The organism is Micromonospora lacuserhaii (genome assembly GCF_036902735.1).
Taxonomy (GTDB): domain Bacteria; phylum Actinomycetota; class Actinomycetes; order Mycobacteriales; family Micromonosporaceae; genus Micromonospora.
Window position 1 is genome coordinate 55,317 of sequence record NZ_JBAKHO010000014.1, and the last position, 56,367, is coordinate 111,683.

General features: G+C 70.3%; 59 protein-coding genes, 4 tRNA genes and 1 pseudogene (2 of these 64 running past the window's edge). 4 read left to right on the forward strand and 60 right to left on the reverse strand.

The features are described 5' to 3' along the window. From rpsE to V6U81_RS12685, 44 genes are all read right to left on the reverse strand, one after another. A protein-coding gene (rpsE, locus tag V6U81_RS12470) for a 30S ribosomal protein S5 (protein ID WP_334488292.1) crosses the window boundary here: on the reverse strand, positions 1-585 show its 5' portion. 30 nt of this gene lie to the left of the window's left edge; 585 of the gene's 615 nt are visible here — the first part of the coding sequence; it begins with the start codon at positions 583-585; its stop codon lies off the left edge, out of view. Between the two features lie 33 nt (positions 586-618). Continuing rightward, positions 619-1,008, reverse strand: coding sequence for a 50S ribosomal protein L18 (gene rplR, locus V6U81_RS12475; RefSeq protein WP_334488295.1), 390 nt, complete (start codon positions 1,006-1,008; stop codon positions 619-621). Next, complete coding sequence (gene rplF / locus V6U81_RS12480) at positions 1,005-1,547, reverse strand: 50S ribosomal protein L6 (protein WP_088973237.1); 543 nt, start codon at positions 1,545-1,547, stop codon at positions 1,005-1,007. Before rplF ends, rplR begins: the two co-directional genes overlap by 4 nt. Before the next feature lie 16 nt (positions 1,548-1,563). Then, a complete protein-coding gene (gene rpsH, locus V6U81_RS12485; RefSeq protein WP_067301438.1) occupies positions 1,564-1,971 on the reverse strand; it encodes a 30S ribosomal protein S8 in 408 nt (135 codons plus the stop codon). Between the two features lie 96 nt (positions 1,972-2,067). Continuing rightward, positions 2,068-2,253 carry a type Z 30S ribosomal protein S14 gene (locus V6U81_RS12490; protein WP_007465272.1) on the reverse strand — a complete coding sequence of 62 codons (186 nt, stop codon included), beginning with the start codon at positions 2,251-2,253 and terminating at the stop codon, positions 2,068-2,070. Position 2,254: 1 nt separating this feature from the next. Beyond that, positions 2,255-2,824, reverse strand: coding sequence for a 50S ribosomal protein L5 (rplE, locus tag V6U81_RS12495; RefSeq protein WP_088960259.1), 570 nt, complete (start codon positions 2,822-2,824; stop codon positions 2,255-2,257). After that, entirely contained in the window at positions 2,824-3,144 is a 321-nt protein-coding gene (rplX, locus tag V6U81_RS12500; RefSeq protein ID WP_179801876.1) for a 50S ribosomal protein L24, read from the reverse strand. The genes rplE and rplX overlap by 1 nt, the downstream gene beginning before the upstream one ends. After that, a complete protein-coding gene (rplN, locus tag V6U81_RS12505; protein ID WP_007073026.1) occupies positions 3,141-3,509 on the reverse strand; it encodes a 50S ribosomal protein L14 in 369 nt (122 codons plus the stop codon). Before rplN ends, rplX begins: the two co-directional genes overlap by 4 nt. 100 nt (positions 3,510-3,609) lie before the next feature. Beyond that, positions 3,610-3,885: a 30S ribosomal protein S17 gene (gene rpsQ / locus V6U81_RS12510; protein WP_334488308.1), complete on the reverse strand. Its 276-nt coding sequence runs from the start codon at positions 3,883-3,885 to the stop codon at positions 3,610-3,612. Further along, complete coding sequence (rpmC, locus tag V6U81_RS12515) at positions 3,882-4,118, reverse strand: 50S ribosomal protein L29 (protein WP_007465283.1); 237 nt, start codon at positions 4,116-4,118, stop codon at positions 3,882-3,884. Before rpmC ends, rpsQ begins: the two co-directional genes overlap by 4 nt. Then, positions 4,118-4,543 carry a 50S ribosomal protein L16 gene (gene rplP / locus V6U81_RS12520; protein ID WP_073834927.1) on the reverse strand — a complete coding sequence of 142 codons (426 nt, stop codon included), beginning with the start codon at positions 4,541-4,543 and terminating at the stop codon, positions 4,118-4,120. The genes rpmC and rplP overlap by 1 nt, the downstream gene beginning before the upstream one ends. Before the next feature lie 3 nt (positions 4,544-4,546). Beyond that, positions 4,547-5,407 carry a 30S ribosomal protein S3 gene (gene rpsC, locus V6U81_RS12525; protein WP_334488315.1) on the reverse strand — a complete coding sequence of 287 codons (861 nt, stop codon included), beginning with the start codon at positions 5,405-5,407 and terminating at the stop codon, positions 4,547-4,549. Beyond that, a complete protein-coding gene (gene rplV / locus V6U81_RS12530; protein ID WP_334488318.1) occupies positions 5,407-5,862 on the reverse strand; it encodes a 50S ribosomal protein L22 in 456 nt (151 codons plus the stop codon). The genes rpsC and rplV overlap by 1 nt, the downstream gene beginning before the upstream one ends. A 40-nt stretch (positions 5,863-5,902) precedes the next feature. Beyond that, complete coding sequence (rpsS, locus tag V6U81_RS12535) at positions 5,903-6,184, reverse strand: 30S ribosomal protein S19 (protein ID WP_088647003.1); 282 nt, start codon at positions 6,182-6,184, stop codon at positions 5,903-5,905. 12 nt (positions 6,185-6,196) lie between these two features. Next, positions 6,197-7,036, reverse strand: a complete 840-nt coding sequence (gene rplB, locus V6U81_RS12540) for a 50S ribosomal protein L2 (RefSeq protein WP_154941820.1) — start codon at positions 7,034-7,036, stop codon at positions 6,197-6,199. 12 nt (positions 7,037-7,048) lie between these two features. After that, a complete protein-coding gene (gene rplW / locus V6U81_RS12545) occupies positions 7,049-7,351 on the reverse strand; it encodes a 50S ribosomal protein L23 (protein ID WP_091317975.1) in 303 nt (100 codons plus the stop codon). Then, complete coding sequence (rplD, locus tag V6U81_RS12550) at positions 7,348-7,998, reverse strand: 50S ribosomal protein L4 (protein ID WP_334488335.1); 651 nt, start codon at positions 7,996-7,998, stop codon at positions 7,348-7,350. The genes rplW and rplD overlap by 4 nt, the downstream gene beginning before the upstream one ends. Further along, complete coding sequence (gene rplC / locus V6U81_RS12555; protein WP_334488338.1) at positions 7,995-8,660, reverse strand: 50S ribosomal protein L3; 666 nt, start codon at positions 8,658-8,660, stop codon at positions 7,995-7,997. The genes rplD and rplC overlap by 4 nt, the downstream gene beginning before the upstream one ends. 11 nt (positions 8,661-8,671) lie before the next feature. Then, entirely contained in the window at positions 8,672-8,980 is a 309-nt protein-coding gene (gene rpsJ, locus V6U81_RS12560; protein ID WP_007073037.1) for a 30S ribosomal protein S10, read from the reverse strand. Between the two features lie 353 nt (positions 8,981-9,333). Beyond that, the gene (tuf, locus tag V6U81_RS12565; RefSeq protein WP_334488340.1) at positions 9,334-10,527 is read right to left on the reverse strand and encodes an elongation factor Tu; all 1,194 of its coding nucleotides are present in this window, start codon (positions 10,525-10,527) and stop codon (positions 9,334-9,336) included. Positions 10,528-10,750: 223 nt separating this feature from the next. Next, the gene (gene fusA / locus V6U81_RS12570) at positions 10,751-12,847 is read right to left on the reverse strand and encodes an elongation factor G (RefSeq protein WP_334488342.1); all 2,097 of its coding nucleotides are present in this window, start codon (positions 12,845-12,847) and stop codon (positions 10,751-10,753) included. 75 nt (positions 12,848-12,922) lie between these two features. After that, the gene (rpsG, locus tag V6U81_RS12575) at positions 12,923-13,393 is read right to left on the reverse strand and encodes a 30S ribosomal protein S7 (RefSeq protein WP_091242043.1); all 471 of its coding nucleotides are present in this window, start codon (positions 13,391-13,393) and stop codon (positions 12,923-12,925) included. 1 nt (position 13,394) lies between these two features. Beyond that, on the reverse strand, positions 13,395-13,769 hold the full coding sequence (rpsL, locus tag V6U81_RS12580) for a 30S ribosomal protein S12 (RefSeq protein ID WP_007465318.1): 375 nt from the start codon (positions 13,767-13,769) through the stop codon (positions 13,395-13,397). A gap of 465 nt (positions 13,770-14,234) precedes the next feature. Beyond that, positions 14,235-14,657, reverse strand: a complete 423-nt coding sequence (locus V6U81_RS12585) for a hypothetical protein (RefSeq protein WP_334488456.1) — start codon at positions 14,655-14,657, stop codon at positions 14,235-14,237. 497 nt (positions 14,658-15,154) lie between these two features. Beyond that, positions 15,155-15,523, reverse strand: a complete 369-nt coding sequence (locus V6U81_RS12590) for a hypothetical protein (RefSeq protein ID WP_334488349.1) — start codon at positions 15,521-15,523, stop codon at positions 15,155-15,157. 111 nt (positions 15,524-15,634) lie between these two features. Next, on the reverse strand, positions 15,635-19,522 hold the full coding sequence (locus V6U81_RS12595; RefSeq protein ID WP_334488352.1) for a DNA-directed RNA polymerase subunit beta': 3,888 nt from the start codon (positions 19,520-19,522) through the stop codon (positions 15,635-15,637). Positions 19,523-19,602: 80 nt separating this feature from the next. Continuing rightward, positions 19,603-23,034 carry a DNA-directed RNA polymerase subunit beta gene (rpoB, locus tag V6U81_RS12600; protein ID WP_334488354.1) on the reverse strand — a complete coding sequence of 1,144 codons (3,432 nt, stop codon included), beginning with the start codon at positions 23,032-23,034 and terminating at the stop codon, positions 19,603-19,605. Positions 23,035-23,609: 575 nt separating this feature from the next. Next, positions 23,610-23,993: a 50S ribosomal protein L7/L12 gene (gene rplL, locus V6U81_RS12605; RefSeq protein WP_334488356.1), complete on the reverse strand. Its 384-nt coding sequence runs from the start codon at positions 23,991-23,993 to the stop codon at positions 23,610-23,612. A 54-nt stretch (positions 23,994-24,047) separates the two neighbouring features. Beyond that, positions 24,048-24,593 (reverse strand): 50S ribosomal protein L10, encoded by a 546-nt coding sequence (gene rplJ, locus V6U81_RS12610; RefSeq protein ID WP_334488358.1) that lies wholly within the window; start codon positions 24,591-24,593, stop codon positions 24,048-24,050. Between the two features lie 584 nt (positions 24,594-25,177). Beyond that, on the reverse strand, positions 25,178-25,891 hold the full coding sequence (gene rplA, locus V6U81_RS12615) for a 50S ribosomal protein L1 (protein WP_334488361.1): 714 nt from the start codon (positions 25,889-25,891) through the stop codon (positions 25,178-25,180). An 88-nt stretch (positions 25,892-25,979) separates the two neighbouring features. After that, positions 25,980-26,411 carry a 50S ribosomal protein L11 gene (gene rplK / locus V6U81_RS12620; RefSeq protein WP_334488364.1) on the reverse strand — a complete coding sequence of 144 codons (432 nt, stop codon included), beginning with the start codon at positions 26,409-26,411 and terminating at the stop codon, positions 25,980-25,982. A gap of 186 nt (positions 26,412-26,597) precedes the next feature. Next, entirely contained in the window at positions 26,598-27,320 is a 723-nt protein-coding gene (nusG, locus tag V6U81_RS12625; protein ID WP_334488367.1) for a transcription termination/antitermination protein NusG, read from the reverse strand. 38 nt (positions 27,321-27,358) lie between these two features. After that, entirely contained in the window at positions 27,359-27,754 is a 396-nt protein-coding gene (gene secE / locus V6U81_RS12630; protein ID WP_334488459.1) for a preprotein translocase subunit SecE, read from the reverse strand. 213 nt (positions 27,755-27,967) lie between these two features. Continuing rightward, positions 27,968-28,040 (reverse strand) — tRNA-Trp (locus V6U81_RS12635). Between the two features lie 116 nt (positions 28,041-28,156). Then, a complete protein-coding gene (locus tag V6U81_RS12640) occupies positions 28,157-28,549 on the reverse strand; it encodes a MaoC family dehydratase (protein WP_334488369.1) in 393 nt (130 codons plus the stop codon). A 1-nt stretch (position 28,550) separates the two neighbouring features. Beyond that, complete coding sequence (locus tag V6U81_RS12645; protein ID WP_334488371.1) at positions 28,551-28,997, reverse strand: FAS1-like dehydratase domain-containing protein; 447 nt, start codon at positions 28,995-28,997, stop codon at positions 28,551-28,553. Positions 28,998-29,123: 126 nt separating this feature from the next. Then, complete coding sequence (gene rpmG / locus V6U81_RS12650; protein ID WP_067301359.1) at positions 29,124-29,291, reverse strand: 50S ribosomal protein L33; 168 nt, start codon at positions 29,289-29,291, stop codon at positions 29,124-29,126. A gap of 132 nt (positions 29,292-29,423) precedes the next feature. Continuing rightward, positions 29,424-29,496, reverse strand: a tRNA-Met gene (locus tag V6U81_RS12655). Between the two features lie 26 nt (positions 29,497-29,522). Further along, positions 29,523-29,595, reverse strand: a tRNA-Thr gene (locus V6U81_RS12660). A gap of 96 nt (positions 29,596-29,691) precedes the next feature. Then, positions 29,692-32,220, reverse strand: a complete 2,529-nt coding sequence (locus tag V6U81_RS12665) for a putative bifunctional diguanylate cyclase/phosphodiesterase (RefSeq protein WP_334488375.1) — start codon at positions 32,218-32,220, stop codon at positions 29,692-29,694. 48 nt (positions 32,221-32,268) lie between these two features. Continuing rightward, positions 32,269-32,409, reverse strand: a complete 141-nt coding sequence (locus V6U81_RS12670) for a hypothetical protein (protein WP_334488378.1) — start codon at positions 32,407-32,409, stop codon at positions 32,269-32,271. Between the two features lie 1,213 nt (positions 32,410-33,622). Then, positions 33,623-35,596 (reverse strand): potassium transporter Kup, encoded by a 1,974-nt coding sequence (locus tag V6U81_RS12675; RefSeq protein ID WP_334488381.1) that lies wholly within the window; start codon positions 35,594-35,596, stop codon positions 33,623-33,625. 452 nt (positions 35,597-36,048) lie between these two features. Continuing rightward, positions 36,049-36,261: a hypothetical protein gene (locus V6U81_RS12680; protein WP_334488384.1), complete on the reverse strand. Its 213-nt coding sequence runs from the start codon at positions 36,259-36,261 to the stop codon at positions 36,049-36,051. Positions 36,262-36,487: 226 nt separating this feature from the next. Then, positions 36,488-36,571: transfer RNA gene (locus tag V6U81_RS12685), tRNA-Tyr, on the reverse strand. A 148-nt stretch (positions 36,572-36,719) separates the two neighbouring features. On the opposite strand from V6U81_RS12685, the gene V6U81_RS12690 reads away from it, so the two are divergent. Further along, positions 36,720-37,214 carry a YajQ family cyclic di-GMP-binding protein gene (locus V6U81_RS12690; RefSeq protein WP_334488386.1) on the forward strand — a complete coding sequence of 165 codons (495 nt, stop codon included), beginning with the start codon at positions 36,720-36,722 and terminating at the stop codon, positions 37,212-37,214. 3 nt (positions 37,215-37,217) lie between these two features. Here V6U81_RS12690 and V6U81_RS12695 read toward each other — a convergent pair whose 3' ends face one another. Further along, positions 37,218-37,352 carry a hypothetical protein gene (locus tag V6U81_RS12695; RefSeq protein WP_334488389.1) on the reverse strand — a complete coding sequence of 45 codons (135 nt, stop codon included), beginning with the start codon at positions 37,350-37,352 and terminating at the stop codon, positions 37,218-37,220. Positions 37,353-37,496: 144 nt separating this feature from the next. On the opposite strand from V6U81_RS12695, the gene V6U81_RS12700 reads away from it, so the two are divergent. Both V6U81_RS12700 and V6U81_RS12705 read left to right on the forward strand, forming a co-directional pair. Continuing rightward, on the forward strand, positions 37,497-38,006 hold the full coding sequence (locus V6U81_RS12700; RefSeq protein WP_334488392.1) for a SigE family RNA polymerase sigma factor: 510 nt from the start codon (positions 37,497-37,499) through the stop codon (positions 38,004-38,006). Then, positions 37,987-38,598: a permease-like cell division protein FtsX gene (locus tag V6U81_RS12705; RefSeq protein ID WP_334488395.1), complete on the forward strand. Its 612-nt coding sequence runs from the start codon at positions 37,987-37,989 to the stop codon at positions 38,596-38,598. The genes V6U81_RS12700 and V6U81_RS12705 overlap by 20 nt, the downstream gene beginning before the upstream one ends. 41 nt (positions 38,599-38,639) lie before the next feature. On the opposite strand, the gene V6U81_RS12710 is transcribed toward V6U81_RS12705, so the two are convergent. The 7 genes and pseudogenes from V6U81_RS12710 to V6U81_RS12740 all read right to left on the reverse strand — a co-directional run. Next, complete coding sequence (locus V6U81_RS12710) at positions 38,640-39,488, reverse strand: hypothetical protein (protein ID WP_334488398.1); 849 nt, start codon at positions 39,486-39,488, stop codon at positions 38,640-38,642. 11 nt (positions 39,489-39,499) lie between these two features. After that, the gene (locus V6U81_RS12715; protein ID WP_334488400.1) at positions 39,500-40,267 is read right to left on the reverse strand and encodes a polysaccharide deacetylase family protein; all 768 of its coding nucleotides are present in this window, start codon (positions 40,265-40,267) and stop codon (positions 39,500-39,502) included. Next, positions 40,267-41,616 carry a polysaccharide deacetylase family protein gene (locus V6U81_RS12720; RefSeq protein ID WP_334488402.1) on the reverse strand — a complete coding sequence of 450 codons (1,350 nt, stop codon included), beginning with the start codon at positions 41,614-41,616 and terminating at the stop codon, positions 40,267-40,269. The genes V6U81_RS12715 and V6U81_RS12720 overlap by 1 nt, the downstream gene beginning before the upstream one ends. 33 nt (positions 41,617-41,649) lie before the next feature. After that, positions 41,650-43,146: a polysaccharide deacetylase family protein gene (locus V6U81_RS12725; protein WP_334488405.1), complete on the reverse strand. Its 1,497-nt coding sequence runs from the start codon at positions 43,144-43,146 to the stop codon at positions 41,650-41,652. Continuing rightward, positions 43,139-44,677, reverse strand: coding sequence for a glycosyltransferase family 2 protein (locus V6U81_RS12730; protein ID WP_334488408.1), 1,539 nt, complete (start codon positions 44,675-44,677; stop codon positions 43,139-43,141). The genes V6U81_RS12725 and V6U81_RS12730 overlap by 8 nt, the downstream gene beginning before the upstream one ends. Continuing rightward, positions 44,674-46,008, reverse strand: coding sequence for a nucleotide sugar dehydrogenase (locus V6U81_RS12735; RefSeq protein ID WP_334488410.1), 1,335 nt, complete (start codon positions 46,006-46,008; stop codon positions 44,674-44,676). Before V6U81_RS12735 ends, V6U81_RS12730 begins: the two co-directional genes overlap by 4 nt. A 656-nt stretch (positions 46,009-46,664) precedes the next feature. Continuing rightward, positions 46,665-47,003: pseudogene (locus V6U81_RS12740) on the reverse strand (MerR family transcriptional regulator); the annotation flags it as partial. Positions 47,004-47,165: 162 nt separating this feature from the next. On the opposite strand from V6U81_RS12740, the gene V6U81_RS12745 reads away from it, so the two are divergent. After that, the gene (locus V6U81_RS12745) at positions 47,166-47,654 is read left to right on the forward strand and encodes a nuclear transport factor 2 family protein (protein WP_334488416.1); all 489 of its coding nucleotides are present in this window, start codon (positions 47,166-47,168) and stop codon (positions 47,652-47,654) included. Between the two features lie 90 nt (positions 47,655-47,744). Here V6U81_RS12745 and V6U81_RS12750 read toward each other — a convergent pair whose 3' ends face one another. The 8 genes from V6U81_RS12750 to V6U81_RS12785 form a co-directional block, all read right to left on the reverse strand. Then, the gene (locus tag V6U81_RS12750; RefSeq protein ID WP_334488419.1) at positions 47,745-49,004 is read right to left on the reverse strand and encodes an MFS transporter; all 1,260 of its coding nucleotides are present in this window, start codon (positions 49,002-49,004) and stop codon (positions 47,745-47,747) included. Between the two features lie 153 nt (positions 49,005-49,157). Beyond that, positions 49,158-50,036, reverse strand: a complete 879-nt coding sequence (htpX, locus tag V6U81_RS12755; protein WP_334488421.1) for a zinc metalloprotease HtpX — start codon at positions 50,034-50,036, stop codon at positions 49,158-49,160. Positions 50,037-50,193: 157 nt separating this feature from the next. Next, a complete protein-coding gene (locus tag V6U81_RS12760; RefSeq protein ID WP_334488425.1) occupies positions 50,194-51,666 on the reverse strand; it encodes an NADH-quinone oxidoreductase subunit N in 1,473 nt (490 codons plus the stop codon). A 153-nt stretch (positions 51,667-51,819) separates the two neighbouring features. Further along, a complete protein-coding gene (locus V6U81_RS12765) occupies positions 51,820-53,325 on the reverse strand; it encodes a complex I subunit 4 family protein (RefSeq protein ID WP_334488428.1) in 1,506 nt (501 codons plus the stop codon). After that, the gene (locus tag V6U81_RS12770) at positions 53,322-55,244 is read right to left on the reverse strand and encodes an NADH-quinone oxidoreductase subunit 5 family protein (RefSeq protein ID WP_334488431.1); all 1,923 of its coding nucleotides are present in this window, start codon (positions 55,242-55,244) and stop codon (positions 53,322-53,324) included. The genes V6U81_RS12765 and V6U81_RS12770 overlap by 4 nt, the downstream gene beginning before the upstream one ends. After that, positions 55,241-55,630: an NADH-quinone oxidoreductase subunit NuoK gene (gene nuoK, locus V6U81_RS12775; protein WP_334488433.1), complete on the reverse strand. Its 390-nt coding sequence runs from the start codon at positions 55,628-55,630 to the stop codon at positions 55,241-55,243. Before nuoK ends, V6U81_RS12770 begins: the two co-directional genes overlap by 4 nt. Next, positions 55,627-56,247, reverse strand: a complete 621-nt coding sequence (locus tag V6U81_RS12780; protein WP_334488434.1) for an NADH-quinone oxidoreductase subunit J family protein — start codon at positions 56,245-56,247, stop codon at positions 55,627-55,629. The genes nuoK and V6U81_RS12780 overlap by 4 nt, the downstream gene beginning before the upstream one ends. Continuing rightward, on the reverse strand, positions 56,244-56,367 hold the final stretch of the coding sequence (locus tag V6U81_RS12785) for a NuoI/complex I 23 kDa subunit family protein (protein ID WP_420884013.1). Its footprint extends 467 nt past the window's final position; 124 of the gene's 591 nt are visible here — the last part of the coding sequence; its start codon lies off the right edge, out of view; its stop codon occupies positions 56,244-56,246. The genes V6U81_RS12780 and V6U81_RS12785 overlap by 4 nt, the downstream gene beginning before the upstream one ends.

The window sequence follows — 56,367 nt, forward strand, 5'->3', positions numbered from 1 at the left end:
CATGGCGGCCGGCGCGACGTCCTCGACCGGCAGACCACGACGGGCCGCGACCTGCTCCGGGGACTCGAGGCCCTTCAGAGCCGCCACCGTGGCGTGCACGATGTTGATCGGGTTGGACGAGCCGAGGCTCTTGGAGAGCACGTCGTGGATGCCCGCGCACTCCAGCACGGCACGCACCGGCCCACCGGCGATGACACCCGTACCGGCCGAGGCCGGCTTGAGCAGCACCACACCGGCGGCGGCCTCACCCTGCACCGGGTGCGGGATCGACTGACCGATCCGCGGCACCTTGAAGAAGTGCTTCTTGGCCTCCTCGACACCCTTGGCGATCGCCGCGGGCACCTCCTTGGCCTTTCCGTAGCCCACGCCGACGTTGCCGTCGCCGTCGCCCACGATCACCAGGGCGGTGAAGCTGAAGCGACGACCACCCTTCACGACCTTGGCGACGCGGTTGATCGCGACGACCCGCTCGAGGTGCGGGGTCTTCTCGACGGGCGCGTTTCCGCGGCCGCCCTCACGGCGGTTGTCGCGGCGACCACCCTCGTTGCCACCGGACCCGCCGCCACGGCGCTGTTGACCTGGCATCAGCAGCCTTCCTTATCTCTCGTGACGGGGTTTCTAGAACTCGAGCCCGGCTTCGCGGGCGGCATCGGCAAGCGCGGCGACCCGCCCCGCGTACCGGTTGCCACCGCGGTCGAAGACGACCTTCGAGACGCCGGCGGCCTTGGCGCGCTCGGCGAGCAGTGCGCCGACCTTGCCGGCCAGGGCGCTCTTGTCGCCCTCCGTACCGCGCAGCGAGCCGTCCAGGGTCGAGGCCGACGCCAGGGTGTGACCCTTGGTGTCGTCGACGATCTGGGCGACGATGTGCCGCAGGGAGCGGGTGACGACCAGGCGGGGACGCTCGGCGGTGCCGCTGACGTTCTTGCGGACCCGGAAGTGTCGGCGCGCACGCCCGACGGCGCGCTTGGCGGCGACGCCGCGGCGGCGCTTGAGCAGCGTGGCGCTCACTTCTTACCTGCCTTTCCAGCCTTGCGGCGGATGACCTCGCCCTGGTACTTGACGCCCTTGCCCTTGTAGGGCTCCGGCGGGCGGATCTTCCGGATGTTGGCGGCGACCTCACCGACCTGCTGCTTGTCGATGCCGGCCACGTGGAACAGGGTCGGCCGCTCCACCGTGAAGGTGATGCCGTCCGGGGCCGGGACGACCACCGGGTGCGAGAACCCGAGCGCGAACTCCAAGTCCTTGCCCTTGGCGGTCACACGGTAACCGGTGCCGGCGATCTCCAGGCTCTTGCGGTAGCCCTCGGTGACGCCGACGATCATGTTGGCGACCAGGGTACGGCTCAGGCCGTGCAGTTCCTTGGCCTTGCGCTCGTCGTTCGGCCGGTTGACGTGCAGCTGGCCGTCCTCGCCCCGCTCCGCCTTGATCGGCTCGGCGAGCGTGTGCGACAGCTCGCCCTTGGGGCCCTTGACCTTGACGGTCTGGCCCTCGATCGTGATGTCGACGCCGGAAGGCACCGGGATCGACTTACGTCCAATACGCGACATTTCTACCTGTCTCCCGTTACCAGACGAAGGCGAGGACTTCCCCGCCAACGCTCCGCTTGCGGGCCTGCCGGTCGGTGAGCAGCCCCTGGGACGTCGAAATGATCGCCACGCCCAGCCCGCCGAGCACCCGCGGGAGCCCGTCCGACTTGGCGTACACCCGGAGACCGGGCTTGGACACGCGCTTGATGCCGGCCAGGCTCCGCTCGCGGTTCTGGCCGTACTTCAGCTCGACGACCAGTCGCTTGCCGACGGCGCCCTCCTCGGGCTCCTCGACCAACCAGGTGGCGATGTAACCCTCGGCCTTGAGGACCTCGGCGATGTTCGCCTTGATCTTCGAGTAGGGCATCGTCACCCGGTCGTGGTACGCCTGGTTGGCGTTACGCAGACGCGTGAGCATGTCTGCGATCGGGTCGGTCATCGTCATGAAATTCGTCAACCTTTCTCGCCGGGGTTCCCCGGGCTGGGCCCGGGGCCTACGGCGAAGAGACAGTTCAGCTGACGCGCGAAGCGCGCCGGGCTATTACCAGGAAGCCTTGGACACGCCGGGCAGCTCACCGCGGTGGGCCATCTCCCGGATGCACACCCGGCAGAGACCGAACTTGCGGTAGACCGCCTTCGGACGCCCGCACCGCTGGCAGCGGGTGTAGGCGCGAACCGAGAACTTCGGCTTCGCGGCCGCCTTGATGATCAGCGCCTTCTTGGCCATCTCAGTTCTCCTTGAACGGGAAGCCCAGGAGCTTGAGCAGCGCCCGGCCCTCGTCGTCGGTCGTGGCGGTCGTGACCACCGTGATGTCCATGCCCCGCTGGCGATCGATCTTGTCCTGGTCGATCTCGTGGAACACCGACTGCTCGGTCAGACCGAACGTGTAGTTGCCGTGCCCGTCGAGCTTGCGCCCGTCCAGACCGCGGAAGTCGCGGATACGCGGCAGCGCGATCGACAGCAGCCGGTCCAGGAACTCCCACATCCGGTCGCCGCGCAGGGTCACCTTCGCGCCGATCGGCATGCCCTCGCGGAGCTTGAACTGCGCGATGGACTTGGTCGCCCGCCGCACCAGCGGCTTCTGACCGGTGATGGTGGCCAGGTCACGGACCGCGCCGTCGATCAGCTTGGCGTCCCGAGCGGCCTCGCCGACGCCCATGTTGACGACGATCTTGACGAGCCCGGGCACCTGCATGGGGTTGCCGTAGTTGTGCTGCTCCTGCAGCTTCGCCACGACCTCGTTGCGGTACCGCTCCTTGAGGCGCGGCATGGTCTTGGTTTCGGTAGCCGTGGTCATCACAGGTCCTTACCGGTGCTACGCGCGATGCGGACCTTCTGGCCGTTGTCGTCGATCCGGTAACCGACCCGGGTCGGCTTCCCTTCGGAGTCCAGGACCTGCACGTTCGAGACGTGGATCGGGGCCTCCTGGGTGACGATGCCACCGGTCTTGGCGCCACGCTGGGTGGTGCTGATGCGGGTGTGCTTCTTGACCCGGTTCACGCCCTCGACCAGGACCTTGTCCTGCCGCGGGTAGGCCGCAATGACCTTGCCCTTGGCACCCTTGTCCTTGCCGGCGATGACGACGACCGTGTCGCCCTTCTTGACCTTCACGGTCACAACACCTCCGGCGCGAGAGAGATGATCTTCATGAACCGCTTGTCCCGCAGTTCCCGACCCACCGGGCCGAAGATACGGGTACCGCGCGGGTCCCCGCCGTCCTTGATGATGACGGCGGCGTTCTCGTCGAAGCGGATGTACGAACCGTCCGGCCGCCGCTTCTCCTTGGCGGTGCGGACGACGACCGCCTTGACGACGTCGCCCTTCTTCACACCGGCACCCGGGATCGCGTCCTTGACGGTGGCCACGATGACGTCGCCGATGCTCGCGTAGCGCCGACCGGAGCCACCGAGAACCCGGATGCACAGGATCTCCCGGGCACCCGTGTTGTCGGCGACGCGCAGTCGCGACTCCTGCTGAATCACGTCTATCTCCTATGTCTGCCGGTTCTCCGGCCGCCCTCGCGGACGGCCGGAGCCTGGCGGAACCTGCGCCCGACCGAAACCGGCCGAGCTCGAGCCTTCGCTACTTGGCCTTCTCGAGGATCTCCACGAGCCGCCACCGCTTGGTGGCGGAGAGCGGCCGGGTCTCCATGATCAGGACCCGGTCGCCGATACCGGCCGAGTTCTGCTCGTCGTGCACCTTCAGCTTGCGCGTACGGCGCATGATCTTGCCGTACAGCGCGTGCTTGACCCGGTCCTCGACCTCGACCACGACGGTCTTTTCCATCTTGTCGCTGACCACGAGGCCCTCACGCACCTTACGGCTGGCCCGCGTGGTAGCGGTGGTGTTCTCGCTCATGATGCAGTCACCTCAGTCGGCGCGGCCGAGAGCCCCAGCTCGCGCTCACGCATGATCGTGTAGATCCGGGCGATCTCCCGACGGATGACCTGCAGCCGCCGGTTGTTGTCCAGCTGCCCGGTCGCGGCCTGCACGCGGAGATTGAACAGCTCCGCCTTGGCCTCCCGCAGCTTCGTGACCAGCTCCTCCTCGGAGAGCTCACGCAGCTCGGTCGCCTTAACGCCCGCTGCCATCAGGATTCACCCACTTCGCGCGTCACAATGCGGCACTTCATCGGGAGCTTGTGGATCGCGCGACGCATCGCCTCTCGCGCAATCTGCTCATTGGGGAAGGACATCTCGAAGAGAACCCGCCCCGGCTTGACGTTGGCGACCCACCACTCGGGCGAGCCCTTACCGGAACCCATCCGGGTTTCGGCCGGCTTCTTGGTCAGGGCCTGGTCCGGGAAGATCGTGATCCAGACCTTGCCGCCACGCTTGATGTGACGGGTCATCGCGATACGCGCCGACTCGATCTGGCGGTTGGTCACGTACGCCGGCTCGAGAGCCTGGATCCCGAACTCGCCGAACACCACCCGGTTACCACCCTTGGACGCGCCGTGGCGGTCCGGGTGGTGCGGCTTGCGGAAGCCCTTCGGGGGCTTGCGCGGCATCAGCATCTGTCAGCCCTCCTGCTGCGTTTCTGCCGCGGCGGCGACGGCGGACGGGTCCACCGGCTCGCCACTCGGCGTCTCGGCCTGCTGCGCGATGGTGGTCGCAGCAGCCCGGCCGGCCTCGGTGCCACCGGCCGTCGTGCCGGACGAACCGGACCGACCACGGCGCGGCCGCTCGGGACGGTCGCCACGCTCACCACGACGCGGGCGGGACGGACCGGCCTCGGCCGGAGCCTCCCGGCCCGGGACGGCGTCACCCTTGTAGATCCAGACCTTCACGCCGATCCGGCCGAAGGTCGTACGGGCCTCGAAGAAGCCGTACTCGATGTTGGCCCGCAGCGTGTGCAGCGGAACCCGACCCTCGCGGTAGAACTCCGTCCGGCTCATCTCGGCGCCGCCGAGGCGACCCGAGACCTGGACGCGGATGCCCTTGCAGATCGGGTTCTTCATGGCCGACTGCATGGACTTACGCATCGCCCGACGGAAGCTGACCCGGCTGGAGAGCTGCTCGGCGACGCCCTGGGCGACGAGCTGCGCGTCCGACTCGGGGTTCTTCACCTCGATGATGTTGAGCTGCACCTGCTTGCCGGTGAGCTTCTCGAGCTCGCCGCGGATCCGGTCGGCCTCCGCACCCTTCCGGCCGATGACGATGCCCGGCCGGGCGGTGTGGATGTCGACGCGGACCCGGTCCCGGGTGCGCTCGATGTCGACCTTGGAAATGCCGGCGCGCTCGAGGCCCTTGGACATCATCCGGCGGATCTTGACATCCTCGCCGATGTAGTCCTTGTAGAGCTTGTCCGCGAACCAGCGGGACTTCCAGTCGGTCGAGATGCCGAGCCGGAACCCAGTGGGGTGAACCTTCTGACCCATTACTCGGCACCCTCCGTCGTGCTCTGCCCCTCAGCGGCCTCGGCCCGGGTGGCCGGAGCGGCCTTCTTCGCCGACTTCTTCGGCGCGGCCGGCGCGACCGCCTCCACCGCCACCGTGATGTGGCAGGTGCGCTTGCGGATCCGGTAGGCCCGGCCCTGCGCCCGCGGCCGGAACCGCTTCATGGTCGGGCCCTCGTCGACGAACGCCTCGCTGACGAGCAGCGCATCGGGGTCCAGCCGCTCGTTGTTCTCCGCGTTGGCAATCGCGCTAGCGAGCACCTTGTACACCTGCTCGCTCGCAGCCTGCGGCGCGAACTGCAGCACCGTTAGCGCCTCCTTCGCGGGCAGGCCGCGGACGAGGTTGACCACCCGGCGCGCCTTCATCGGCGAGATGCGCACGTGCCGCGCAACCGCCCGCGCGCCCGGAAGCACCGGAGCGTCGCCCTTTCCTGGCATCGCTGTAACCCCTTGTTCCTCTATCCGTATGCCCGCGGCGTCAGCGCCGGCGGCTCTTCCGGTCGTCCTTCTCGTGACCCTTGAACGTGCGGGTCAGCGCGAACTCGCCGAGCTTGTGCCCGACCATGGCCTCGGTCACGAACACCGGGACGTGCTTGCGTCCGTCGTGCACGGCGATCGTGTGCCCCAGCATCTCGGGGATGATCGTCGAGCGCCGCGACCAGGTCTTGATGACGTTCTTCGAGCCCTTGTCGTTCTGCGTCTCCACCTTCTTGAGCAGGTGGTCGTCGATGAACGGGCCCTTCTTAAGGCTGCGAGGCATGTCTTATCTCCCTCAGCCGCGCTTACGCGTGGCGTAGCGGCGGCGGACGATCAGCCGGTCGCTCGGCTGGCCCTTACGACGGGTGCGGCCCTCGGGCTTACCCTGCGGGTTGACCGGGTGGCGACCACCGGAGGTCTTACCCTCACCACCACCGTGCGGGTGGTCGACCGGGTTCATCGCGACACCACGGACGGTCGGGCGCTTGCCCTTCCACCGCATCCGGCCGGCCTTGCCCCAGTTGATGTTCGACTGGTCGGCGTTGCCGATCTCGCCGATGCTGGCGCGGCAGCGGACGTCGACCCGCCGGATCTCACCGGACGGCATACGGAGGGTCGCGTACACACCCTCGCGGCCGAGCAGCTGGATGCCGACGCCGGCCGAACGGGCCAGCTTGGCGCCACCGCCGGGACGGAGCTCCACGTTGTGAATCGTGGTACCGACCGGGATGTTGCGCAGCGGGAGGTTGTTACCCGGCTTGATGTCGGCGCCCGGGCCGGACTCGACGCGGTCGCCCTGCTTCATGTCCTTCGGCGCGATGATGTACCGCTTCTCGCCGTCGGCGTAGTGCAGCAGCGCGATGCGCGCGGTGCGGTTCGGGTCGTACTCGATGTGCGCGACCTTCGCCGGCACGCCGTCCTTGTCGACCCGCTTGAAGTCGATCAGACGGTACTGCCGCTTGTGGCCGCCACCGTGGTGACGGGTGGTGATCCGACCGTGGGCGTTACGTCCGCCCTTCTTCGGCAGCGGAGCCAGCAGCGACTTCTCAGGCGTCGACCGGGTGATCTCGGCGAAGTCGGCGACGCTGGAGCCACGCCGGCCCGGCGTCGTCGGCTTGTATTTACGGATAGCCATTGTCTACACCCCTCAGCTGACCGGGCCGCCGAAGGCCTCGATACGGTCACCGTCAGCCAGCTTCACGATCGCCCGCTTGGTCGACTTGCGCTGACCGAACCCGGTCTTGGTGCGCTTGCGCTTGCCCTCGCGGTTGAGCGTGTTGACCGTCAGGACGCGGACGTTGAAGATCTGCTGGATAGCGATCTTGATCTCGGTCTTGTTCGCGTCCGGGTGCACCAGGAAGGTGTACCAGTTCCGGTTCAGCTCGCTGTAGCTCTTCTCCGAGACGACCGGCGCGACGATGATGTCGCGCGGATCGGCGATCGTGCTCACTTGCCACCCTCCTCGGTGGTCTCGGCGGGAACACCCAGGAACTCGTCCAGGGCGTCCTTGGTGAAGACCACGTCGTCGGCCACCAGCACGTCGTACGTGTTGAGCTGGCCGGCCTCGATCAGGTGCACCCGCGGCTCGTTGCGCAGCGACACCCAGTTCAGCTCGTCGGTGCTGCTCAGCACGACCAGGACCCGGCGGGCCTCGGTCAGCTTGACCAGCGTGGCCAGAGCGGCCTTGGTCGACGGCTTCTCGCCCGAGACGAACGCCTCGACGACGTGCACCTGGCCGGCGCGCGCCCGGTCGGAGAGGGCGCCACGCAGGGCGGCGGCCTTCATCTTCTTGGGGGTGCGCTGGCTGTAGTCACGCGGGACCGGGCCGTGCACCACGCCACCGCCGGCGAACTGCGGTGCGCGGATCGAGCCCTGCCGGGCGCGACCGGTGCCCTTCTGCTTGTACGGCTTCTTGCCGCCGCCGGCGACCTCGGCGCGAGTCTTAACCTTGTGCGTGCCCTGGCGGGCCGCCGCGAGCTGAGCCACCACTACCTGGTGCATCAGCGCGACGTTCGCCTGGACGTCGAAGATGTCGGCCGGCAGCTCGACGGAGCCGCTCTTGGCGCCTTCGACGTTGAGGACGTCAACGGTGGTCACTTGGCCGCACCGCCCTTCTTCACCTTGCTCTTGGCCGCGGTACGGACCAGGACCAGCGCGCCCTTGGGGCCCGGGATGGCGCCACGGACGAGCAGGAGGTTGTTATCGGTGTCGACCGCCTGGACGGTCAGGTTCTGGACGGTGTAGCGCACGCCACCCATCCGGCCGGCCATCCGGGTGCCCTTGAAGACACGACCCGGGGTGGCGCAGGCGCCGATGGAGCCTGGCGAGCGGTGCTTGCGCTGGACACCGTGGCTGGCGCGCAGACCGTGGAAGCCGTGCCGCTTCATCGGGCCGGCGTAGCCCTTGCCCTTGGTCTTGCCGGTGACGTCGATGGTGACGCCGGCCGGGAACTCCTCGACCGTGACCTCCTGGCCCAGCGAGTAGTCCGCGGCGTCCGCGGTGCGCAGCTCGACGATGTGCCGGCGCGGCGCCACGTCCGCCTTCGCGTAGTGCCCGCTGACCGGCTTCTTGACCTTGCGCGGGTCGATCGTGCCGTACGCCAGCTGGACTGCGGAGTAGCCATCCTTCTCGGCGCTACGAACCTGGCTGACGACGCACGGGCCGGCCTGAACCACGGTCACCGGCACAACGCGGTTGTTGTCCCAGACCTGGGTCATGCCGAGCTTGGCGCCCAGGATCCCCTTGACTTGCCTGTCCATTTGTCCGATCCCTACAGCTTGATCTCGATGTCGACGCCAGCCGGCAGGTCGAGGCGCATGAGCGAGTCGACCGTCTTCGGGGTCGGGTCGATGATGTCGATCAGCCGCTTGTGCGTGCGCATCTCGAAGTGCTCGCGCGAGTCCTTGTACTTGTGCGGCGAGCGGATAACGCAGAAACGGTTGATCTCCGTGGGCAGCGGCACCGGGCCCGCGACCTGCGCCCCGGTACGCGTCACCGTCTCGACGATCTTCCGAGCCGAGGAGTCGACGACCTCGTGGTCATAGGCCTTGAGCCGGATGCGGATCTTCTGTCCCGCCATGGTGGCTTCTGTTCCTTCTCTCGATGCCGCTGTGTTGCGGGCGCCTGTACCGGCTGGTACAGGCCCACTTCGCCGACCCCCGCGGTCGGGCGTGTCGCGCCCTGGGGCCAGGCTCCGCCCCGGGACTCCGGAGCGGTTCTTGAACCACGCGGTGGGTCAAGGCGCCGATCGCATCACAGCGATCCGGACGCCGTGCGAGGGTGGTTGACCGCCTGGGGCGATCAACCACCCTACGCGCGACTGTTGGTCTCCCGGAGGTCCAGCATTCACCGGACGCAGGTGACTAACCGTCGTTACGCAACCTGACTAGTATGCCGCACGACCGGCGGCGACGCTAATCGGGGTTACCCAGCTCACTTGAGGATCTTGGTGACGCGACCAGCGCCGACCGTACGTCCACCCTCGCGGATCGCGAACTTGAGGTTCTCCTCCATGGCGATGGGCTGGATCAGCTTCACCGTCATGGTGGTGTTGTCGCCCGGCATGACCATCTCGGTGCCCTCGGGCAGCGTGACGACGCCGGTGACGTCCGTGGTCCGGAAGTAGAACTGCGGACGGTAGTTCTGGAAGAACGGGGTGTGCCGGCCGCCCTCCTCCTTGGAGAGGATGTAGACCGTCGCCTCGAACTCCGTGTGCGGGGTGCTGGTGCCCGGCTTGACGACCACCATGCCGCGCTCGACGTCCTCGCGCTTGATGCCGCGCAGCAGCAGACCGACGTTCTCGCCCGCGCGGGCCTCGTCGAGCAGCTTGCGGAACATCTCGATGCCGGTGCAGGTGGTCTTCATCGACTTCTCACGGATACCGACGATCTCCACCTCCTCGTTCGGCTTGAGGATGCCGCGCTCCGCGCGACCGGTGACGACCGTGCCACGACCGGTGATCGTGAAGACGTCCTCGATCGGCATGAGGAACGGCTTCTCGGTCTCGCGCTCCGGCTGCGGGATCGCGGTGTCGACCGCGTTCATCAGCTCCATGAGGCGACCGGTCCACTCGGGGTCACCCTCGAGGGCCTTCAGCGCCGAGACCCGGACGACCGGCAGGTCGTCACCCGGGTACTCCTGCGCCGACAGCAGCTCGCGGACCTCGAGCTCGACGAGCTCCAGGAGCTCCTCGTCGTCGACCATGTCGCTCTTGTTGAGCGCCACGACGATGTACGGCACACCGACCTGACGGGCCAGCAGCACGTGCTCGCGGGTCTGCGGCATCGGGCCGTCGGTCGCCGCCACCACCAGGATCGCGCCGTCCATCTGCGCGGCACCGGTGATCATGTTCTTGATGTAGTCGGCGTGACCGGGGCAGTCGACGTGCGCGTAGTGACGCGCCTCGGTCTGGTACTCGACGTGCGCGATCGAGATCGTGATGCCGCGGGCCTTCTCCTCCGGCGCCTTGTCGATCTCGTCGAACGGCGTGTACGGGTTGAGGTCCGGGAACTGGTCGTGCAGGACCTTGGTGATGGCCGCCGTCAGCGTCGTCTTACCGTGGTCGATGTGACCAATGGTGCCGATGTTGACGTGCGGCTTAGTCCGCTCGAACTTCGCCTTCGCCACTGGTGTCCTCCTGTGGACTTCTTGGTTCGTTCGCCCCGGCGCGCCAGGTCGGCGCTTAGGACTCTGTCGACAGCCTTTCCGGCCTGACGGCCGGAGAGCTTTGGTGGGTTCTGCGGCGATGAAGCCTACAGGCCCGGTCTCACACAATCCGATCGAGGTGGCCGCGGGCGGGGAGTGCCCTCCCGCGACCAGCCTCGGATCATCGGATCAGCTCAGGTGAGCGTCACTCACCCGTCGCCTTGGCGATGATCTCCTTCGCCACGCTCTGCGGAACCTCGGCGTAGGAGTCGAACTGCATGCTGTAGCTAGCCCGGCCCTGGGTCTTCGACCGCAGGTCGCCGACGTAGCCGAACATCTCCGACAACGGCACCAGAGCCTTCACGATGCGGGCGCCACTGCGCTCCTCCATCGCCTGGATGATGCCGCGGCGGGAGTTGAGGTCGCCGATGACGTCACCCATGTTCTCCTCAGGAGTGGTGACTTCAACGGCCATCATCGGCTCGAGCAATGCCGGGTCGGCCTTGCGGGCCGCGTCCTTCATCACCATCGAGCCGGCGATCTTGAATGCCATTTCCGACGAGTCGACCTCGTGGTACTGGCCGTCCAGCAGCGTCAGCTTGACACCCACCAGCGGGAAGCCGGCGAGGATGCCGTACTGCATGGCGTCCTGCGCGCCCGCGTCCACCGACGGGATGAACTCCCGGGGGATGCGGCCACCGCTGACGGCGTTCGCGAACTCGTAGGTCGGCGAGTCGTTGTCCAGCGGCAGCGGCTCGATGCTCACGATCACGCGGGCGTACTGGCCGGAACCACCGGTCTGCTTCTTGTGGGTGTACTCGACCTTGTCCACCTTGCGGCGGATGGTCTCGCGGTACGCCACCTGCGGCTTACCGATGTTCGCCTCGACGTTGAACTCGCGGCGCATCCGGTCGACCAGGATGTCCAGGTGCAGCTCGCCCATGCCGGAGATGACCGTCTGACCGGTCTCCTCGTCCAGCTTGACGCGGAAGGTCGGGTCCTCCTCGGCCAGCCGCTGGATGGCCGTGCCCAGCTTCTCCTGGTCAGCCTTGGTCTTCGGCTCGATCGCCACCGAGATGACCGGCTCGGGGAAGGTCATCGACTCCAGGATCACCGGGTTAGCCGGGTCGCAGAGCGTGTCACCGGTGGTGGTCTGCTTGAGACCCTGCACCGCAATGATGTCGCCAGCCTGGGCCGAGCCGCGCTCTTCCCGCTTGTTGGCGTGCATCTGGTAGATCTTGCCGATCCGCTCCTTCCGGTCCTTGGTGGAGTTGACCACCTGAGATCCGGAGTCGAGCGTGCCGGAGTAGACCCGCACGTAGGTGAGCTTGCCGAGGTGCTTGTCGGTCTGGATCTTGAAGGCGAGGCCGGAGAACGGCTCGTTCTTCGACGGCTTCCGCTGCAGCGGGGTCTCGCCGTCGGTGGCCGTACCCTCGATCGCCGGGACGTCCAGCGGCGACGGCAGGAAGTCGACGACGGCGTCGAGCATGGGCTGGACGCCCTTGTTCTTGAACGCCGAGCCGCAGAGCACCGGGTTGGCCTTGCTGGCGATGGTGGCGCGCCGGATGGCGGCCTTGATCTCCGCGACGGAGTTCTCCTCGCCCTCCAGGTACTTCTCCATCACCGCGTCGTCGACGTCGGCGAGGGTCTCCACCAGCTTCTCGCGCCACTCGGCCGCGGAGTCGGCCAGCTCGGCCGGAATCTCCTCGATGGCGTAGTCCTCACCCTTCTGGGTCTCCCCGCGCCAGGTGAGCGCCTTCATTTCGATCAGGTCCACGACACCGATGTGGTCGCCCTCGAGCCCGATCGGGATCTGGAGCACCAGCGGGGTGGCGTTGAGCCGGTCGATCATCATCTGCACGCAGCGGAAGAAGTCGGCACCGGTCCGGTCGAGCTTGTTGACGAAGCACATCCGGGGAACGTGGTACTTGTCGGCCTGACGCCAGACGTTCTCCGTCTGGGGCTCCACGCCGGCGACACCGTCGTAGACCGCGACCGCACCATCCAGCACCCGCAGCGACCGCTCGACCTCGACCGTGAAGTCGACGTGACCGGGCGTGTCGATGATCTGGATCGTGTGGCCCTTCCACTCACACTTGGTAGCAGCGGAGGTGATGGTGATACCACGCTCCTGCTCCTGCTCCATCCAGTCCATGACGGCAGCGCCCTCGTGGACCTCACCGATCTTGTACGTGATACCGGTGTAGAACAGGATCCGCTCGGTGGTCGTGGTCTTACCGGCATCGATGTGCGCCATGATGCCGATGTTGCGTACGTTGGCGAGCGCGTCTGCGGCGGCCACTTCAATCCCTACTTATCGTCGTCTCGACTCAACTGGTGGCGGTTCCGGCGCCGGTCCGGCGCCGGAACCAGGGTGTTACCAGCGGTAGTGCGCGAAGGCCTTGTTCGACTCGGCCATCTTGTGCGTGTCCTCGCGCCGCTTCACCGCGGCACCCAGACCGTTGCTCGCGTCCAGCAGCTCGTTCATCAGCCGCTCGATCATGGTCTTCTCACGACGGGCCTTGGAGTAGGTCACCAGCCAGCGCAGACCGAGGGTGGTCGCGCGGGCCGGACGGACCTCGACCGGCACCTGGTAGGTCGCGCCACCGACGCGGCGGCTGCGGACCTCGAGGGTCGGCTTGACGTTGTCCATCGCGCGCTTGAGCGTGACGACCGGGTCGGTGCCGCTCTTCTCGCGGCAGCCCTCCAGGGCGGCGTACACGATGCGCTCGGCGAGCTGACGCTTACCGCGCATCAGGATCTTGTTCACCAGCTGGGTGACCAACGGCGAGTTGTACACCGGGTCAGCGACCAGCGGCTTCCGCGGAGCGGGTCCCTTACGCGGCATGTCAGCTCTTCTCCTTCTTCGCGCCGTAACGGCTGCGCGCCTGCTTGCGGTTGCGGACACCCTGGGTGTCCAGCGAACCGCGAACGATCTTGTAACGCACGCCGGGGAGGTCCTTCACCCGGCCGCCGCGGACGAGCACGATCGAGTGCTCCTGCAGGTTGTGACCGACGCCCGGGATGTAGGCGGTCACCTCGATCTGGCTGCTGAGCTTGACACGAGCGACCTTGCGGAGCGCCGAGTTCGGCTTCTTGGGGGTGGTCGTGTACACGCGGGTGCACACACCGCGCCGCTGAGGGGAACCCTTCAGCGCCGGGGTCTTGGTCTTGGTCGTCTTGGCCTGGCGGCCCTTTCGGACCAGCTGCTGAATCGTGGGCACCGGGTTTCTCCGCTCCCTTCGGCCGCTCGCGCGGCCGCGCCGTCTGCTCGTTAGCCGCCCTGATGGACAGCTCTCCTACATTCCGGCCAGGGCCACCTGGTGGAGGTCCCGGCACCCGCGGTCGGGCGTGTCGCCCAGATCACGGTCCCGGTGCCGTCGCTCGCGCGCGCACCGGATTTCTGTCACCGACACGCGGTCAACCGCGTACCGGATCTTTGACTGTGTCGTGCGGCCGCTCGATCACCGGAAGACCGGATCCCACGCACGCACGAGTTGCCCGGGCGAGCCCGGGCACAAGGGGAAAGAGTACCTACCACAGCCTCGCAGGTCAAAACGGAATGGTCCGACGGATCTCAGATCCCGCCGGTTGCCCCGCGCCCTGCCCGCTCACCCGTGATCGGCACCTACGGTCACCAGTGTACCGGCTCCGCCCGGAAGCGGCCCGTCGCCCCCGGGCGAGCAGTGTCACGCGAACTGCAGCAACAACGCCAGCCCCAGCCCCATCAGGCTGAGCAGCAGCCCCACCCCGCCGCAGGCGATGCCCGCCGTGGCCAGGCCCCGCCCGGTGAACCGGACCGCCGGCGGCGGCGCCGGCCGGCGGATCTGCCGCCGGGCGAACAGACCGGCGACGACCGCGGCCGTCCCGGCCAGGACGCCGGGCACGGTGAACGCGCCGGCCGCCCAGGCTCCGCCGTACCGCGCTCCCCCGACGCCGAAGCAGAGCACCAGGAGCGACACCAGGATCGACACCACCCCGGCGACCAGCGAACCCACCGCGGGACCGGAGGTGACCGCCGGCACGTCCAGGTGGACGACCCCGAACGGCGTACCGGGGACCGGCTCGACCCGCTGCGGCGGCCGAGGCGGCTCGGCGGGCGGCGCCGGCAGAGGGCCCCGGCCGTACCCGGACGGCGGCGGCCACGCCCCGCCGGGACCGGCTCCGGGGTACGGCGACGGGAACGGAGCGCCCGGCTGGCCCTGATACGCCGGGTGTCCCCCGCCCGGCTGGGCTGGCGACGGGTGGCCGGGGTACGGACCGGACGGCGACAGCGGCGGGGCGTACCCCGTCGTCGCGGCCTCCGGAGCGCTGCCCACGGCACGGTCGGTGCCGGGCGCGGGCGGCGCCCAGGGCGAACCCTGACCCGGCGACGCCGGCCGGCCCCAGCCCGTGTCGGGCGTACCCCAACCGGCCGCGCTCTCCGTCGCGGGAGTCCCGGACTCCGGCCGCGCCGGGGGGCGGCCGCCGGGGTCGTCGCCCGACGGCCCAGCCGGTTCCGTCACGGGGTCCTCCTGTCGAGAAGTCTGATCCACCGCGACGCGACGGACACCGGCCAGGCTACCGCCGCACCGCTCCGCGGACGCACGGCGGACGATCACCGGACCGCTCAGTCCACGTTAGAGGAGAAGTCCTGCCCGAACGGCGCGTCGGCCAGCCGGACCACGCCGATCACCAGCAGCGTCACCACGGCCGCCGCGACCAGCACCAGGCCCACCCAGGCCAGCCGCTCCCCCCGGCGCAGCCAGGCCGCTCCGGTCAGGTAACCCCCCGAGGCGTACGCCTCGCGCCGGGCCTGCCGGGAGAGCTGGAGCGCGATCGTCGCGGGCACCACCCCGCCGACGAAGAGCCCGGTCAGGGCCCCGATCAGGCCGAGGGCGAAGACGGCGCGGGCCTTCGTCGCGCGGGCCGGGTCAGGGTCGAGCGGATGACGTGGCGGCTGGTGCGCCACGGGCAGCTGCCCGGGAGCGGTCGTCATGCCCCCCATCATGCCCGCCGACGGCCCAGCAGACCCGGCCACCGCGAGCTCCGCCCAAGACACGACGAGGGCCCCCGGCGGTTGCCGGGGGCCCTCGTCGTCAACTGGTGCTTAGCGGTACGACCCGAAGTCGAAGTCGTCCAGCGGAACAGCCTGGCCGCTGGCCGGCCCGAAGCCGTAGTCGCTCTCCGGGTAGCCGGTCATCGAGTAGACCTTGGCCTTCGCCTCCTCGGTCGGCTCCACCCGGACGTTGCGGTACTTGCTGATGCCGGTACCAGCCGGGATGAGCTTACCGATGATCACGTTCTCCTTGAGGCCGACGAGCGAGTCGCTGCGAGAGTTGATCGCCGCGTCGGTCAGCACCCGGGTGGTCTCCTGGAAGGAGGCCGCCGAGAGCCAGGAGTCGGTGGCCAGCGAGGCCTTGGTGATACCCATCAGCACCGGGCGACCGGCGGCGGGCTCGCCACCCTCACCGACGAGCCGGCGGTTCTCCGACTCGAACAGCGCCCGGTCGACCAGCACACCCGGCAGGAACTCGGTCGAGCCGGAGTCGATGACCGTCACCCGCTTGAGCATCTGGCGAATGATGATCTCGATGTGCTTGTCGTGGATGAGCACACCCTGCGAGCGGTAGACCTCCTGGACCTCCTGGGTCAGGTGGACCTGGACCGCGCGCGGGCCGAGGATGCGGAGCAGCTCGTGCGGGTCGATGGTGCCCTCGGTGAGCTTCTCGCCGACCTCGACGTGGTCGCCGTCGTGGGCCCGCAGCTTGACCCGCTTCGAGATCTTGTCGTAGACGATCTCGTCGCTGCCGTCGTCCGGCACCACGATGATCTTCCGCGAACGCTCGCCGTCCTCGATCCGGATCCGACCGGGGGTGTCGGCGATGGGCGCCTTACCCTTCGGGATCCGGGCCTCGAAGATTTCCTGGACACGCGGCAGACCCTGGGTGATGTCCTCACCCGCGACACCACCGGTGTGGAAGGTACGCATCGTCAGCTGCGTACCCGGCTCACCGATGGACTGCGCGGCGATGATGCCGACGGCCTCACCGATGTCGACCGACTTGCCGGTCGGCAGCGAACGGCCGTAGCAGGCCGAGCAGACGCCCAGCTTGGACTCGCAGGTGAGCACGCTGCGCACCCGCACCGTCTCCACCCCGGCCGCGACGATCTTGTCGACCCCGATGGAGTTGATGTCCTGACCCCGCTCGGCGACCACGGTGCCGTCCGGCGCCTTGATGTCGTCGGCCAGGGTACGGGCGTGCACGCTGGTCTCGGCGTGCGTGTGCACGACCAGCTTGCCGTCGAGCCGCTCGCCGATCTGCATCGGGATCGCCCGGTCGGTGCCGCAGTCCTCCTCGCGGATGATGACGTCCTGCGAGACGTCCACCAGACGACGGGTCAGGTAACCCGAGTCGGCGGTACGCAGGGCGGTGTCCGCGAGACCCTTACGGGCACCGTGCGTGGAGATGAAGTACTCCAGCACGGACAGACCCTCCCGGTACGAGGCCTTGATCGGCCGCGGGATGATCTCACCCTTCGGGTTGGCCACCAGACCACGGATCGCCGCGATCTGCCGGAGCTGGAGCAGGTTACCGCGGGCACCCGAGTTGATCATCTTCCACAGCGGGTTCTCCTGCGGCAGCGCGGTGTCCATCTCCTTGGCGACCTCGTTGGTCGCCTTGGTCCAGATCTCGATGAGTTCGCCGCGACGCTCCTCGGCGGTCATCAGACCACGCTGGTACTGCTTGTCGATCCGGTCGGCTTCCTTCTCGTACTTCTCCAGGATCTCCCGCTTGCGCGGCGGAGCGATGACGTCCTCCATGCCGATGGTGACGCCGGACCAGGTGGCCCAGTGGAAGCCGGCCTCCTTGAGCCCGTCCAGGGTGGCCGCGAGGGCCACCTTGGGGAAGCGCTCGGCGAGGTCGTTGACGATCGCGGAGAGCTGACCCTTGCGGATCTCGTAGTTCACGAAGCGGTAGCCCTGCGGCAGCGTCTCGTTGAACAGGACCCGGCCGAGCGTGGTCTCCACGGTCAGGGCGTCGCCCTCGACCCAGCCCTCGGGGGCGACCCACGGCTCGGCACCGGCGCCGTTGTCGACACCGACCACGCCGCGCAGACGGATCTTGACCGGCGTGCCCAGCTGCAGCTCGCCGGCGTCGAAGGCCATCCGCGCCTCGGCGTCCGAGCTGAACGGCCGGCCCTCGCCCTTGCCACCAGGGGTGAGGTGGGTGAGGTGGTACAGGCCGATGACCATGTCCTGGGTGGGCATGGTGACCGGCTTGCCGTCGGCCGGCTTGAGGATGTTGTTCGAGGACAGCATCAGGATCCGCGCCTCGGCCTGGGCCTCGGCGGACAGCGGCACGTGGACCGCCATCTGGTCACCGTCGAAGTCGGCGTTGAACGCGGTGCAGACCAGCGGGTGGATCTGGATGGCCTTGCCCTCGACCAGCTGCGGCTCGAAGGCCTGGATGCCCAGTCGGTGCAGGGTCGGCGCGCGGTTCAGCAGCACCGGGTGCTCGCCGATGACCTCTTCCAGCACGTCCCACACGACCGGACGCTGCCGCTCGACCATCCGCTTGGCGGACTTGATGTTCTGCGCGTGGTTGAGGTCGACCAGCCGCTTCATCACGAACGGCTTGAACAGCTCCAGCGCCATCTGCTTGGGCAGGCCGCACTGGTGCAGCTTCAGCTTCGGGCCGACCACGATGACCGAACGGCCGGAGTAGTCGACGCGCTTGCCGAGCAGGTTCTGGCGGAACCGGCCCTGCTTGCCCTTGAGCATGTCGGAGAGCGACTTCAGCGGACGGTTACCCGGACCGGTGACCGGCCGGCCGCGGCGGCCGTTGTCGAACAGCGCGTCGACGGCCTCCTGCAGCATCCGCTTCTCGTTGTTGACGATGATCTCGGGCGCGCCGAGGTCGATCAGCCGCTTGAGCCGGTTGTTCCGGTTGATCACGCGGCGGTACAGGTCGTTCAGGTCGGAGGTCGCGAAGCGGCCACCGTCGAGCTGCACCATCGGGCGCAGGTCCGGCGGGATGACCGGGACGCAGTCCAGCACCATGCCGAGCGGCGAGTTGCGGGTGTTGAGGAACGCCGCGACGACCTTCAGCCGCTTGAGCGCGCGGATCTTCCGCTGGCCCTTGCCGGAGCGGATGGTCTCGCGCAGGCTCTCGGCCTCGGCGTCGAGGTCCATGTTCTGGACCAGCGCCTTGATGGCCTCGGCGCCCATCCCGCCGGTGAAGTACTCACCGAAGCGGTCGCGCAGCTCGCGGTAGAGCAGCTCGTCGGTGACCAGCTGCTTCGGCTCCAGCTTGCGGAAGGTGTCGAGCACCTCGTCCAGGCGGTCGATCTCGCGCTGGGCCCGGTCGCGGATCTGGCGCATCTCGCGCTCTCCGCCCTCCTTGACCTTGCGCCGGACGTCCGCCTTGGCACCCTCGGCCTCCAGCTCGGCCAGGTCGGCCTCGAGCTTGGCGGCCCGCTTCTCGATCTCCGAGTCGCGGCTGTTCTCGGACTGCCGCTTCTCCGCGAGGATCTCGTTCTCGATGGTCGAGAGGTCACGGTGACGCGACTCGGCGTCCACGCTCGTCACGACGTACGAGGCGAAGTAGATGATCTTTTCGAGGTCCTTGGGGGCGAGGTCCAGCAGGTAGCCCAGCCGGCTCGGCACGCCCTTGAAGTACCAGATGTGGGTCACCGGAGCGGCGAGCTCGATGTGCCCCATCCGCTCACGACGAACCTTGGAACGGGTCACCTCGACGCCGCAGCGCTCACAGATGATGCCCTTGAAGCGGACCCGCTTGTACTTACCGCAGTAGCACTCCCAGTCCCGCTGCGGACCGAAGATCTTCTCGCAGAAGAGCCCGTCCTTTTCCGGCTTCAGGGTGCGGTAGTTGATCGTTTCAGGCTTCTTGACCTCACCGTGGGACCACTGACGGATGTCGTCGGCGGTGGCGAGGCCAATGCGCAGCTCGTCGAAGAAGTTGACGTCGAGCACTATGTCCCCTATGTCGTCGTCTGTACTGCTAGCTAGTGGGTGCGGTCGGGAGCCGGCGGACCGGCTCCCGACCGATCACCTCAGACCTCTTCGACCGAGCTCGGCTCGCGCCGGGACAGGTCGATGCCCAGCTCCTCCGCGGCCCGGAACACCTCGTCGTCGGTCTCGCGCATCTCCAGGGCCACACCGTCGCTGGAGAGCACCTCGACGTTGAGGCACAGCGACTGCAGCTCCTTGAGCAGCACCTTGAACGACTCCGGGATGCCCGGCTCGGGGATGTTCTCGCCCTTGACGATCGCCTCGTAGACCTTGACCCGGCCCAGGACGTCGTCGGACTTGATGGTCAGCAGCTCCTGCAGGGCGTAGGCGGCGCCGTACGCCTGCATCGCCCAGCACTCCATCTCACCGAAGCGCTGGCCACCGAACTGCGCCTTACCACCCAGCGGCTGCTGCGTGATCATCGAGTACGGGCCGGTCGACCGGGCGTGGATCTTGTCGTCGACCAGGTGGTTGAGCTTCAGGATGTAGATGTAGCCGACCGCGATCGGGTCCGGCAGCGGCTCACCGGAACGACCGTCGAACAGCTGCGCCTTGCCGGAGGAACCGATCAGCTGCTTGCCGTCCCGGTTGGGCAGGGTCGACGCGAGCAGACCGGAGATCTCCTCCTCGCGGGCACCGTCGAAGACCGGGGTGGCCACGTTGGTGTCACCCTCGGACTCGTGCGCCTCGATCGAGCGGAGCTGACGCTTCCAGTCGGCGTCGTCGCCCTCGACCTTCCAGCCGGTCTTGGCCACCCAGCCGAGGTGGGTCTCCAGCACCTGCCCGATGTTCATCCGGGAAGGCACACCCAGCGGGTTGAGCACGATGTCGACGGGCGTGCCGTCCTCAAGGAACGGCATGTCCTCGACCGGCAGGATCTTGGAGATGACGCCCTTGTTGCCGTGCCGGCCGGCGAGCTTGTCGCCGTCCTGGATCTTCCGCTTCTGGGCGACGTAGACCCGCACCAGCTCGTTGACGCCCGGCGGCAGCTCGTCGCCGTCCTCGCGGGAGAAGGTACGCACACCGATGACCGTGCCGGTCTCGCCGTGCGGCACCTTCAGCGAGGTGTCCCGGACCTCGCGCGCCTTCTCACCGAAGATCGCGCGGAGCAGCCGCTCCTCCGGGGTCAGCTCGGTCTCGCCCTTGGGCGTGACCTTGCCGACCAGGATGTCGCCGGGGACGACCTCGGCGCCGATCCGGATGATCCCGCGCTCGTCGAGGTCAGCGAGCATCTCCTCGCTGACGTTCGGGATGTCGCGGGTGATCTCCTCCGGGCCGAGCTTGGTGTCCCGGGCGTCGACCTCGTGCTCCTCGATGTGGATCGAGGTGAGCACGTCCTGCTGCACGAGGCGCTGCGACAGGATGATCGCGTCCTCGTAGTTGTGGCCCTCCCAGCACATGAACGCCACGAGCAGGTTGCGCCCGAGCGCCATCTCGCCCTCGTCGGTGCAGGGACCGTCGGCGATGACCTGACCGGCCTCGACGCGGTCGCCCTCGAAGACGACCGGCTTCTGGTTGACGCAGGAGCCGGCGTTGGAGCGGCGGAACTTGTGCAGCAGGTACGTCCGGCGGTGGCCGTCGTCCTGGTGGATGGTGATGTAGTCGGCGCAGAGGTCCTCGATCACACCGCCGACCTCGGCGACGACGACGTCCCCGGCGTCCACGGCCGCGCGGTACTCCATGCCCGTACCCACCAGCGGCGACTCGGCCTTGACCAGCGGCACCGCCTGGCGCTGCATGTTCGCGCCCATCAGGGCCCGGTTGGCGTCGTCGTGCTCGAGGAACGGGATCATCGCGGTCGCGACCGAGGTCATCTGCCGCGGCGAGACGTCCATGTAGTCGACGGCGCCGGGAACCACGTCCTCGGTCTCGCCACCCTTACGGCGGCACAGGACCCGGTCCTCGGCGAAGGTGCCGTCGGCCTTGAGCGGAGCGTTGGCCTGCGCCTTGACGAACCGGTCCTCCTCGTCCGCGGTCAGGTAGTCGATCTGGTCGGTGACCCGACCCTCGACGACCTTCCGGTACGGCGTCTCGATGAAGCCGAACGGGTTGACCCGGGCGAAGGTGGAGAGCGCGCCGATCAGGCCGATGTTCGGGCCTTCCGGCGTCTCGATCGGGCACATCCGGCCGTAGTGGGACGGGTGCACGTCACGGACCTCGAAGCCGGCCCGCTCCCGGGACAGACCACCCGGGCCGAGCGCGCTCAGCCGGCGCCGGTGGGTCAGGCCCGCCAGCGGGTTGGTCTGGTCCATGAACTGGGACAGCTGCGACGTACCGAAGAACTCCTTGATCGCCGCCACCACCGGGCGGATGTTGATCAGGGTCTGCGGCGTGATCGCCTCGACGTCCTGGGTGGTCATCCGCTCGCGGACGACCCGCTCCATCCGGGACAGGCCGACCCGGACCTGGTTCTGGATCAGCTCGCCCACGGTACGCAGGCGCCGGTTGCCGAAGTGGTCGATGTCGTCGGCCTCGTAGCCGTCCTCACCGGCGTGCAGCCGGCAGAGGTACTCCACGGTGGCGACGATGTCGTCCTCGGTCAGCGTGCCGGTGGTGATCGGCACGTCGACTTCGAGCTTCTTGTTGAACTTGTAGCGCCCGACCTTGGCGACGTCGTACCGCTTCGGGTTGAAGAAGAGGTTGTCGAGCAGGGTCTGGGCGTTCTCACGGGTCGGCGGCTCGCCAGGGCGGAGCTTCCGGTAGATGTCGAGCAGCGCCTCGTCCTGGCCCGCGATGTGGTCCTTCTCGAGCGTGGTCATCAGCAGCTCGGACCAGCCGAACTTCTCGCGGATCTGCTCCGCGGACCACCCGATGGCCTTGAGCAGGACGGTGACGGCCTGCCGGCGCTTGCGGTCGATACGGACGCCGACCGTGTCGCGCTTGTCGATGTCGAACTCCAGCCAGGCACCCCGACTCGGGATGACCTTGACGCTGGAGAGGTCGCGGTCTGAGGTCTTGTCCGGCTCCTTGGAGAAGTAGACACCCGGGGACCGGACGAGCTGGCTGACCACGACGCGCTCGGTACCGTTGATGATGAAGGTGCCCTTCGGCGTCATCATCGGGAAGTCACCCATGAACACCGTCTGGCTCTTGATCTCGCCAGTGGTGTTGTTGGTGAACTCCGCGGTCACGAACAGCGGGGCGCAGTAGGTCAGGTCCTTCTCCTTGCACTCCTCGATCGAGGCCTTGACCTCGTCGAAGCGCGGCGCCGAGAAGGAGAGCGACATGGTGCCGGAGAAGTCCTCAATGGGACTGATCTCTTCGAGGATCTCCGCGAGACCCGAGCGTGCGTGCGGGTCGTCCGCCGACCGGCCCTGCCAAGCCTCGTTGCCGACGAGCCAGTCGAAGGACTCGTTCTGAATGGCGAGGAGGTTGGGGACCTCGAGGTGTTCGGTGATCCTGCCGAAAGAAACTCGGCGGGGAGCGAAAGCGCTCGACGTACGACTGGTCTTCGCAGGGCGGGAAGCTGCCAAGATGCGTCCTTCCGAGGACCGGTGCTGCAGAACGGCTGGTACGCGTGCACTCCAATGACCCCACCAGAATTATCCGTAAACGGACATTTCCGAGCAGGGGTCAAGTCGGAAGGCAGCGCAAACTAGCAGTGTAGCCGAGAGGCTAACCGCTGTCCAGCCCACCCCGCAGGTCGTCGCGGAACGTGCCTCGGGACCTCGGAAAACCGGGTCTACCGGGCCGCTCGGAACGCGTCGTTCCTGCCGGGCCGCTCGGGTTGCCGCGGCCGGTGGTGCTGCCGCTGCCATTACCCAAGAGATGGCCGTCGCAAGCGCGGAAGGTCTTGCTGGTGTCAGCGTGCCTGGCAGGCCGGTGTCACGTCAAGGGGCTCCTCCAGGCTCGGCCCCCTGTTTCCCACCGACGGGCTACCGCCGGACACCCGCGCAGCGCCGTACGCCGGTCGCACACTCCCTGCTCACGCCGGTGCCACCGAGAGCCACCAACGACGGTGGGCGGTGATCCGTTCCCGGATCACCGCCCACCGCGAAGGTTGTGCCCCGGCTCACCTGAGCCGGACGCACGCCCGGTCGTACCTCAATTACTTGAGGGTGACCTTGGCGCCCTCGCCCTCGAGCTTGGCCTTCGCCTTCTCGGCGGTCTCCTTGTTGACCTTCTCCAGGATGGCCTTCGGCGCGGACTCGACCGCGTCCTTGGCCTCCTTGAGGCCCAGGCCGGTCAGCTCACGCACGACCTTGATGACCTGGATCTTCTTGCCGCCGTCAGCCTCGAGGATGACGTCGAACTCGTCCTTCTCCGGCTCGGCCTCGGCCGGGGCGGCACCGCCACCGGCAGCGGCGACCGCAACCGGAGCGGCGGCGGTGACCTCGAAGGTCTCCTCGAACTGCTTCACGAACTCGGAGAGCTCGATCAGCGTCATCTCCTTGAACGCGTCGAGCAGCTCGTCGGTGCTGAGCTTCGCCATATCTGGCGTCCTTTCTGAAAAAGTTGACTAAGAACGTGGGTGCGCCGTGGGGCCTCAGGCCGCCTCGGCGCCCTCCTTCTCGCGCTTGTCCTGCAGGGCGGCCGCCAGACGGGCGGTCTTGGAGAGCGGAGCCTGGAACAGGGCCGCGGCCTTGCTCAGGTTGCCCTTCATAGCGCCGGCCAGCTTGGCCAGCAGCACCTCGCGGGACTCCAGGTCGGCGAGCTTCGTGACCTCGGCCGCGGAAATGGCCTTGCCCTCGAAGACACCGCCCTTGATGACGAGCTTCGGGTTGGCCTTCGCGAAGTCGCGAAGCCCCTTCGCCGCCTCGACGACGTCGCCCGAAACGAAAGTCAGCGCGGTAGGACCGGAGAACAGCTCGTCGAGGCCGGAGATGCCCGCCTCGGACGCGGCACGCTTCGCCAGCGTGTTCTTCGCGACCGTGTAGGTGGTCTCCTTGCCGAGCGAGCGTCGCAGCTGGGTGAGCTGGGAAACCGTCAGACCGCGGTACTCGGTCAGCACCGCAGCCCCCGCGTTGCGGAAGCTCTCGGTCAGCTCGGCGACGGCCGTGGCCTTGTCGGCCCGGATCGGCTTGTCCGCCATGTCCCTCCTCTCTCGTTGCTCGTGGCTGGTCGCCGTCGTCGAGCGGGATGCTCTCGGACGGCGGCGGAGGAAGCGCGACAACGAGAAAAGCCCCGGCGCAGGGCGCGCGGGGCGAGGGCCGGCGGGATCATCGTGGTCGGTGGACCACGGAACACACCGATATTTCGCTTGCCGCCCTGCGCGGGTCGCCCGTCATCGCGGAACCTTCGACCGTGCCGGAGCACGGTGACCAGCGGTCTCTGGGTGGAACTACGCGGCAAAGGTTACGCGACGTGCCCCACCGAAGCCAAATCGCCCCCGGAGTGCGCCCCGTCACTCCGCCGGCTCAGGCCCGGGCCCGGCGCCGCCAGGCGTACCCGCCAGGCCACGCTGCCCACGCCACCGCCCGGACCGACAGGAGCGCGGCCGACGGGACGGCCAGCGGGCCGGTGAGCGCCCGGGTGGTCCGCCAGCACCGGCGGGGCCGCCCATGGGGCCACCGAGCCACTCAGGCCGAGGACCAGGGCGCCGACCGCACCTGCCGGCCCCGTAACGGAAGGGGCCCCGCCACGACTCGTGGCGGGGCCCCTTCACGGGCGTCGTGCTCAGCCCTCGGGGGTCTCCCGGAGGTTCTTCACCACGTTCGGGTCGACCGGGACACCCGGGCCCATGGTGGTGGTCAGGACGACCTTCCTGAGGTACTTGCCCTTGGCCGCGGACGGCTTGGCACGGAGCACCTCGTCGAGGACGGCGGCGTAGTTGTCGATCAGCTGGGTCTCGGAGAACGAGGCCTTGCCGATGATCAGGTGCAGGTTGGAGTGCTTGTCCACCCGGAAGGTGATCTTACCGCCCTTGATGTCCGAGACGGCCTTGGTGACGTCCATGGTCACCGTGCCCGTCTTCGGGTTCGGCATCAGGCCGCGCGGGCCCAGGATCCGCGCGATCCGGCCGATCTTGGCCATCTGGTCCGGGGTGGCGATCGCCGCGTCGAAGTCCAGCCAGCCGCCCTGGATCCGGGCGACGAGCTCGTCCGTGCCCACCTCGTCCGCACCGGCGGCGGCGGCCTCCTCGGCCTTCGCGCCGGCGGCGAAGACGATCACGCGGGCGGTCTTACCGGTGCCGTGCGGCAGGTTGACCGTGCCGCGGACCATCTGGTCCGCCTTGCGGGGGTCGACGCCGAGGCGCATCGCGACCTCGACCGTGGCGTCGAACTTGGTGCTGGTGGTGTCCTTGGCCAGCTTGACGGCCTCGGCGGGGGTGTAGAGCTTCGCCCGGTCGATGACCTCGGCGGCCTTGCGGTAGGTCTTGCTGCGCTGCATTTCTGACTACTCCTGTGGTCTTTGGCGGGCCGCGGTGTCCGCGCGCCCTCCCACGATCTTGGTCTGGTCTGGTCTGCCGAGGCCGACGTCAGTCGTTGACGACGATGCCCATCGACCGGGCGGTGCCGGCGATGATCTTCTCAGCCTGGTCGAGGTCGTTGGCGTTGAGGTCGACCATCTTCTTCTCGGCGATCTCGCGCACCTGGGCGCGGGTGACCGAGCCGACCTTCTGGCTCTGCGGGACGCCCGAGCCCTTCTCCACACCGGCGGCCTTGATCAGCAGCCGGGCGGCGGGCGGGGTCTTCAGCACGAAGCTGAAGCTGCGGTCCTCGTAGACGCTGATCTCGGCGGGGACGATGTCGCCCCGCTGAGCCTCGGTCTGCGCGTTGTAGGACTTGCAGAACTCCATGATGTTCACGCCGTGCTGGCCGAGCGCGGGGCCGACCGGCGGCGCCGGCGTGGCCTGGCCCGCCTTCAGCTGAAGCGTGAACGTCTTGACGAGCTTCTTCTTCGGAGGCATGTCACTTCCTGGGGCTTGAAACTGGGAAATGTGCCGGCCGCGGGCGCGCACGGTCAGCGCGGTGCGACAACGGCGACGTTCAAGAGTAGCGCAACGTCCCGCAGCCCCCTCCGCCGAGGTCGGCGGAGGCCGGGACGACGACGCCGGCGGCAGGCCGAAGCCCACCGCCGGCGACCAGCGTACGCGTCAGATCTTGGCGACCTGATTGAAGTTCAGCTCGACCGGGGTCTCGCGGCCGAAGATCGACACCAGCACCTTGAGCTTCTGCTGGTCGGCGTTGATCTCGCTGATCGTCGCCGGCAGCGAGGCGAACGCGCCGTCGGTGACGGTGACCGAGTCGCCGACCTCGAAGTCCAGGACCCTGACCTCGGGCTTGGCCTTCTTCTGCTCGGTCTCCACCGCCGGGGCGAGCCACTTGAGCACCTCGTCGAGGCTCAGCGGCGCCGGCCGGTCGGCCCGGTCGGTGGCACCGACGAAGCCGGTGACGCCCGGGGTGTTGCGGACGCAGGAGTAGGACTCCGCGGTCAGCTCCATCCGGACCAGGATGTAGCCCGGGAAGACCTTCGCCTGGATCTGCGACCGCTTGCCGTTCTTGACCTCGACCTCTTCCCGGGTCGGCACCTCGACCTGGTAGATGAAGTCCTCCATGTCGAGGGAGGTGATCCGGGTCTCGAGGTTGGTCTTGACCTTGTTCTCATAGCCGGCGTACGAGTGCACCACGTACCAGTCGCCGGGCGCGTAGCGCAGCTTCTGGCGCAGCTCGGCGACCGGGTCGTACTCCTCGTCCGGGGCCGGCTCGGTGGTCGGGAACTCCGGCTCGCTGGCGGCCTCGACCGACTCGTCACTGGCCGCCGTCGCCACCGTGGACTGCTCGTCCGTGGTCTCGGCGGTCTCGTCGTACTCAGGCACGCTCGCTCACTTCCGTCACTATCGGCTCAGTCGGCCGGTCAGCTGGGGTTGCCGAAGACCCACAGCACGCCCTTCGCGAACGCGAAGTCCAGCAGGCCCACGATCGTCAGCATCACCGCGACGAAGGTGACCACCACGGCCGTGTAGGTCAGTAGTTCCTTGCGGGTCGGCCAGATGACCTTACGCAGTTCGGCGACCACCTCGCGGAAGAAACGCGCGATGCGGGCGAACAGCCCCACCCGGTCCTTGTCGGTCCGGGTCCTCGGCTTGCTGTCGGCCGAACCGGCACGGGCCCGCGCACGGGTCGCGGTGCCGCCCCGGGAAACCGGCTCGTCCGCTTCGGTGGCGTCGTCGTCGGCGGCCACCTCGTCGACGATCTCGTCGCGCAGATCGTCGTCGCCGGCGTCCTCGCCGCGCCGCTTGCTCTCGGCCACTTCGCCCTCCGTCGCGGGATGTCGGGTCGCACGCCGATAGGCGTACGCGGCGCTGGTCACGCCGGCCGGACCAACCGTCCCGCGACGGGCCGCGGCCGGCGGACCGGACGAAGGGGGCCCGATTGCCTCGGAACCACCCCGCCGATACCACCACCACGGGCCGGACGCCGCCATTAGGCGGCGCGACCCACGGGAACGGTCAGGCCTGAGGCGCAGGGGTGACAGGACTTGAACCTGCAGCCTGCGGTTTTGGAGACCGCTGCTCTGCCAATTGAGCTACACCCCTGTGCGGCGACGCTCGCCCCGCCCGACCATGACGGTCGCGCAGGGGTCACTTGCCCCACGGCGGACCAGTGTACGGGTACCGTCCCGACTTTCCCAACCGGTCCTCCCCATCACGTGTCAGCGGGAGGTGCGGACCGTCGCCCGGGCCTGCGACAGGACCTTGTCCCCCAGGCAGGTCGCGGTGATGTCGAGCCTGGTCAAACCGTCTTCGGTGACCTCCTTGACCACCGCGGCGACCTCGATCTCGGTGCCCTGGTCGTCGTCCGGGACGACCACCGGACGGGTGAACCGGACACCGAAGTCGACCACCGCGTCGGCGGCCCCGGCCCAGGTGGTCACCGCCCGGCCGACCAGTGCCATGGTGAACATCCCGTGGGCGATCACCCCGGGCAGGCCGACCTTGGTGGCGGTCCGGTCGCTCCAGTGGATCGGGTTGAAGTCGCCCGAGGCGCCCGCATAGCGGACCAGGTCCGCCCGGGTCACCCGGTACGTCTGCGTCGGCAGCTCCATCTCAGGCCTCCCCGCGTACGACGATCTTGGACCAGACGGCGACCACCGGCTCGCCGGCGACGGTGCTCACGTCGGTACGGGTGGTCAGGAAGCCGTGCCCGCCCCGCGTGGTGACCTCCTCGATGGTGTTCACGCAGACCAGCTCGTCGCCGGCCACCACCGGCCGGGTGTACGCGAAGCGCTGGTCGCCGTGGACCACCCGGCTGTAGTCGACGCCCAGCGCCGGGTCCTCGATGATCTGCCGGCTGGCGGCCATGGTGACCACCACCGGGAAGGTCGGCGGCGCGACCACGTCGGGGTGCCCGAGGGCGCGGGCCGCCGCCGGGTCGTGGTGGGCGGGCTCGGTGGCGCCCACCGCGGTGGCGAACTCGCGGATCTTTTCTCGGCCCACCTGATAGGGGGCGGTCGGCGGATACGTCCGGCCGACGAAGGACGGGTCCAGGGACATGCCGCCGAACCTACACGGAAAGTACGAACGCCGACCCGTACGGGACGGGCGGCTCAGGCCGCGCCATCCGTGCGGATCGGCGTTCGGGTGTCGCTGTAGGACCGGGCCGGCAGAGCCGACCGCAGGTCAGCGGGTCTCGCGGTGGATCGTGTGCTTGCCGTCCCGGGGGCAGAACTTCTTCAGCTCGATACGGTCCGGGTCGTTACGACGGTTCTTGCGCGTGATGTAGTTGCGCTCCTTGCACTCCACACACGCCAGAGTGATCTTCGGCCGGACATCGGTCGCCTTCGCCACGGCGGAGTGCCTTCCTCGCTACGGATAACAACTACGACGCATCAGCCTATGCGGGCAATGCGCGGACATGCAAAGTGGGCGCCTGTGGCGCCCGTCCCACCGACCGCCGGGAACTGGCCCGGAGGACGAGAGTAGCGGTGGCCGGACTTGAACCGGCGACACAGCGATTATGAGCCGCTTGCTCTGCCATCTGAGCTACACCGCCGCAGGCGGGTCCAGCCGGACCCTCTGAGCCCCCTTACGGAATCGAACCGTAGACCTTCTCCTTACCATGGAGACGCTCTGCCGACTGAGCTAAGGGGGCCTACCCGATCACCCCGGAGGGCGTCGCGCAGGAGATACATTACACGGCCCCACGCCACCGGTGAAATCGGCTCCCCTTGTCGGGCGTACGCCCTGATCAGGGCACGACACGGAGGCGCGGAAGCTCCCCCGCGGAGATCGTCTCCGGGTCCACCTGGGCGCCGAACCAAGCCTCCAGCCGCTCGTACGGCAGGGGGCGGCTGAACAGGAATCCCTGCCCGATCTCGCAGCCGATGTCCTGCAGCAGCTCGAGGGTCAGCTCGCTCTCCACACCCTCGGCGACCACGGCCAGACCGAACTGCTGGGAGAGAGTCACCACCGCGTTGACGATCGCCAGGTCGCCCGGATCGGTCGCCATGCCCTGCACGAAGGAGCGGTCCACCTTCACCTCGTGCACCGGCAGCCGACGCAGGTGGGCCAGGGACGAGTCCCCGGTGCCGAAGTCGTCCACGGAGAGCCGTACGCCGAGGTCCCCCAGCCGGCGCAGGGTGGGGATCGGCCGCTCGGTGCCGTCCAGCACCCCGGCCTCCTTGATCTCCAGGGTGAGCAGCTGCGGCGGCACCCGGTACTCCTCCAGCAGCTCCCGGACCCGGTTCGGGAAGTGCTGGTCGGTGAGGCTGCGGGCGGAGAGGTTGACCGCCACCGCGAGCGGCCGGTCGCCGTGGCTCCAGTCCCGGCTGCGCCGCAGCCCCTCGCGGAGCACGAACTCGGTGAGCCGGCCCAGCTGGCCGGTGTGCTCGGCCACCGCGACGAAGTCCTCCGGGGCCACCGTGCCGTGCGCCGGGTGCTCCCAGCGGGCCAGGCACTCCACCCCGACCAGGCGGCGGTCCCGCAGGGTCACCTTGGGCTGGAAATAGACCTCCAGCGCCTCGTCCTCGAGCGCTCGGCGCAGGTCGCCGGCGAGGCCGAGCCGGCGCAGCGAGCGCGACTCCAGCGCCGGATTGAACAGTTGCACGCTGCCGGGCACCGACTTGGCCGCCGTAGCCGCCAGATCCACGCGCTGGAGCAGGGACGCCGCGTCACTTCCGTGGTCCGGGTGCACCACCACCCCGACGGCGGTGTCGACGTCCAGGGTGAGCGCGTCGAAGACCATCTCGTCTCGGATCTGCTCCCGTAGCTGGCCGGCGAGCTCGATGGCCGCGTCGGCGCTCTCCAGCCGGAGCGTCACCAGGAACTCGTCGCCCCCCGCCCGCCCGACCAGGGCCGACGACGGCGCACAGGCCCGTAGCCGGGCCGCGACCTCGGCCAGCACCTTGTCCCCCGCGGCGTGGCCGAGCGACTCGTTGACCTGGCGCAGCCGGTCAACGTCGAACAGCAGCAGCGCCACCACCTCGCCCGGCGCCCGGATCTTGACCGCCTCGTCCAGCGCGCCACTGATCCGCCTGCGATTGGGCAGCTTCGTCAACGCGTCGTGGTACGCGTCGTGCCGCAGCCGGTCCACCAGACGCGAGTTCTCCAGGGCCACCGCGGCGTGCGCCCCGACGGTCTCCAGCAGCGGCACGTCGGTACGGACGAAGTAGTTGCTCGCTCCGAGGCGGTTCACCACTTCCAGGGTGCCGATCACGGCCTGCCCCGAGCGGAGCGGGACGGCAATGACGTCCTTGACCCCCTGCGCCGACACCGGCCCCCGCAGGTCACCGTCGCTGGTCATCCCCCGCCCCAGCACGACGGTCCGGCCCTTGTCCCGGGCCCGCTGCCGCAGCTCGGCCGGAGTCGGCGCGACGTCCAACAGGCCGGAGTCGGCGATCCGCGAGGTCAACAGCACCTCTGGGTGCCGGCCCTGGGCGGGCAGCCACAGGGTGGCGTACTCCGCCTGCATCAGGGCCCGGACCCGGCCGAGCAGGGCGTCGGCGAGGGTGCCGTCCTGGCCGCTCTCGCTCACCGCCCGGCTGAGTTCGTACATGTCGGTGAGGGTGCGGTGCTGGCGGAAGAACTGCGCGTACGCCCGGTAGACCAGGACAAGTGCCGTGGTCAACGCGCCGAGCAGCAGCAGCGACCACCAGGTGTTGGCGATCAGGATCAGGATGATCAGGCCGCAGACGATGTTGATCGCCGCGGCCAGCAGCATCGACGGGGACTTGCGGAACGCCTCCCGGCCGGCCTGCCAGCCCTGGAGCAGGGTGTGCACCCCGGCGACCGAGGTGATGCTGACCAGGTTGACCATGCTGGCCGCCACGAACAGGGTCAGCCACGTCCGGGGGCCGACCCCCTCCACCGGCGGGAAGACCTGCAGCGCCAGCACGGCGACGGAGGAGCCCGCGGCGGCACGGGCCACGTTGAACCAGAGCTTGGTGTGCCCCATCCGGTGCTGCAGCTGGGTGAGGATTCCCGCCAGCGTGTAGATGACCACGACCGTGAGCGGCCGGACGAAGTAGAACGCCAGCACCAGCGGGATCTCGGTGAGGGTGACCCCGAGCGACTGGCGCCGGACGGTGAAGTTGAGCACCGGCAGCCCGGCCGCCACCATGGCGATCAGCAGCACGGTGGCCAGCGGCCACTCCCCGAAGGGGCGCGCGGCGATCATGCCGGTCACGGTGGAGCAGACCACCGCGAACAGGACCAGTGGGCCGGTGATCAGCCAGGCGTGGTCCGTCGAACGGGGGCCCGTGCGGCCGGAACCCGCCATGCCGCCCCCTCTAGAGACCTTGCCGCCTCAGCCCGACCCGACCGGCCGTCAGCGGGCGGGCATGTTCCAGATGACATCCATGGTCTGGGCGCCCCCGAGGTCCCAACCGTTGCCGACGAGGACGCCGCCGACGAGCGCGGCGAGCACGAGAAACGAGCCAAGCAGCCGGCCCATCCTTCGACCAGACATGTTCGCTCCTGTCGGGAAGTGTCACGGGTGGTAGAGGTTCCACGATCGTGCCACAGCCGGACCGACCCGCAAAGCGGACGGACGGCCGATGAGGGTCGCCCGCACGGGTCGATCCGATCGGCCAGGGGTAGGTCACCAGGCGGGGGACCCTGAGGCTGAGACCAGTAGGCACATGCTGCGGGTTCGGCCTTTAGCCGTGATCCTGCTCCTCACTGGCGAGCAGGGGCCATTGCGGCAGAAGCCCCCTCACGTGGCACAACGCCCGTAACGGAATTCGTCTTTCCGCCACCGGCTGGCGCCTCCACGTCACCACTATCGACAGCCGACGATACTCTTCCGCCCCGACACTCCGGCACTCCGCGCACCGACCACCCCACGACGGCCACCCGGCCACGAGCATGCCCCGTCCGGCCACAAGAACGCCAGACGTTCGTCGGACACCCGTCGCCCGTCCGAGCCCGTCCACTGCGGACCGGCAGCGGGTCCGCGTGCGGAACGGCCGCGGGTACCGCATAGGAGTGGCCGAGCGGGGCGAGCGGCGGCCAGGACGCCGTGCGAGTCACCGACCCAGCTACGGTGCGTCACCCGAAGGCCGTGCGGAATGAAGGCGCTGCACGAACGCGGGCCGCACCCTCAGGCGTCGATGGTCCGACCCGGAGGGGCAGGACGCTCGGCCATTCCGGTAGCTGCGCCCCCACACCAGACGCAGATCGCGGCAACTGCCGCGACCGCTGTCGCTATCGCGATCACCCAGGATGCCCGGCCACCCCAGATCCCGCGGTAGCACCAGGCGGAAGCGGCGGTAAGACCAAAGCAGCCACCAGCACCAACGGGAGCAGGCTCGCAACAGCCAGGCCCGTCAGGTTGTCCGAAACGTCAGCACGGTGGGCGGCCACCGCCATGGTGACGGGAAGACCGGCAAACAGCCACGCCAACACTGCGAGGGCTGCAGCGAGGACGAACTCGGCCCTGGCACGACGCGGGTTACCTGCCTCGTTCTCCACCGGCGAGTCGTTCATACCGGTCACCATCCGCGGTGGTGAGGGACCAGCACGAGGGCCGGCGAGAAGTCCCTCACCCGGAGCGGCAGGCCGGATCTCAGGCAGGCGGGACCGGTCTTCGGGGGCGACCATCGATTGATGGTGGCACGTGGGCGGCGAGGTGGGCCACCCACAGCAGCGGGGGACGACGACCTTGAGAGCCCGGGGCGGGTTCAGACGGGGACTTCGGCGCTGAGGACGATGGTGCATTCCTCGGGCAGGTGAAGGAACTCGGTTTGGCTGGCGGCGTTGTGGGCGAGGGCGATGAACAGGCGTTTACGCCAGATGGCCATACCGGGGCTACGGGTGCAGCGCAGGGTGATCCGCGAGACGAAGTAGGAGACTTCGTCGAGGGCGATGCCTTCGGCGAGGGGGTGGGGGGCGGCGCGGCACACAACCTCGGGGAAGTCGGTGGGGTCCTGAAAGCCGAAGACGGCGGTGATGTGGATGATGCCGTCGTTCGGGTCGCCGAGATCGTCGATTGTGAGGCGCTGGTTCCAGGGAATGTGCGGGACGTTGGCGGTGCGACCGGTAATGATCACAATTTTGTCGTGCCGGACGTGGTTGTGCGCGACGTTGGCGCGCAGCGCCAGAGGGGTGGTCTCCTTGTTGGGGTGGGGGAACACCGCGGTGCCCGGCACCCGGGGGACGTTCGTGGCGTGCAGGGTGTCGATGAAGTCGCGGAGCGGTCCTTCTCGCTCGGTCCGTCGGGCGGTGACGAGCTCGGCTCCGCGCTGCCATGTCAGCAGGATCGTGAACACGGTGATCGCGATGAGCAGGGTCAGCCACCCGCCGTGGGTGACCTTGGCCAGGTTCGCGGTGAAGAAGGTCAGCTCGATGCTGCCGAAGACGACCGCGAACAGCGCCAGCTGCCAGGTGGTCCACTGCCACAGCATCCGTGCGACGACGAGGAACAGGGTCGTGGTGATCAGGAATGTGCCGGTGACTGCCACCCCGTAGGCGGCGGCAAGGTTCGTGGAGGAGCCGAATGCGAACGTCACCAGCAGGACTGCCGCGAACAGGCTCCAATTCACCCCGGGCAGATAGACTTGCCCGTACTCGCGGCGGGAGGTCTGCCGGATGCGCAGATGCGGCAGGAAGCCCAGCCGCATGGCCTCCCGGGACACCGAGAACGCCCCGGATATCACCGCCTGGGATGCGATCACGGTGGCCACGGTGGCCAGGATGACCATCGGCAGCCGCGCCCAGCCCGGTAGCAGCAGGAAGAACGGATCATTCCGGCCGTCCGGCGTCCGGAGGATCAACGCGCCCTGGCCGAGGTAGTTGAGGGTCAGCGCGGGGAACACGATCGCGAACCAGGCCCGGCGGATCGGGGCGCGGCCGAAGTGCCCCATGTCGGCGTAGAGCGCTTCGGCGCCGGTGATCGCCAGCACGACGGCACCCATCGCGATGAACGCGATGACCGGGTGGTCCACGACGAAAAGAGCCGCATACGTCGGTGAAAGGCCGAACAGAACGCTCGGGTGACGTATCACCTCGGCCGCGCCGGCCACGGCGAGACTGGCGAACCACAGCACCATGATCGGCCCGAACACGGCCCCGACCCGTCCGGTGCCCCATCGCTGGATGGCGAACAGCAGGGTGAGGATCACCGCCGACACCGGCAGGACCACCACCGCCCACCGTGGGGAGATGACCTCCAGCCCTTCCACCGCCGACAACACCGAGATCGCCGGGGTGATCACGCTGTCGCCGTAGAACAGGGCTGCGCCGAGCGCCCCGAGCGTGAGAACGGTGGCGGCGCGCTTCTCGCTGGCCTTGAGCAGCGCCCTTCGGGCGAGGGCGGCCAGGGCCATCACCCCGCCCTCGCCGTCGTTGTCGGCCCGCAGAATGAAGCTGACGTATTTGACCGACACGATCAGGATGATCGACCAGAAGACCCACGAGATCACGCCGAACACGTCGGGGGCGTCCGGTGTCAGGCTGCGGTCGAGGGTGAAGACGGTCTTCAGCGCGTACAGCGGGCTCGTGCCGATGTCGCCGTACACGACACCCAACGCGCCCAGCAGCAGTCCCAGGCCCGCCGTCGGGCGACCCGCCAGTGATGTCTGGGACGCCGTCCCACCATCCTCCGCAGGCTCCTTGCCGCCTACGGCAGACTGCTCGTTGTTCGCACGCTCCGCCACCCCACAGGCATAGCAACCCGCATGCCGCTTATTACCCCAGACCTCCAAACTTTGGTCAGGCCAACTCTGAAGGGCAGGGCGCAGGAGGGGTCGGGCAACCGCGCCCGCGAGCTGGGCCGCCGCAGGGCCGTCGGGCGCTGAACAACGCTGCCCAATGACGACAGGTGCCGACGGCCTCTGCCCAAGTTGCGGAGGGTCACTTCGTAGCGACCAGCAACCGCCGAATCGTCTTACCTGTAGTTGGTGAACCGCAGCCCTCACCCGTACAACTCGCGATTCTGGGCGTGGCGGCGGACTCGGTACACCGCTATGAGTTGGCACACCCGTCATCAGGGCTCCTCTGCCCGTGATCACGGGTGGTGCCCCGGGACGAACGCCCGCGTGTCCTTGACCAGGCCGCCTCAACGGGTGACGGTCAGCGTATCGCCGACCCAGGGAGAGCCCCGCCACGCCTACAGCTTCACCTCACGTCCGGTGTCGGCGAGCCGCACCGTCACGGAGGAGGGGCGGATGTGCCGCTCCGCCACCACCTCCGCCCCAGATCGGGTCCCGTAGATCTCCAGGCAGATCGCCCGCCCGTAGCTGACGAGGCCGAATAGCAGCACTGCGGCGCCCATGACAAGGCCCGACACCGTTGCGGCGAGGCTCGATGCCGGCTTCGCCATGATCGGCTCGTTAGCCGACCACAGAGGCATGCCCCCGAGGGTGGCAGCCCGCAGCAAACCCGCGTCGCGCGCGAGATCGTCCCTTGCCAAGGCAAAGCCGCTTCGCGGTCCCCCACGTTGCGCGCCCGATCGACCGGGTCACCAGGGGCAATAGCGGTCAACGGGATCAGGAGACGACGAAGGCCCCTGATCCTACGTTTCCGCAGGTCAGAGGCCTGTCGCTCCCTGGTGGCGGGTAGAGGATTCGAACCTCTGTAGCTTTCGCGACGGATTTACAGTCCGCTCCCATTGGCCGCTCGGGCAACCCGCCAGGGCACCCCACCACGTCGCAACGCGGCGGCGGAAGCAAGGATAGCGGTTGCCCCCGGGCCTGCCGCAAGCGGGTACCGTCAGGGGGTCGTGGCGCTGGTCGGGCCGCGACCGCACAGCTTTGACCGCCGGACAGCAGGAGCATGAGCATGGCAGCGAACCCGTCGTTCGACATCGTGAGCAAGGTCGACCGCCAGGAGGTCGACAACGCCCTCCGCCAGGCGGAGAAGGAGCTCGCGCAGCGGTTCGACTTCCGCGGCACCGGCGCGGAGATCTCCTGGTCGGGCGAGGAGACGATCAGCCTCCAGGCGGAGACCGAGGAGCGGGTCAGCGCCGCACTGGACGTCTTCAAGGAGAAGCTGGTCAAGCGGAACATCTCCCTGAAGTCGCTGGACGCCGGCGACCCGCGCTCGTCGGGCAAGGTCTTCAAGATCGACTGCAAGGTCATCCAGGGCATCGACACCGACAAGGCCAAGACGATCAGCAAGAAGATCCGCGACGAAGGCCCCAAGGGCGTCCAGGCGCAGATCCAGGGCGACCAGCTCCGGGTCACCGGCAAGAAGAAGGACGACCTCCAGGCGGTCATCGCCCTGCTCAAGGGCGAGGACTTCGGCGTCGCCCTGCAGTTCACCAACTACCGCTGAGGCTCAGCGCGAGAAGATCAACAGCAGCACCACGGTCAGGATCGCGCTGATCAGCAGCGACCCGAGGCAGCCGACCCGGTTCGAGAAGAAGAGAAACATGATCAGGCTGTACCCGTCCACCACCGCGTGATGCACCACGGATCGGGCGAACCCCGGTCACCTCGCCGAGCGGCCGTCCCCATCCGGGGCCGGCCGCTCGGCGTTTCCCGACCTCCCGGGGTGTAACCGTCGGGGGCGGTGCGGGGTGTCCTGCTGTGGAGAGTCCGGCAGGAGGAGATGCGCATGGACGGGTCCGACGACTTCGACGCCTTCTACACGGCCACGGCGCGCCGCACGGTGCTGCACGTCTACGCGCTCTGCGGCGATCTCGGCGAGGCGCAGGACGCGGCGCAGGAGGCGTACGCCCGGGCCTGGCAGCGGTGGTCGCGGCTGCGGGAGTACGACGATCCCGCGGCCTGGGTGCGGACGGTCGCCTGGCGCCTGTCGGTGAACCGGTGGCGCGGCCTGCGCCGCTGGGCGGCGGCCCGGGTCCGGCTGGGACCGACGGCACCGGCACCCGGGCCCAACCCCGACCGGGTGGCCGTGCTCGACGCGTTGGCGGCACTGCCGGAGGCGCAGCGGCGGGTCGTCGTGCTGCACCACCTGCACGACATGTCCGTGGCGGCCGTCGCCGCCAGCACCGGCATGCCGACCGGGACCGTCAAGGCCTACCTCTCCCGGGGGCGCGCCGCGCTCGCGGTCCTGCTGGGCGACGAGGAGCTGGAGGATGTCGATGTCATCACGAATCGCTGAAGGACTGGCAGGGCTGGAGCAGGACGTGGCCGCCCTCCGGCTGGCCCCGCCAGCGGAGGTCCGGGCCCGGGGACGCGCCCGGAGCCGGCGCCGGGCCGCAGCACTGACCGGGGCGGCGGCCGCGGTGGCGGTCGCCGGCACCGCCCTACTGCCGGCGCTGATCGGCACAGGGGTGCCGGGCTGGCCGGCCGGTCAGCTGGCCGCCACGCCCTCCCCTACCTGTGCGCCCGAGCCGGCGCCGGTGAAGCGGCCCCACCCTCTTCTCGACCGGGCCCTGGCGCAGAGCCGCACCGCGAAGGTCTATCTGAGCCAGACGGCCACCGACGCACAGCGGAGGAGGATCGGTGAGGTGCTGCGCGGATCGGCGGGGGTCCGGGGCGTCGAGTTCAGCGACCACGCCGAGCAGTGGCAACGGTTCCGGGAAAACTACGTTGGGGTGTGCGGCGGTGCCGACCTGATCGCGGCGGTCGGCCCGGAGCAGTTGCCGGAGGCGTTCGTAGTCACCCTCAACGACCCCAGCGACTTTCCGCAGGTCGCGGGCACGGTGCAGGGCCTGCCCGGGGTGGACGAGGTGCTGCGGACCTTTGGCTGAGCGCGAGGCCGGGCTACGCGGCCCGGACCGCCGGCGGCAACTCAGTCGGTCGCCGGCGTCACCCGGAACTGGTCGACCTCGAACTCGCAGTTGTCCCCGCGCAGCCCGACCGCGCCCGCTCCCCCGATCGGCGCGCCACCCGTACCCGCGTCGGTCACGGCCAGCACCATCCGGTCGTCCCGCCGTACGTCGATGCCGACCGAGCCCGAGGCCGTGGTGGCGATCGCGACGTCGAAGGACTGCCAGACTCCTACCGGCACCGGGTACGGCGCCTGGCCGAGCGTGACGTACGTGCCGCCGTTGACGTCTCCCCCGGTCAGCTTCTTCTTGATCACCATGCGCCCGTCGCGGCGGTTCAACGACACCACGTAGAGCTCGGTCTCGTTCTTCCAGCGCAGGAAGAGGTGCAGCCCGTCGGTCGCGGTCGCCGGCTGCCGCCCGCGGTCGCTCAGGCCGAGGTTCCGCAGCCGGAGCGAGACGGTGACGTCCTCGAAGTCGTGTCGGCGGCTGCTCATCCGGAAGACGCTGGAGCCGGTGCCGGCGGCGGACGCGGCGTCGGGAGCGGCGGCGTCCGGCACCCCCGACCACGCCACCCCGCCACGGCGGTACAGCGAGCCGCTGGTCACGTCCCAGTCCCGGGAAACCCGCGCCCCCGGGGCGTCGGGGTGCCGGTGGGCGTACTCGTTCGTCACCAGGCCGTCGGCACCCGCGAACGACGGCGCGAACGGCTCCGGGGTCGCACCCCGCGTCCGGAGCACCATGACCGCCGCCACGACGAGCACGACGACCACCGCGGTCGCCGTCACGACCAGCAGCCGGACGCGCCCACGTGCGGGCGGGGTCGGCCGGTCGACGACGGTCGCCCGGCGCTCGGCAGGAGTCATGGTCACCCCTCCCATCGTCAACGCACCAGCGCGGTGCAGAAGCCGCGGTCCCGCAGCCCACTGATGATGCCCGGCAGCGCACGGACCGTGTTGCCCGACTCGCGGCTGCCGTCGTGCAACAGGATCACCGCGTCCGGTTCGAGCCGGCTCAGCACGGCCGCCTCGATGTCCTCGGGCGTCCGCCCGCGCCAGTCGTTGGTGTCGATGGTCCACCGCACCTCGCGCAGACGCAACGCCCCCGCCTGCGCGTGCACCTGCGGGCCGGTGCTGCCGAAGGGAGCCCGCAGCAGGGTCGGCGCCGGCGCCCCGGCCGCGACCACCGCGGCCTGGGTCCGCACGAGCTGGCTGCGGACCCCGGCGGCATCGAGATCGGCCAGGTGCGGATGGTCCCAGCTGTGGTTCTCCACCCGGTGCCCGTCGGCCGCCTCGGCGGCGACCAGCTCCGGATGCGCCTGGACCTTGGCGCCGAGTACGAAGAACGTCGCCTGGACGTCATGGGCGCGCAGCACGTCCAGCACCGGCCGGGTGTAGTAGTCGGGACCGTCGTCGAAGGTCAACATGATCCGCCCGCGGGTGCAGGGGTTGGCGGTGCTCGCCGGGTGCAGCGCCGCGGGATCGACGGTGAATCCGCTCGGTCCGGGATCGGGCACCGACGGGTGCCGTACGTAGCTGGTGAAGGCGAGCATCGCAGCGAGCGTGAGCAGGGCGGCCGCCAGCTCGGTGAGGTGCCGCCGCAGGGCGGGCGCACGCGCCCCGCCCTGCGGCGTGTCGATCGGATCCGTCATCATCCCGCCGTGTCGATGAGGGTGTAGTCGTCGGTCAACAGGCTGCCCGTGCCGACCAGGGCCAGCCCGAAGCTCAACGCGGTGGCGCCGCTGGGCACGGGCGGGGTCAGGTAGGCCGGGGTCGCCACCCAGGAACCGCTCGCCGGAACCACCGGACCGGTCGCCCAGTAGACCCACGAGCCGGCGGCGGTCCGGTAGTAGAGCACCAGCTGTGCCCGGGAACCCGCGCCCCAGCTGCCCCGGTAGTAGACGCCCGCCCGGTAGGTGTGGCCGGCGACGGCCGGTGGCGCACAGCTGCCCGCGTCCTGCCGGGTCACCAGCTTCCGGTCGCCGCTGGTCCAGGCGGAGACGGTCAACTGCTGGGCGTACGAGCCGCTGTGCGCGTCGGTCGTCCGGGTCCAGGCGTACGTGTTGGTGCCGAGGCCGCCGTACTGGAAGCAGGACGGCAACCCGTTGTTGGTCGCCGACTCCAGGGAGGCGTTCTGGACCAGCTCACCCGGCGTCGGCGCGGCGAGCGACGGACCCGGCACGCCCGGCTGGAGGACTCCGCCGATCACCTCGTCGACCGTCTTCACCGTGGTGCCGGCGTCCGCCCGCAACGCCAACCAGTCCAGGAAGGACGCGAGCGTCGCCGGGCTGACCTCGTAGTCCTCGCCGCACCCGTCGCAGACGTGGTGCATGACGAGCTGCACCCAGCCACCGCCGTGCTGCTCGGCCTGGGTCACGTAACCCTGCAGCGTCGCCAGCGTGGTGGTGGCCTTCACCGAGTCGGGCGTCTGGGTGAAGTACGCGGCGACGGGTGGCACCGACTCGGCGTACGGGCAACCGTTGCAGGAGCCCGGGGAGACCACCCCGCCGACCGACCGGGCGCTGTTGTAACCGCACTCGGCGGCGATCTGTCGGGTGGTGGCGTCGGCCGAACCGTACGGATAGGCCAGGTTCTTCACGGTGAACCCGAGGCCGAGCAGGGCGACCCGGTCGTTGCACAGCTCCCGGCGCTGATCGTCCGGGGATAGGGCGGTGAGCGCGGCGTGGCTGACGGTGTGGCCGCCGATCTCGTGTCCGGCCGCCGCGAGGGTCGCGAGGTCGGCCTGCGACATGAAGCCGGCCGCCCCGATCCGGGCACTGTTGATGTAGAAGGTGCCGTGCATCCCGTGCGCGTCGAGCAGGGGTCGGGCGTTCAGGTACTGGTCGTAGCCGCCGTCGTCGAAGGTGAGCGAGACGACGGTGGGGCCGGCGGCCCGGGCCGCGGTGGGTCGGGTGGCCGGCGCCAGCAGCAGCGCCAGGCCGACCACCAGGGCCGTCAGGATCGCCGGCCACCGGCGGACCGGCGCGATTGTCGAGGACATCAGGGACTCCCTACTGCCGTGGAGGGGACGGCGTCAGGTGACGGGAACGAGCGTGGGTGAGCCGTACGTGACCGCGTGCTCGGCGACACCGGTCAGGGCGAAGGTGACGCCGCCCTCGTGCAGTCGGTTGTCGAAGGTGGTGGTGAGCGCCGGGGCACCCGCCAGCCGTACGGTGATCGAATCCCCGCGGACCTGCACGGTGAGCTGCCCGGGGTCCCGGGCCGTCACGGTCGCCGTGGCGAGGACGGTGGTCGGCCCGTCCCCGATCTGCTGCCGGACGACCACCCGGCGGCGGCCCAGCAGCACCTCGACGGCTCCCCGGTGACCGGCGCCGGCGCCATCGCGGACGCCGACGATCGCCGACGTGCCGGGGCGGAGCCCGGTCACCGACATCGAGACGATGTAGTCGCGCCACTGGCTGGTGTTCACCTCGGCCAGCCGGCAGCCGGCGGTCGCCCGGGCGACGGCGGTCACCCGGATCCGGGCACCGGCGTCGACCACGCACGACGCGGACTCACCGGTCCAGGACAGCGTGGTGAGGTCGCGGGGCGGGGCGACCGGGATGGACCGGCGGACCATGCCGAGCAGCCCCGCCACGGAGGTGCTCCCCCGGACGCCGATCCGCGGCAGCAACCATCGGGAGGACGACGGGCTGGCGGCGTTGACGTGCCCGCTCGGCACGTCCTCGCCGGTGAACGCCAGCGCGAAGCCGGCCCGCTCCAGCAGCACCGGCAGTTCCCGGACGATCTCCGGGTCGTTCGAGATCCGACCGGTCTCGCCGTACGGGTAGGCGAAGGCCGTGCTGCGGTGCCCCAGCGTCCGCCGGAGGAACTCCTGGCTGCGGTCCAGGTCCGGGCCGACCCGGCGGCGCCACTGGTCCAGGGTCTCGGGCCGCCCGTCGACCAGGATCCGGTTGGTCAGCGCCGGTTGCATATCGCCGGCGACCGGCACCCAGGAGTGCAGGTCGTCGGTGTGTGAGCCGAACTCCCACCGTCCGCTGTCGGCCATGTCCCGGACCTGCCGGGTGGAGAGGAAGGTCGACGGGGTGCCCGGGCGGACGACCCGGCCGGTGGTCAGGAAGGCCACGGCGGTGAAGCCGTAGGCGCGCAGCACCGGATCGACCGTGGTCCAGGTCGTCAGGGATCCGTCGTCGAAGGTGAGCAGCAGTGGACGTTCGGGCAGCCCGACGGGACGGCCGGCCAGCGCCTCGCGTGCCTCGTCGAGCCGTACCGTCCGGTAGCCGGCCGCGGCGAGCGCGGCCAGGTGCTCGGCGAAGGCGCGCCGGGTCAACGTGCTGCCGGCCCGGTCGCTGTCGGAGACCCCGTGGTACGTCAGCACGGTGATCGCACCGGGGTAGCGGGGCAGCACGGGTGCCGGCGGCGCCGGGACCGTCACCGCGCTCAGCTGGGGCGGATCGAAGGGCCGGCTCAACGCCACCCAGCTCACCCCGGCGGCGACCAGCGCGGCCACCGCCACCAGGCCGGTCACCAGGCTGAGCAGTCGACTGCCCAGGGGTTTACGGTCAGTCACGGGCCACCACCAGAATCCGTTCCGTCGGGGCGTCGACGACGGCCGGGGGCGGGGGCGCCGCCGGTGGCGGCTGCGCGCCCCGGGTGCCCCAGCTGCCGTCCCGGATCCGGGCGATCGCCCAGAGCAGCTGCGGGGAGAAGAGGATGTAGAAGAACGTGCCGAGCAGCGCGTACAGCCAGAGGCCGTCGTGCCGCAACATCCGGTACACCAGCGCGTACGCCCCGGCGACCAGGTAGAGGCCGGTGAAGTAGACCAGCGGGAAGTGCCCGTCGACGAAGGGCTGGACCAGGCTGTAGAGCACGATCACCGGGCTGAGCAGTCCGGCGGTGGTCTGCACGGCGACCGACGGCAGCGCCCTGGTCCGGGTCCGCCAGATGTGGGCCAGCAGCAGCGGGCCTTCCCGGGTCCAGGACTTCTTCCAGCGCAGCTGCTGGCGCAGGAACTTCCCGTACGCCTCCGGGGCGTCGGTCCAGGCCTCCGCGCGGGCGTCGTACCGGGTGGTCCAGCCGGCCTTGAGCACCCGGTTGGTGAGCGCCCGGTCGTCGCCGTAGGTGCACTCGACGCCGAGGAAGCGCTGGTGCTCCCAGGCTTCGAGGAGGTCGACCACGGCGGACCGGCGGTACGCGGCGAAACATCCGGAGCAGCAGGTGACCGCGCCGAGCACGGACTCGGCGCTCTTGAGCAGTTGGAAGGAGACGTAGTACCGGACGGCCTGCATCCGGGTGAGGGTGTTCGCCTCGGCGTTGCGGACGTAGGTCAGGCCGGAGATCGCTCCGACCTTCGGGTCGGCGAAGCCCTGCACCAGGGTGCGGATGGCGTCGGGCGCCGGCATGGAGTCGGAGTCGACGAAGACCAGGATCTCCGCCGAGGTGGCCCGGATTCCGGCCGCCATCGCGGCCCGCTTGCCCTGGTTGTGGCCCAGGTCGATGCAGCGGACGGCCCCCGGCGGGTACCGTCCGGCCGCGTGCAGCATCTGCTGCCACGTGTCGTCGCTGGAGCCGTCGTTGACGACGACGATCTCCAGTTTGCCCGGGGGGTACTCGAGCGCGAGGCAGGAGTGGATGGTCCGGCCCACCGCCTCGCCCTCGTTGTACGCCGGCACGATGATCGCCACGGAGGGCTCCAGCCCGGCGTCGCGCGGTGGCCGGTAGAACGCCGCGAGGACGAACCGGCTGAGCACGTAGCTGCTGATCAGGATGGTGTAGCAGGCCGCCGGGAGGTTGCCGCGGAGGAACATCACCTTGATGCCGACGTGCCAGCCGATCAGGACGGAGATGGCGACGATGCCGAGCAGCGTGGCGAGCTGGACCGGCCCCCGGCGGGTCCGGTCGGCCCGGTGCCGTTCCGCGCCGCCGAAGCCCGGGGCGTGGTGACCGGTGTCGGCCGGGCGTACCGGTGGGAGGAACCGGGTGTCCGGCTCGTCCAGCACGACGGGCAGCCGCGCGCTGTCCGTCGCGCCCGGGTGCCCGTGGCTGACCGGACGACCGGCCCAGGGGAGGTCGGCGGGTGGGTGGCCAGGGCCAGATCTCACAGCCGGACCCGCCCGAGGGCCGGCGCCAGTCGGTAGGTGGCGTCCAGGACCAGCGGGTGCCCGTCGAGCCAGCTCAGGTCGGCACCCGTGTGCAGGGTGTGCATGAGCACCAGGTCGGCGTCGGCCGCCGACGGCGTCGCAAGGCCGGTGAGCGGGCCGGCGGCGGACGACAGCCGCGGCACGTACGGGTCGTGGTAGCTCACGGTGGCACCGCTGTGCCGCAGACTCTCGATGATCTCCAGGGCCGGCGACTCCCGCAGATCCTCCACGTCCGGCTTGTAGGTGACCCCGACGACCAGCACCCGGGCCCGACTCAGGGAAAGGCCGGCGTCGGCGAGCATGGTGCGGATCCGGTCGACGACGAGCCGGGGCCGGCCGGCGAGCGCGGACATCGCCTGCTCGGTGACCGGCATCGGCAGTCGCGCCGCGCGCAGCTGCCAGAGCAGGTAGTACGGGTCGCAGGGGATGCAGTGGCCGCCGGCCCCGGGCCCGGGCAGGAAGCGCATGAAGCCGAACGGCTTGGTGGAGGCGGCGTCGATCACCTCCCGTACGTCGAGGCCGAGGGCCCGGCTGGCCTCGGCGATCTCGTTGGCGAAGGCGATGTTGACGGCCCGGAAGCTGTTCTCCAGGAGCTTGGTCATCTCGGCCGCCTCGGCCGACGAGACCTCGTGCAGCTGCGGGCCGTAGCCCTTCAGCGCGCCGATCGCCCGGGCCGCGCACTGCGGTGTCACCCCGCCGAGCACCCGGGGCACCAGGGACTGCGGCCGGTCGTTGCCCGGGTCGATCCGCTCCGGGCTGAACGCGACGAACACGTCGACGCCGGGGCGTAGACCGCGTGCCGCGAGCGGTTCGGCGAGCAGCTCCCGGGTGGTGCCGACGTAGCTGGTGGAGGTCAGGATCAGCACCTGACCGGGGACTGCGTGCGCGACGACCGTCTCGCAGGCCCGACGCAGGACCCGCAGGTCGGGGACGAGCTGCGGGTCGACCGGCGTGGGTACGCAGATCAGCACGGCTGCGGCGTGGGCCAGCCGGGCCGGTTCGTCGGCCAGCTCGAAGGCGGCCCGGTCGGCCAGGGCCTCGTCCAGGCGGTCCAGGTCGGCGTGGAGCAGGTCGACCCGACGCTGGCCGATCGCGGCGAGCCGGTCCGGGTCGACGTCGATGCCGAGCACCCGGTGGCCGGTGGCGTGCAGGGCGAGGGCGGTGGGGAGCCCGACGTACCCCAGACCCAGGACGGCGACGTCGTGGGTGGGGGGCGTCCCGGCGGCGGCCGCACCGGCCACCGGCTGGAATTGCGGAAAAGCACCGGACCGCGCGGAAACGGTGACGGTCATGAACCGTTCTCCTCTGCCTCGGAAATGCGCAGGACAACGCCGGGAGCGCCAATAGCGCCGGACTCTTTCTTTCCGTTACACGGGTGTCGGGAAGCTGACAACAATCCCGTTCGGACAGCCGCCGCCGACCGTCGAACACCAGGTGAGCAACCGGAAAGCCTGGCGCGCCACCTATGGAGATCGAACGGGAGCGCGTCCACGAATGCAACGACGTGAGCCGAGATCAGCTATTCACGGGCACCAGGTGCGACTAAAGGTGCCACGCCTGCCGACCGACCTACGGGCCGGTCGGACGATCATCCGGGAATGGGACGTTAATTGTCGCCGGTAATATGTCGGGCCGGTCGCCGAACGCGGCCCGGAACCCCATTGGCATTGACCGTGCGGCAGCCGCGGGCCCACCCGAGCGGGTGCCGGGCTCGGCGGTCCGGGTCAGCCGGCGACGAGTTGCTCGGCACGGACCGCCGCCGCCTCGGCGCGGGCGATCGGCCCGGCGGGCAGCGGACCACCGCCCTGCCGGCAGGCCTGCGGTTCCGGCGCCGCTATGGCCGGGTCGCCCCGCCCGACGTCTCGCCGTCAACCGGGGTCGGCTGATCGCTGCGTGACTCGGTGGCCGAGCCCCGTCTGCCCGTCGGGTCCTCATCGCCGATGTACGCCCGCGCGGCGGCGATCAGGCCGTCGAGCTTGTCGCGCGTCGTCACCAGATCGGTGACCTTCCCATCGATACGATCGCGTTCGGCCAGCATCTTCCCGATCATGTTCGGACCGGTGACCGAGACCGGCGAGAAGACGCAGGGCAGCAACTCCAGGACCGTTCGGCTCGGCAGGCCCGCCGCATACAGCCGCTGGATCCATTGGACCCGGTCGACCGCGCTCTCCGGATAGTGCCGCTGACCACCCGCGCTGCGCTCGGCGGCCAGGAGATTCTGCTCCTCGTAGTAGCGCAGCGCCCGCACGCTGACGCCGGTCCTGGCGGCAAGCTCGCCGATGCGCATGGACCCTCCCCCGATGATCCAGCTCACAAGTATTTGCCCCTGACGTCAACGTCAGGTTCTAGCGTAGCGACCTGACCGGGGCAGCATCCCGCCTCTGGTTCGCCGGCGGCGGACGACCCACCGGCATGCCGGTTCACCTGCGACAAGAAGGAAGAAGTTGTCATGAGCGATGAGCGAAAGATCCAGGAGATTCTGGCCCGCTACGTCCGCGCCACCGACCGGCGCGACGGCAGGACACAGGGTGCCTTGTTCACCGACGAAGCGGTCGTGCAGAGCTTCTCCAAGACCGGCCCCGACAGCTACGAGCCCGTCGCGCCGCCCCTGATCGGCGGGGCAGCCGTGGGCTACGCGGTCGACAACTACATGGCCCCGCACCCGCAGGGCGGTTCCAGCCACCACGTGACCACCGACCACATCATCGAGGTCGACGGCGACCAGGCTCACATGAACGCACAGTTCATCGTCTTCCGGATCCAGGCCGCCGCGCGGCCGGCCGACGGCTGGGCGGCCGGCACCTTCGGCGCCCAGGGCACGGTGCAGCCCATCGAGTCCGGGTACTACGACACCGACCTGCGCAGGATCGACGGCGAGTGGAAGATTGTGGGCCACCGCATTCTGCTGGACATGCCGTACGCCATCCCGGGAATCTGAGATGCCGCTGATCAGGCCGTACCCCGGTCTACGGGGCTCAGCCCGGCGCGCGGCCGTTTCCTGAGGGAGACGGCCGCGGCCGTACGGCGGTCACACGGCGACGAGTCGCTCGGCGCGGACCGCCGCCGCCTCGGCGCGGGCGATCGGCCCGGCGGGCAGCGCGGCGACCCCGGCCCCGACGGCGACCGCCGCCCCGGCGAAGAGGAACGCCCAGGGCACCCCGCCGGCGTGGTCCACGATCAGCCCGGCGACCGAGCCACCGGCGGCGCTCGCCGCCACCGACATGGTCACCACCCAGGTGTACGCCTCGTTCAGCATGCCGGCCGGGGCGATCCGCCCGACCAGGGTGTTCTCCAGGGTCAGCGCGGGGGCGATGGCCGCCCCGCCGACCACCAGCGCGGCGCCCAGGGCCAGCGGGCCCGGCATCACGGCGAACACGGCGAAGCTGCCGGCCACCCCGGCGAGCAGCCAGGCGAACTGCCGGGTCATGTTCGGCGACGGCCGGCGTACGCCGAACCAGAAACCTCCGGCGGCGCTGCCGATCCCCCAGACGGCGAGCAGCACCCCGGCCATGCTCTCCGGGTCGGCGGTGGGCTGGTCGCCGGCGAAGGCCGGCACGATCACCCCGGCGGCGCCGAACGCGATGCCGAGGCTGGCCACGCAGACCAGTAGCGCCGGAAATCCGCCCACCCGCAGCGGGCCCAACCCCCGGGCGTGGTGCTCGCGCGGGTGCGGGCGCCAGCCGCGCATCACCCGGCCGAGGGCCACCCCGACGGTGCCGACCAGGGTGACCACGGCGGCGCCGACCAGCGCGGCGGCGGCATCGGCGACCAGCACGAAGCCGGCCACCAGCAGTGGTCCGAGCACGAAGACGATCTCGAAGAGTGAGGTCTCCGCGGCCAGCGCGGTGTTGCGCAGCCGCTGCCGGCCGGACGCGGGTGCGGTGAGGTCGTTCCAGGCGCCCCGGATCGCCGCCGTCAACGGCGGGTAGGTGGCCCCGGCGACGCCGGCGGCCAGGTAGATCAGCCCCAGGCTGCCGGCCTCGGCGCGGCTGGCGCCGAGCAGACCGAACAGGGCGAGCGGGTGGGCGACGGCGGTCACCAGCAGGACCGGGGTCGGACCGACCCGGTCCGCGATCCGGCCGGCGACCGGGCTCAGCGCGGCGCCGGAGAGCGCGTAGATGCCCCCGGCGACGGCGGCCAGCGAGTACCGGCCGGTCACCTGCTCCACGACCAGCAGCAGCGCCAGCGGCGTCATGCCGATCCCGAGTCGACCGACGATGCCGAGGACCAGCAGCAGCGGCGCCCCGGGGATCCGCCAGACGCCCAGGTACTGGCGCAGAGCGGCCACGGTCGACCTCCGGGATGTAATGGGTGCGAGCCTTTCCGACCCTAACGCCGGACGCACCGGCCGGAAAGCGGATATGACGCGCACGACGCCCCCGTACCCAAAGATCCGCCCGTGTCCGGCGGACCGGACACGGGCGGACGGGGTGGGGTGGGATCAGCGCCGGAACTGCACCGGGCCGGTATTGGCCGCCAGCTGCTCCAGCCGGGCGACCCGCTCCTCCATCCGGGGGTGGGTGGAGAAGAGCGCCGCGATGCCGCCGCCCCGCTTGAACGGGTTGTCGATCATCAGGTGGGCGGTGCTGGTGAGCTGGCCCTGGGCGGGCAGCGGCCGGGTCTGGGTACCCACGTGGATCTTCCGCAGGGCACTGGCCAGGGCCAGCGGGTCCCCGGTGAGCTGGGCGCCCGAGGCGTCCGCCTGGAACTCCCGGCTCCGGCTGATCGCCAGCTGGATCACGGTGGCCGCGATCGGGCCGAGGATCAGGGTGAGCAGCAGCACGACCGGGTTCGGGGCGTCCTCGTCGTCGCCACCGCCCAACGGGATGAACCAGGCGATGTTCGCCAGTGCGGTGATGATGCCGGCCAGGCCGGCCGCCACGCTGGAGATCAGGATGTCCCGGTTGTAGACGTGCGACAGCTCGTGCCCGATCACGCCGCGCAGCTCCCGGTAGTCCAGGATCTGGGTGATGCCCTGGGTGACGCAGACCGCGGCGTGCGCCGGGTTACGACCGGTCGCGAACGCGTTGGGCTGCGAGGTCGGGCTGACGTACAGCCGGGGCATCGGCTGCCCCGCCTCGGTGGCCAGCTCCCGCACCATCCGGTACAGCTCGGGGAAGTCGGCCTCGCTGACCGGTTGCGCCCGCATCGAGCGCAGCGCGAGCTTGTCGGAAAAGAAGTAGCTGACGCCGTTCATCAGCAGTGAGACGACGACGGCGATGACCAGGCCGCCACTGCCGCCGAACCAGTAGCCCACCGCCAGGATCAGCGAGGTGAGCAGGCCGAGCAGCGCGGCGGTCTTCAGACGGTTGTGATGCACGGTCACTCCTTCGGTGCGCGGGTCGCGCGGGACCCGCTGACCGGTCCAACGTCACCGGTACCCGTCAACCATCCTGCTCATGGCTGGAAGTTGACTGGAGATTCCTGTGCGTCCGCTGTGCCGACCGGACAGCGGGGACGAGCCGGGGCGGAGCCGGTCAGCCGGCCGCGAGATCCAGCACCAGCTGTGGGGCGAAGCCCACCACCACCGCCAGCGCGGTCGCCACGGCCAGGGCCACGGTGACGGTCCAGGCCGGGCGGACCGGCACGTCCGCACCCCGGGCGGCCGGCTCGGCGGCGTACAGGGTGGCGGCCAGCCGGAGGTAGTAGGCCAGGCCGATCACCGCGTTGAGCGCCACCACCAGGGCCAGCCAACCCGCGCCGCCGGTCAGCAGCGAGCGGACCACCGTCACCTTGGCGAAGAGACCGGCCAGCCCCGGCGGCAGCCCGGCCAGCCCGATCAGCGCCAGCGCGAACGCCGCCCCCACCCACGGGTGCCGGCGGGCCGCGCCACGCAGCTCGTCCACCGTGCCGCCGTCCGCGCCGGCCGGGCGCAACGCCACCAGCGCGGCGAACGCCGCCAGCTCCAGCAGGACGAAGAAGACCGCGTACGCGACGGTGGCGGCGTACCCGGCTGTCCGGGCCTCGGCGGTGCGCCCGGCCGCCAGCGCCAACGCGCCCAGCGGGGCCAGGATGTACCCGGCCTGAGCCACCGACGACCAGGCGAGCAGCCGGACGGTACGCCGCTGGCGCAGCGCGACCAGGTTGCCGACGGTCATGGTCAGCACGGCGAGCAGGGCGAGCACCGGGCCGGTGACGTCGGCCGGCAGTGCCCGCTGCACCACTGCGAGCAGGGCGATCACCCCACCCAGCTTCGAGGCGGTCGAGAGGTACGCGGCCACCGGCAGCGGCGCCCCGTCGTAGGTGGCCGGGGCCCAGGCGTGGAACGGCACCGCCGCCACCTTGAAGGCCAGCCCGAGCACCACCAGCGCGACCGCGGCGGTGAGCAGGGGCAGGTCGGGGGCGTCCCCGATCAGCGCGCCGAGCCGGCCGAGATGCAGCCCGCCGGTGACCGCGTAGAGCAGCGCCGCGCCGAGCAGGGTGAGCGTGGTGGCGACCACGCTCACCACGAAGAAGGTGACCGCCGCCTCGGCGCTGGCCAGGCTGCCCCGGCGCAGCCCCACCAGCACGTAGAGCGGCAGGGTGAGGGTCTCCAGGGCGACGATCAGGGTGATCAGGTCACCGGCCGCGCCGAGGACCACGCCGCCGGTCATCGAGCAGGCCAGCAGGAAGCAGTACTCCCCCACCGGCGTCGTCCCGTCCGGCCGCAGCAGCGGGCCGGAGATCGCCAGCACCCCGAGGGTGAGCAGCGCGAAGACGCCGGCGACCAGGGCGGCCCGGTCGTCGAGGACCCAGGAGCAGTCGGCGCCGGCGCAGAACGTCCGCCGGGTGTCGCCCGCGCCGACCAGCGCCGCGCCGACGGCGGTGGCGACGGCGCCCGCGGCGGCCACGGCCACCGTCGCGCCGGCCCGGGCCAGCAGCAGGTCCGCCAGGAGCACCAGTACGGCGGTGCCGGCCGCCAGGTACGCGGGCAGCAGCGCCACGTTGTCCACGCTCTGCACCAGACTCATCCCGCCACCTCGCCGCGCGTCCGATCCGGAGCCGGTCTCACCGGACTTCACCTTCGTTCGCGACTGCGGGGCTCCGCTGCGCTGCACTCCTCGCGCTCACCGGAGCACCTTCGTTCGCGACTGCGGGGCTCCGCTGCGCTGCACTCCTCGCGCTCACCGGAGCACCTCCACCAGGGCGTTCACCGGGCCGGTGGCGTAGCCCAGCACCAGCATCGGCGCCAGCCCGACGGCCAGCGCGAGCAGCACCAGCGGCGCCCAGGCGGTCAGTTCCGCCCCGGCCAGGCCGGGCGAGAGCCGTCCCACCACCGGGCTGGGCCGGCCGTGGGTGACCTGGCGCAGCAGCCGCAGGAAGTACGCGGCGGCGAGCGCCCCGCCGATCGCGGCCAGCACGGCCAGGGTGATCCAGAGCGGCCCGCCCCGCCGGACGGCGGCGACCACGGCGAACGCCTCGCCCCAGAAGCCGGCCAGCCCCGGCAGGCCCAGCGAGGCGACCGCGGCGAAGCCGAGCAGCCCGGCGAGCCGGGGCGCGGTCTCCCGCAGCCCGGACAGCTCGGCGAGTGCCCCGGTGTGGGTGCGGTCCTTGACCGCGCCGGCCAGGAAGAAGAGCAGACCGGTGATCACCCCGTGGGCGATGTTGCCGATCAGCGCCGCCTGGATGCCGGTGGCGGTCAGCGTGGCCACCCCGAGCAGCACGAAGCCCATGTGCCCGACGCTGGAGTACGCGATCAGCCGCTTGAGCTCGCTCTGGGCCAGGCAGACCAGCGAGCCGATCAGGATGGCGGCGACGGCGAGCACGCCGAGCGCCGGAGCGGCCCAGCGGGCGCCCTCGGGGGCCACCCCGACCGCGATCCGGACCAGGCCGTACGTGCCCATCTTGAGCAGCACCCCGGCGAGGATCACGCTGCCGACGGTGGGCGCCTGGGTGTGCGCGTCGGGCAGCCAGGAGTGCAGCGGCCAGAGCGGGGCCTTCACCGCGAAGGCGAGTGCCAGCAGGGTGAACGCGACCAGCTGGGTGCTCCGGGACAGCCCGGCCCCGCCGGTCAGCGCCACCACGTCGGCGGTGCCGGCAGCGGCGACCACCACGAAGACGCCGACCAGCAGCAGCACCGAGCCGAAGAGCGTGTAGAGGGCGAACTTGCGGGCCGCCCGCCGCCGGTCGTCCCCGCCCCAGCCGGCGATGATCGCGTACATCGGCAGCAGGACGACCTCGAAGAAGGCGAAGAAGAGCACCAGGTCGAGGGCGAGGAAGGTGCCGAGGATGCCGACCTCGACCACCAGCAGCAGCGCCACCAGCGCCCGACCGCTCCCCCCGCCGGCGGGCACCCGCCACACGGTGTAGCCGCAGCAGAGCAGGGTGAGCAGCGCGGTCAGCACCACCAGCGGCCAGGAGATGCCGTCCACCCCGAGGTGGAAGCGCAGGTCCAGGCTCGGCACCCAGGGCAGGTCGAGCTGGTGCCAGGGCTGCACGGCCGGGCGCGGCCCGTAACCGAACCAGCCGTGGTCGCCGAGCACCAGCAGCGCCGACCCCACCAGGGTCAGGGCGGCGACCGCCGTACCGAGCAGCCGGGCCGCCCGGTCTCCGGGTGTCACCGCGACCGCCAGCGCCCCGGCCGCCGGCAGCACCAGGACCGCGACCAGCAGGAACTCCCCGAGACTCATGCGGCCCCTCCGATCAGCACGGCGGCCAGGCCGATCAGCACCGCGCCGGCCAGCACCGCCGCCGCCGCGCGGGGCAGCGCCGCCCGGTGCAGCGCGGCCAGGCCACCGCCGAGGCCGTACGCGCCCCGGCCGGTGGACTCGACCAGGCCGTCCACCCCGACCTCGTCGCCGGTACGCACGGCGCGGGCGAGCGCCGTCGTGGGGCGTACGACCAGGGCGTGCTGGACGTCGTCGAGCCGGAACGCGCGGGCGAACACCGGCCGCAGCGGACCCAGCGCGCCGGCCGGGTCGGCGGCCCGATCCCGCCGCCAGCCGGCCCAGGCCAGCCCGGCGCCGACCAGCAGCAGCACGGTGGGCAGCAGCAGCGCCGGCCCGAGGTGGACCAGCTCCACGTCGTCCTCCGCGAGCGCCGGCAGGAGGACCCGGTCGGCGAAGGGCGGCCAGAACGCGGCCAGCCCGAGCAGCGCGGCGGGCACCGCGAGCAGCAGCACCGGCCAGCGCATCAACGCCGGCGGGTCGTGCGGCTCGAGCAGTGGCATCCGGGGCGCGCCGAGGAAGGTGCGCAGCAGCAGCCGGGTGGCGTACCAGGCGGTGACGACCACGCCGAGCAGCCCGGCCAGCCAGACCAGCCAGCCCACCCAGGTCGGGGCCGGGCCGGCGCCGTCCAGCGCGGCGGCCTCGGCGACGGCGAGCACGCCGTCCTTGCTCCAGAAGCCGGAGAGCGGCGGCACCCCGGCCAGCGCGCCGAGGCCGATCAACGTGCACCAGAAGGTGACCGGCATGTCCCGGCGCAGCCCGCCCATCCGGGACATCAGCGTGGTGCCGACGGCGTGGATCACCGCGCCGGCGGCGAGGAAGAGCAGCGCCTTGAAGGCCGCGTGGGTCAGCAGGTGGAACAGCGCCGCGGCGGGCGCGCCGACCGCCAACGCCCCGGTCATGTAGCCGATCTGGGAGACCGTCGACCAGGCCAGCACCCGCTTCAGGTCGTCCTGGGCGGTGGCGGCGAACGCGCCGAGCAGCAGGGTGATCGAGGCCATCACCCCGAGCACGGCCAGCGCGGTGGGGGTGGCCGCGAAGAGCGGGTAGAGCCGGACGACCGCGTAGACGCCGGCCGCGACCATGGTGGCGGCGTGGATCAGCGCGGAGATCGGGGTCGGGCCGGCCATCGCGTCCGGCAGCCAGGTGTGCAGCGGGAACTGGGCGCTCTTGCCGGCCACCCCGGCGAGCAGCAGCAGGCAGGCGGCGGTGCGGGTGCCGGTGGAGTAGTCGTGGGCGAGCACGTCGGCGATCCGGAAGCTGCCCGCCGAGACGCCGAGCAGCGCGATGCCCAACAGGAAGCCGACGTCACCCACCCGGGTGACCAGGAACGCCTTCATCGCGGCGGCCGGCGCCTCGGGCAACCGCCGGTCGTGGGCGATCAGCAGATAGGAGCAGAGGCCCATCACCTCCCAGCCGACCAGCAGCAGGATCAGGTCCCCGCTGACCACCACCAGCAGCATCGCGGCGGTGAAGAGGCTGATCTGCGCGGCGTACGGCGGGTAGCGGTGGTCGACCTCGACGTCGTCGTGCGGGCCGCGGCGCAGGTAGGCCACCGAGTAGACCTGCACGGCCAGCGCCACCGCGGCGACGGCGACGGCGACCAGGGCGGCGGCGCCGTCCAACCGGACCCCGAGGGTGACCCGCAGGCCACCCAGGTCGATCCAGGTGGTGGCGGTCTCCACCGGGTCGCCGACCCGGGCCAGCAGGGCGACCGCCATCAGCAGCGCGCCGGCCGCGCCGGCGACACCGAGCCCGATCGCCGCCCGCCGGGCCCGATCCTCCCCGGTGGACGCCCCGCGCGGCGAGGGCGGCAGCAGCAGCCCGAGCAGGCCGGCGACCAGGGGTACGGCCGGCAGGGCGGCCCCGAGCAGCCCGGTCACTTCGTCCCCTCCGGTCGGTCGGCGTCGGCCGGCCCGGTCGACAGCCGGCCGCCGGTCGTGGTGGCCGGCACGGGCGCGGGCGGCTCGGTCAGCGGCACCTCGTCGACGGCGACGCTGGCCCGCAGCCGGTAGAGCTGGAGCACGATGGCCAGGCCGACGCCGATCTCGGCGGCGGCCAGCACGATCACGAAGAGCGCGAAGACCTGCCCGGAGTGCGGGAGCTGGGCGCGGACCGTGGTGTCGGCGGTGACCAGGATCAGGTTGACCGCGTTGAGCATCAGCTCCACCGCCATCAGCACCAGCACCGCGTTGCGCCGGCGCAGCACGCCGTAGACGCCGAGGCCGAACAGGACCGCGGCGGTGACATAGGGGATGACCGGCCTCACGGGCGGCCACCCCGGTTCGCGGCCGGCGTGGCGGCGGCCCCGGCGGGCGGCACCGGGGCGGTACGGGCACCGGGCGGCCCGACCCGGCCCGGCCCGGCCGGTGCGGCGGTCGCGTCCGGACGGCTGCCGATGTCGGGGCGGGACAGGATGATCGCACCGACCAGGGCGGCGAGCAGCAGCACCGACAGCACCTCGAACGGCAGCACCCAGGAGCGGAAGACCTGCTCGCCGAGGCGCTCGGCGGTGCCGGCCGCGGGCAGCTCCACCCGGGACCAGCGGAACGCGTCGACCAGCAGCACGGCCAGGCCCAGCCCGGCGCCCCCGCCGATCAACGCGGCCGGCCAGCCCGGGCGGTCCAGGTCGTCGGAGGCGCCGATCGGGGCCCGGGTCAGCATCACCGCGAAGAGCAGCAGCACCACCACCGCGCCCACGTAGATCAGCACCTGCACCCAGGCCACCAGTTCGGCGGTGAGCACCAGGTAGTCGCCGGCCAGCGCGCCGAGGCAGACCACCAGGTAGAGCCCGGCCCGGACGAGGTGGCGGGTGCCCACCACGAGCGCGCCCGCGCCGACCGCCACCGCCCCGAGGGCTAGCAGCAGCACGTCCGCACCGGTCATGGGGTGGTACCCCCGTCGGCGGCGCCGGGCTCGGGGCGTACCACCGTGGGGCGGGCGGCGGAGCTGGTGGGAGCCGCGGCCTTGCGCGCGGCGGTGCTCTCCTCCTTGGCCGGCTCGCCG

Coding starts and splice junctions, on each gene's coding strand:
- rplF (WP_088973237.1), bottom strand. CDS start 1,547: ATGTCGCGTATTGGACGTAAGTCGATCCCGGTGCCTTCCGGCGTCGAC.
- rpsH (WP_067301438.1), bottom strand. CDS start 1,971: ATGACGATGACCGACCCGATCGCAGACATGCTCACGCGTCTGCGTAAC.
- V6U81_RS12490 (WP_007465272.1), bottom strand. CDS start 2,253: ATGGCCAAGAAGGCGCTGATCATCAAGGCGGCCGCGAAGCCGAAGTTC.
- rplE (WP_088960259.1), bottom strand. CDS start 2,824: ATGACCACGGCTACCGAAACCAAGACCATGCCGCGCCTCAAGGAGCGG.
- rpsQ (WP_334488308.1), bottom strand. CDS start 3,885: ATGAGCGAGAACACCACCGCTACCACGCGGGCCAGCCGTAAGGTGCGT.
- rpmC (WP_007465283.1), bottom strand. CDS start 4,118: ATGGCAGCGGGCGTTAAGGCGACCGAGCTGCGTGAGCTCTCCGAGGAG.
- rplP (WP_073834927.1), bottom strand. CDS start 4,543: ATGCTGATGCCGCGCAAGCCCCCGAAGGGCTTCCGCAAGCCGCACCAC.
- rpsC (WP_334488315.1), bottom strand. CDS start 5,407: ATGGGTCAGAAGGTTCACCCCACTGGGTTCCGGCTCGGCATCTCGACC.
- rplV (WP_334488318.1), bottom strand. CDS start 5,862: ATGCCAGGAAAGGGCGACGCTCCGGTGCTTCCGGGCGCGCGGGCGGTT.
- rpsS (WP_088647003.1), bottom strand. CDS start 6,184: ATGCCTCGCAGCCTTAAGAAGGGCCCGTTCATCGACGACCACCTGCTC.
- rplB (WP_154941820.1), bottom strand. CDS start 7,036: ATGGCTATCCGTAAATACAAGCCGACGACGCCGGGCCGGCGTGGCTCC.
- rplC (WP_334488338.1), bottom strand. CDS start 8,660: ATGGACAGGCAAGTCAAGGGGATCCTGGGCGCCAAGCTCGGCATGACC.
- rpsJ (WP_007073037.1), bottom strand. CDS start 8,980: ATGGCGGGACAGAAGATCCGCATCCGGCTCAAGGCCTATGACCACGAG.
- rpsG (WP_091242043.1), bottom strand. CDS start 13,393: ATGCCGCGTAAGGGACCCGCTCCGCGGAAGCCGCTGGTCGCTGACCCG.
- V6U81_RS12590 (WP_334488349.1), bottom strand. CDS start 15,523: ATGACGACCGCTCCCGGGCAGCTGCCCGTGGCGCACCAGCCGCCACGT.
- rplL (WP_334488356.1), bottom strand. CDS start 23,993: ATGGCGAAGCTCAGCACCGACGAGCTGCTCGACGCGTTCAAGGAGATG.
- rplJ (WP_334488358.1), bottom strand. CDS start 24,593: ATGGCGGACAAGCCGATCCGGGCCGACAAGGCCACGGCCGTCGCCGAG.
- rplA (WP_334488361.1), bottom strand. CDS start 25,891: ATGCAGCGCAGCAAGACCTACCGCAAGGCCGCCGAGGTCATCGACCGG.
- rplK (WP_334488364.1), bottom strand. CDS start 26,411: ATGCCTCCGAAGAAGAAGCTCGTCAAGACGTTCACGCTTCAGCTGAAG.
- V6U81_RS12640 (WP_334488369.1), bottom strand. CDS start 28,549: ATGGAGCTGCCGACGCAGACGTACCGGGTGACCCGGGCGGACCTGGTC.
- V6U81_RS12645 (WP_334488371.1), bottom strand. CDS start 28,997: ATGTCCCTGGACCCGTCCTTCGTCGGCCGGACGTATCCGCCGACCGCC.
- V6U81_RS12665 (WP_334488375.1), bottom strand. CDS start 32,220: ATGGCGGGTTCCGGCCGCACGGGCCCCCGTTCGACGGACCACGCCTGG.
- V6U81_RS12670 (WP_334488378.1), bottom strand. CDS start 32,409: ATGTCTGGTCGAAGGATGGGCCGGCTGCTTGGCTCGTTTCTCGTGCTC.
- V6U81_RS12680 (WP_334488384.1), bottom strand. CDS start 36,261: ATGGCGAAGCCGGCATCGAGCCTCGCCGCAACGGTGTCGGGCCTTGTC.
- V6U81_RS12690 (WP_334488386.1), top strand. CDS start 36,720: ATGGCAGCGAACCCGTCGTTCGACATCGTGAGCAAGGTCGACCGCCAG.
- V6U81_RS12700 (WP_334488392.1), top strand. CDS start 37,497: ATGGACGGGTCCGACGACTTCGACGCCTTCTACACGGCCACGGCGCGC.
- V6U81_RS12705 (WP_334488395.1), top strand. CDS start 37,987: ATGTCATCACGAATCGCTGAAGGACTGGCAGGGCTGGAGCAGGACGTG.
- V6U81_RS12715 (WP_334488400.1), bottom strand. CDS start 40,267: ATGACGGATCCGATCGACACGCCGCAGGGCGGGGCGCGTGCGCCCGCC.
- V6U81_RS12720 (WP_334488402.1), bottom strand. CDS start 41,616: ATGTCCTCGACAATCGCGCCGGTCCGCCGGTGGCCGGCGATCCTGACG.
- V6U81_RS12735 (WP_334488410.1), bottom strand. CDS start 46,008: ATGACCGTCACCGTTTCCGCGCGGTCCGGTGCTTTTCCGCAATTCCAG.
- V6U81_RS12745 (WP_334488416.1), top strand. CDS start 47,166: ATGAGCGATGAGCGAAAGATCCAGGAGATTCTGGCCCGCTACGTCCGC.
- V6U81_RS12760 (WP_334488425.1), bottom strand. CDS start 51,666: ATGAGTCTGGTGCAGAGCGTGGACAACGTGGCGCTGCTGCCCGCGTAC.
- V6U81_RS12765 (WP_334488428.1), bottom strand. CDS start 53,325: ATGAGTCTCGGGGAGTTCCTGCTGGTCGCGGTCCTGGTGCTGCCGGCG.
- V6U81_RS12780 (WP_334488434.1), bottom strand. CDS start 56,247: ATGACCGGTGCGGACGTGCTGCTGCTAGCCCTCGGGGCGGTGGCGGTC.